Source organism: Maribellus sp. YY47 (assembly GCF_023111095.1).
Taxonomy (GTDB): Bacteria; Bacteroidota; Bacteroidia; order Bacteroidales; family Prolixibacteraceae; genus Draconibacterium.
In genome coordinates this window covers 57672-114405 of record NZ_JALGYW010000011.1, presented here as the reverse complement: position 1 = coordinate 114405, position 56734 = coordinate 57672, and the positions used below count along the sequence as shown (strand labels likewise).

The following is a 56734-nucleotide window of genomic DNA, read 5'->3' as shown; positions in this document are numbered from 1 at the left end:
TTTTTCAGCCTATTTTAAATATTTATCGAGGGCGGCATCAAGGGCCGGTCCCCGTAAATTTTTACCAATAATAACACCGTTTTCATCCAACAGGAAATTCGAAGGAATACTTCTGACCCCATAGATGGCTGCCAGTCTCGACTGCCATCCTCCCAAATCGCTGATGTGATAGGGCCAATCCAGCTTGTCTTGTTTGATGGCTCCTTTCCACTGGTCGGCAGTGCGGTCGAGCGAAACGTTAAATACCACAAAGCCTTTGCCTACTGTGAATTTCTCGTCTTTGTATTTGTTGTATGCTTTTACCACATTCGGATTTTCTCTGCGGCAGGGGCCACACCAACCTGCCCAAAAATCGAGTAGCACGACTTTTCCCTTTGTGTCCGATAATTTGATGGTTTTTCCATCGGGACTTTTACCCACCAGGTCGGGAGCTTTGTTGCCAATTCCGGTTCCCAGTTGCTGGGCATTTAGTCCTGCTGTTCCCAGAAAAAGGAGGAGGGTGATAATTGCTAGCTTCTTCATTTTTTGTTTTAAAATTTATTCGATTTCAAACTAAAAGATTCAGACTTAGTAACGGGAAAGTGTCCGTTTTGTTTTAAGACCTTCCCAGCCTCTTTATATCCGTGTTATTTTTGCTCCCAGTGCATTTAGGCGGCCATCAATGTTTTCGTAGCCACGGTCGATCTGCTCGATGTTGTCGATTGTGCTGGTTCCTTTGGCCGACATGGCCGCAATCAGCAACGCAATTCCGGCGCGGATGTCGGGCGATACCATTTTAGTGGCACGAAGGCTATGTTTGCGGTCGAGGCCGATTACGGTGGCACGGTGCGGATCACACAAAATGATCTGGGCTCCCATGTCAATAAGCTTGTCGACAAAGAACAGGCGGCTTTCAAACATCTTTTGATGAATGAGGACGCTGCCTTTTGCCTGGGTGGCTACTACCAGGAAAACACTCAGCAAGTCGGGAGTCAGTCCCGGCCAGGGGGCGTCGGCAATGGTCATGATCGAACCGTCGATGTAGGATTCGATTTCGTAATGCCCGGTATCTTTAATTAGCAGATCGTCGCCAGCCTGTGCAACATTTATTCCCAGTCGTCTGAACGATTCGGGAATAATTCCCAGGTGTTCGATCCCCACATTTTTTATTCTGATTTCAGAAGCGGTCATGGCAGCCAGACCGATAAAACTTCCCACTTCGATCATATCGGGAAGAATCCGGTGTTGACAGCCGTTCAATGAAGCCACGCCTTCGATGGTCAGCAGATTTGATCCGATGCCGTTGATTTTTGCACCCATCGACACCAGCATTTTGCACAATTGCTGCAGATAGGGTTCGCAGGCTGCGTTGTAAATAGTTGTGGTTCCTTCAGCCAGCACGGCGGCCATGGCAATGTTGGCTGTTCCGGTAACCGATGCCTCGTCGAGAAGCATGTAACTTCCTTTAAGTTTATCGGCCGAAACCAGGTACCATTGGTTGTCCTTGTCGAAGGTAAATTCAGCACCCAGTTTTTGAAGCCCGATAAAATGGGTATCCACCCTGCGGCGGCCAATTTTATCGCCACCGGGTTGCGGAATAAAGCCTTGTCCGAAGCGCGCCAGAAGCGGGCCGATGATCATGATTGATCCGCGCAATCCAATCGCTTGCCGGGTGTATTCCGGGCTTTTCAGAAAGTCGATATTTACCTTTGAGGCATTGAACCGGTACCGGCCTTTTTCGAGCCGTTCGGTAACAACACCCAGTCCTCCCAGGATTTCAATGAGTTTTAGTACATCCCGGATTTCGGGAATATTTTCGATGAACACATCCTGATCGGTTAACAAGGCAGCACAAATAACCTGCAGCGCTTCGTTTTTTGCGCCTTGCGGTTCAAGATCACCTTTTAAAGGGTAGCCACCTTCGATCTTAAAAGTTGACATATTATTTGGGATTTGAGAATGAAACGGCTATTTCTTCTTTTTATTCGAAACGGGCTTCTTCTTTTTCCCCACTAATGTTTTGGAGTCTGCCAGCTGCATTCCTTCTTTTATGACAAGTTTTCCATCTGACAATTCTTCGAGGTCGCCAAAAATCTTTTCGTCTTCCACGGCATCTTTGTTCCAGGCCAGGTAAGACTTTTTCATGTGGTTGGCAATCTGCGAAATCATGATCTCGCGTTCTTCTCCTTCGTATTTTTCAGCTTCTTTAATGATCAGTTCCAAGGTGCGACCATAGTGTTTGTATTTGATATAATGCTGGTTATACGGAACCTTGTTGGGTTTTTCAAGCAAGCTGTCAGGTGATGGCGGATCATAAGGGTAATCAATATCCAGTTTGAAATCGGCCATAATCGCCAGGTGATCCCACAGTTTATGGTTGAACTCCGGAACATCGCGCAGAAAAGGGTAAAGGTTGCCCATTACATCGATCACAGTTTGTGCCGATTTGTTCCTTTTATCGCGATCTTCAATGGTCATCAGGTAGTCGACCATGTTTTGTATATTCCTTCCGTATTCCGGAAGTGCTAATTTTTTTCGTTTCGAATTGTAATCCATCTAAAAATTCTTAAGTGATGTCAAATCTTCGTGTAAATGTAGGAATTGTTCCGAAGTGATGCTGCAAAACTAATGATTTCCTGTCAATTCGCGAATCTTTTTCCGCGAAAGCCTGTTTAGGTTTTAATCCGCAGTTTCGCAAATTTTAAAAGCAATTGCTTTTGTCCGGTTGTGCGGAAAAATACAGTTGCCTTGAGATCGGGTGCTACGCCTTCAATGTTCAGAACTTTCCCTTCACCAAAACGCTGGTGTTGTACGGTCATGCCGGGTTGAATTTTCGAGGGATCGTCTCCCTGGAATGTATCTGATCCGCCAGTCTCTTTGAGTGAAACGGATTTTTTATTCAAAATGTTTTGTGAGTCTCTGGTTTTAAATGAGGTCGCGGGTTGTCTCCTGGCAAATCGTTGTCCCGGGCTGCTGTACGATACGTTGCTTTGTTCTGCCGACGGACTTGCCAAAGTGCCTGTTGGCGTAAAACCATCGGTGTAGCGTTCGTCCAGTTCTTCGAGAAACCGGCTGGGCGTGCAAAAATCGAGATTGCCCCAGCGATAACGCTGGTTGGCATACGAAAGCCAGGCATTTTCCTCTGCACGGGTAAGCGCCACATAAAACAAGCGGCGTTCTTCTTCCAGCGATTCGAGCGTAGCCTTTTCGCCCTGTCGTTGAGAAGGAAAGAGGTTTTCTTCCATCCCCACAATAAAGACATTTTTGAACTCCAGACCTTTGGCCGAATGCACGGTCATTAAAGTTACCTTGTTTTTCTCTTCATCTTTTTCGTTGTCCTGATCGGTCAGCAAGGCCACATCTTCCAGGTAGTTACCCAGTTTGTCGGGGTCGCCCTGTTCTTTGGCAGTGATCGAAAATTCCTGGATGCCGTTTAGTAATTCCTGTATGTTTTCGTGCCGGCTAAGCCCTTCCGGCGATTTATCGTTGTATAATTCCTTCTGAATTCCCGTTTGCTCGGCGATGGTTTTGGCGGTTTCAAAGGCATCGTTTTCCTGTGCAAGTTTCTTGAACCGGTTAATCAGCGCCACAAAGTCCATCAGTTTAGACGCCGTGCCTTTGTTTACCTGCGAATAATTGATGCCCGGAAGAGCGGAAATAACTTTCCACATCGAAGTTTCGTTCGATACGGCGGCCATCTCCAGTTTGCCGATGGTGGTTTGCCCAATTCCGCGGGCCGGGTAATTGATGACTCTTTTCAGCGCTTCATTATCGTCAGGATTGATCGTCATCCTGAAATAGCTCAGCAGGTCTTTGATTTCTTTACGTTGATAGAAACTCAAACCGCCGTAGATTTTGTAGGGGATGTTTCTTTTTCGCAGCGCCTCTTCAATGATTCTCGATTGCATATTGGTACGGTACAGCACCGCAAAATCGGAGAACTTGTAATGTTCGCGCAACTGGAACTGTGCAATTTCCTGGGCTACCAGAAATCCTTCTTCGTTGTCGGTGAGGGCCGAGAGGACTTTAATGGGTCTTCCTTCAGCATTTTCAGAGAAAACGTTTTTTTGAATCTGTTTTTTGTTTTTCGAGATGACGCTGTTGGCCGCGTTCACAATCATTTGTGTGGAACGGTAGTTTTGCTCCAGTTTGAAAACCCGGTGATCGGGGTAATCGTTTTTGAAGTTGAGGATGTTTTCGATCCGCGCCCCTCGAAAGGAATAAATACTCTGTGCATCGTCGCCTACCACGCAAATGTTGTTGTGTTTGGCTGCCAGCTTTTTGATGATCAGGTATTGCGCATAATTGGTATCCTGGTACTCATCCACCAAAACATAGCCAAACCGCTCCTGGTATTTCTCCAGTACTTCGGGGTGGTCGCGAAACAAAAGATTGGTGATCAGCAGTAAATCGTCGAAATCCATGGAACCCGACAAACGGCATCTTTTTGTGTATTCCTTGTAAATCTCAGCTATGCCGGTCATGCGCATGTTTTTATCCACCGAACGTATTTCGGGAGAATTTGCGTAGGCCACCGGAGTGATGAGGTTGTTTTTGGCCATCGAAATCCGGCCGGCCACCACATTGGGCTTATACGTTTTGTCGTCGAGCTGAAAATCTTTGATGATGGTTTTGATCAGGTTTTTGCTGTCGGCACTGTCGTAAATGGTAAAATTCGAGGGGAAACCGATGGTTTCGTGCTCGGCCCTGAGGATCCGCGAAAAGATACTGTGGAAGGTTCCCATCCACAGGTAGCGGGCAGCGTTTTCACCTGCAACACGGCCAATCCTGTCTTTCATCTCGCGGGCCGCTTTGTTGGTGAACGTTAGCGCAAGTATGTTCGATGGCCGGGCGCCCTGGTTTAATAAATGGGCTATGCGGTAGGTTAAAACCCTGGTTTTTCCTGAGCCTGCACCGGCAATTATCAACGACGGACCTTCGGTGCGCACCACCGCTTCCCGCTGAATCTCATTTAATTCATTTAAATAATCAAGCACGTTTTATCCTTTCTTTTCAAAAGCACAAAAATATATCATGTATATCGATTGGCCTTATTTCGCAACGGGTTTTATCAACAAATTGTCAGAGGCACATGTTCATCCCTTTTCTTAATGCCTGTTTGCCCGGCATTAACTCCCGATTTTTTGCCGCTTGCACGCAATTAAATTAAATTTATACGTTAATATTGTATCTCAAAGAAGAAGTTTTTATGAAGAAAAGTCTTTATTTGGCAGGAATTCTGATTTTGTTTTCTCAACTCTTGAATGCGCAAATCACAGCTCCGCAATCCTCTGGAAGCGACGTAACTCAATACCCGGTTTTTTCGGAGAACGATGATGTTTTCATTTTTTGTACCACCGATTCGTTAGCCGAAGTGGGCGTGCTCACGGTTTCGACCGCCTTAGAGGGAACAAAAACTTTTCTTTGGGAAAAATATAACCCCGAAACAGCAGCTTTCGAATTTTTTATGCAGGAGAGTTCGGATGCCGTTTCGCATCAGATCACGAATCTGGCCGACGGGTGTTACCGTGCTTCGGTTACCTTGGGAAGCACAACAGATGTATACCGGGCCTGGGTGTTTAATAACTGGACTTATGCAGAATCATACGTTGCCAGCTCCGACTGCGAATCGTTTAGTTTGGCCGGAGAATTCAGAGCAGCTGCGCTTACGTATTACGATTTGAGCAACAATGCACCTGTAGAACTTTTCAAAGACGTGAAAGTTCAGTGGCTCGATGGTTCGGAGATTGTGAGTAACTTGCTGAACCCTCAAATGTTCGACCCGCCGGCAGAAAATACGGATTATACACTTAGGGTTTACGATAAATACGATTGCGATGGCCGTTCAACAGTTACTTATGAGTCGCTGGTTCCGAAAGCCAATTTTACCGCAAATCCAATGGAAGGTGAAACTCCACTGACGGTGACGTTTACCAATACTTCACAAAATGCAACTCCGGGCTATTACGAATGGTTTTTTTACCGCGATATGGATGAAATCACCGATGAATCGCAGGGCGCCAGTCAGCCGGTCGACAGTATTCTGATTATTGCCTACGACGATGCACCGGTTTATACTTATCAGAATTCGGGGCGGTACCTGGTGAAGCTGGTAGCCAAGAAAATATCAGAAAACATAAATTGTGTGGATACTTTTGCCCTCGGAAAACTGATCGTTGCAGATACTTCATCGATTGTTGTTCCCAATGTATTTACGCCAAATGGAGACGGCGTGAACGATGTTTTCAAGATCAAGTTTGAGTCGATGAAATCCATAGAGATCACCATTGTTAACCGTTGGGGAAAACGCGTTCACTACTGGAAAAGCGGAGATATTCAGGATCCGGAGAATGCACGGACCGAAGCAGTTTGGGACGGCAGCATTGGCGGGCGGAAAGCCAGCCCCGGAGTCTACTATTACGATGTGGTGGGCCGTGGCCGTGACGGACGAAAACAAACCAAACACGGTTTTATTCATCTTTTCAGGGGGAAAGACTAATTTCGTTCAGGCTTACTTTTGAGCGAATATAGTTTTGAGTGCAGCTCTTCTGAAATCAAAAATCTGACGTAGCTTTCTTTTTATGATCAGCCCGTTGGCGATGGATCCCAAAATGCCAAACGGCGGCTGATACGAGATAATATCGGTCATGTCAACGCCTCCTGGCGCAGCTGTCAGGAAATGTTCGTGGTGCCACATTTTGTAAGGCCCGATTCTTTGTTCATCCACAAAATAGTGCTTTTCTTTTACGTGTGTAATCTCGGTAACCCAGGTGGTAGGCAGGTTAAATAATGGCTTTACCATGTAGCTGATGATCCGTCCGGCATACATTTTTTCGACTGGCAATGAAGTTATCTTAAAACCCATGCTGCCCGGCGTAATTTTACTCAGGTTGGCCGGATTTGAAATGAATTCCCAAACCTGATCAAGATCGGCAGGAATAAATTGTTTGTGTCTGAATTGATAGAATCCCATTTGTTTATCTTTTGCTTTAAATATATAAACAAAAAGACTAGGGTTTGGTTGAAATGCTGCGACGTGATTCTCTCGGGTATTGATTATTCGATAATGGGCAGTACTTCGTCCTCATCCGGTGCCAAAACATTGAAATCGGGTCCAAATTGTGCCAGGAACTCCAGGCTTAAAGCCCTGTAAGTGTAACTAACCGGCAAAAGAATTACGGTTCCAATGTAAGGAATAGCGAGTAGGAACAAGGCGATACAACACGTGATCAAGGCCAGAAAGATTACCGCTATGCCAACCCCGAAACTCAGGATAAAGATGAACAGGCCGTACCCGATAAAGGCAAAAAAACGCTGCCCGAACAATGCCAGGAATTTGCCCCAGGCCTGGAGGACACCTATTCTGTTTTTGTACATTATGGGTACCACAAAATCTTTCAGAAACAAGGCGGTAAAACCTATAGTGAGCAGGTAGGCGATCAGCAGCAAGACCATTTGCCCCACAGCCATAAAAATGGCCGGATTTGTATAGTCGCCGTAGTACAACTCTTTTGCCGAGGTAAAGCAGTAGAAAAGGAAAAATCCAAATAAACCAACCGAGAGCCAGCCAAAGAAGAACTCGAACAAAAACAGTGAATTCCCTTCATTCCGGTATTCGTGCCACGGATAACTGACATCGGATTTGTTCTGCGCCACATTGTGCAGAAACATAAATTTTCCACGAGAGCTAACCCAAATAAATACACTGATTAAAACAATCAGAAGTAAAATTCCGACAAGAATGAGGTTGGCCCACAGCGGATGTGTCGAGATCCAGTCCCCCGCAGTCTGCGGAAAGTTAAAAAGCTCGTCCAGGTTGTTTGAGTCGTATTTATAGGAATGGTGACTGCCCGAACTTCCGCCTTCGCAGTCTGCAAGCCCGGCAAGCCATGCTGTAAATCCGATACGAAGCCATTTGTTCAGATCGAAAGGTTGAAACAAGGCTTTTTTCATGCGTTGGAAGCCCAGTGACAGGGGGCGGCTGTAGCTAATGTTCATTTCGGCAGGTGTTGATTGGCTGCAAATTACATTTTTTGAATCAGCTGATAAAGAACTTTTTACGAAATTTTCAAGAGAATTAGTTTGAAAATGGATTTTTTTGATCGCTTTATGCAAAAGAAGTAATTACCGGGTATTGTCGAATCATGCGCCTGTTTTCTTGCTTTTTGAACAACAAGCCTTATATTTATTCGTTGATAGAGTATTCAAATTAGCCGCATGAAAAGATTATTATTTGTTTGTATTTTACTGTTTTCCCTTAGTTTTAACACATTAGCCATAAAAGATGTCAATGCCTGGAAGCAGGAGAAAAGTTTGGAACAGCAGTTCCAGGTTTTTAAGGAGAATCTGAACTTCTGGAGTGGTAACTATTTTATGAGTCCTGCCCAGCTGGATCAGTTTTACGGAGCAATGACAGACACTATCGCGAAACTTCAGCAACAGGTAAGCAGTGGCCTGGCTAAAATCAATCAGCAAAAACAGGAGCTGGCTGCCAAACAGGCGACTGTGGACGAAACGCAGCTGAAACTCGATGAAAGTATCCGGAATCAGAATTCGATCAGTGTACTGGGAGCACGAATAAACAAAGCCGTTTATTCAACAACCATGTACCTGTTTATTGCCGGGGTACTGGTTTTGGCCGGTGTAATGTATATGATGTTTCAACGGAGCCATAAAGTTACGCGGCAAACCAAGAAAGAGTACGACGAGTTGAAAGCAGAATACGAAGAGCATAAAAAAGTATCACTCGACCGTTATACCAAAATCAACATGGAACTCCATAAGACCCGGCTCGAACTTCAGAAAAAATAGGTTTACCGGTGTAGCCGAATTTAATTCGGCTCTTTGTTATCAGAATGAAATGTGCCAAAATAGAAAACCCCGGTTCGTCAGTTGACGGACCGGGGTTTTTCGTTTGATATAGTAAAATGGATTAGAAAATGGTCTATTCTTCTTCCTGCTCTGCTTCGTAAGCTTTCAGCAGTTCTTCCTGTACATCGGCAGGAACTTTTTCATAACCGTCGAAAGTCATTCCAAATATGCCACGTCCACCGGTAATCGAACTCAATGAAGTGGTATACCGGTTCATTTCTTTTAACGGCACTTTAGCAGATATTTTTTCCATTCCGTGTTCAGAACCCATGCCCATAATCATGGCACGACGTCCCTGTAAGTCACTCATGGTATCACCCATTCTGTCGGAAGGTACCCAAACGTCGAGGTTGTAAATGGGCTCCAGAATTTTAGGGCCTGCATTTTTAAACGCCTGGCTAAAAGCATTACGTCCGGCCAGTTTAAACGAAATTTCGTTCGAGTCAACCGGGTGCATTTTTCCGTCGTACACGTAAACCCTGATATCGCGGGCGTACGAACCGGTTAGCGGTCCTTCTTCCATTTTTTCCATAATTCCTTTCAGGATAGCGGGCATAAAACGGGCATCGATCGATCCCCCGACAATACAGTTGCAATAAATTAGTTTTCCTCCCCACGACAACGGAAGTTCTTCTGTCGCACGAACCGAGAGTTTCATTTCTTTTTCGCCAAACTTGAACATTGATTTTGGATCGGTTCCCTCTTCGTAGGGCTCAATGATCATATGGACTTCCCCAAACTGACCGGCGCCGCCCGACTGTTTTTTGTGGCGATAATCAGCCTGTGCAGGTTTGGTGATGGTCTCACGATAAGGTATCCTCGGAGCAAGATAATTCACCTCGATTTTATGAATGTTGTCGAAATACCATTTCAGCACATTCATGTGATATTCTCCCTGTCCGTGTACCAGCAATTGTTTTAATTCTTTTGAATACTCAACAACGTAGGTCGGGTCTTCGTATTTAATTTTACTCAATACTTCTCCTACTTTCTCATCGTCCGAATCATTCTCGGCTTTTACTGCAACCGTATGACGTGATTTCGGGAACTCAATGGGTTCGAAGACAGTACCTGCTTCTTTCAACGAAAGCGTTTGGTTGTATTTTGTTTCTTTCAGTTTTACGGTACAGCCGATATCCCCGGCAACCAGTTCGTCCACTTTTTCGCGGTTTTTCCCCGCCGATACGAATACTTGTGCAAGACGTTCCTTGTTGCCCGATTTGGAATTAACCAGGTCCATTCCTTCTTTTACCGTTCCCGACATTACCTTGAAGTAGGTAATCTCACCAACGTGTGGTTCAACCGAAGTTTTGAATACAAACAGACTTGGTGCGTCTGCCGGATCCATTTTTACTTCTTTGCCTTTTATGATCTTGCGTAATTTCTTTTCGTAAGGGGTAGGAGCAATGTTGGTAATAAATTCCATTAAACGGGCTACACCGATCCCTTTTTTTGCAGTGGTACAGAATACCGGGAACAAACTTCTGTCTAACATTCCAAGCTTGATTCCTTTCCTCATTTCATCTTCGGATAATGAGCCTTTTTCGAAATAAAGTTCCATCAAAGCTTCTTCGTTTTCGGCTGCTTTTTCTACCAGCTCGTTGTGAAGTTCATCGGCACGGTCTTTTTCCGAAGCCGGAATATCAAGAATTTCAACTTTCCCGTCTTTTGAGTACGTGTACATTTTCATTTTAAGTACATCAATGATTGACGAAAAGTTAGGGCCGGCATCCACCGGATATTGTATAATGGTCGCTTTTCCTCCAAATGCATTTTTGCACTGTTCCAGTGCGCTATCGTAATTTGAATTCTCGTGATCGAGTTGATTGAAAACAAGGATCAACGGGGTGTGAGCGTTGTTGGCATGGCGAATTGCTGCTTCTGTGCCGGCTTCAACACCGCTGGTGGTGTTAATGGTTAACAGGCCAAGTGCGGTTACACTAAGCGCCGATACAACGCCTCCGCACAGTTCATCCATTCCGGGAGTATCAATAATATTGATCTTTTTCCCGTTGAATTCGGTGTACATTAAAGTAGAAAAAACAGAATTGCCATAATCCTGTTCTATCTGGTTGTAGTCTGAAACGGTATTTTTTGAGGTCACTTCGCCTCTGCGATTGATAACTCCACCCTCGAACAGCATCGCTTCTGCAAGGGTGGTTTTCCCACTGCCGGCATTACCAATTAGAGCAATGTTCCGGATTTCTTCCGTTTTATAAACTTTCATATTATTTAGTTTTATTGATTATAGATGCTTACTTGAATTTCTCAATTTCGAAGCAAGGACACCAAAAATAGCAATATTTTGCTAAGAATCAAGTGGTGTACAACAGCCCCGTAAAATATTGATATGCAGGAACTCAGAATCGTAAAATTAAGTAACAATCAGTGAGCAGGTTAGGCGGGTTTTGTTAATAAATGTTATAGTCTGTAATTGTTCTGGATAAGTGTTATATGCACTGGTTATCAGTGGATTGCCGGAAAGAGGTTTTGCAACATATTTTGGACGAAAAACAAGCCTGTTTTCATGCCTTTTCAGCCCAATTGAAAACAGGTAGAACTTAAGCCCAATGTTAACTAATTTAGATTGAATAAAAAAAAGACAATAAAAGTGTTTTTTGTCTGAAATATTCAATTACATTTGCGACGTGATAAAAATCATATTTTGTATGTGAAATAAATTTGAGCAATGAAAAAGTACTCTTCCTATACAATGAAAAAATCGATGACATGTATGATGTGTATGTGTTGTGATTTTGAATTGTTGCAGAAGGAGAAATGAAAATCTGAGAATTATAATTACCTAATAATGATGGCTCTTCTGCACTTGCGGGAGGGTCATCTTTTTTTGGTATAACAGGCAAACAAAAACCGGTTACAGGAGCAAAACAATGGGGAATACAGTTACAGGCAAATCAGGAGAGCGAAAACGACGAAGTATCGCCAAAACACTTTCATGGAGAACAGTCGGGACAATCGATACCATTATTATTTCGTGGATTGTTGTGGGAAATCTGAATTTCGCAGTAACCATTGGCGGGGTTGAGTTGTTTACCAAAATGGCACTTTACTTTTTGCACGAACGTGCCTGGAATAAATGCAACTACGGTAGAGAAAAAGAAACACCGATTGAATACGAGATTTAAACCATGAAGAAAAACTATTTACCCATATCGATCGATATCGCCAACGAGAAGATCCTTTTGATTGGCGGAGGTCAGGATGCTTTGAAGAAACTCCGGATACTTCAGCGTTTTGATGCAGAAGTGGAGGTACTTGCACCCGAAGTGTGTGACGAGATCAGGCAAAGTGGTGTTAAGTGTATCGAATCGGATTACGATAAAAAGTATCTGACTGATTATTTAATGGTGTATTCCTGTCTGGACGATGAGGTAGTTGATAAGCAAATTGTTAAAGATTGCAGGGAAGCCCGCGTTTTGGTGAACATCCACGATAAACCTGCGTTGTGTCAGTTTGTATCTCCAGCCATATACAAGCAGGGGAACATTACGGTAGCCGTTGGATCGAACGGCGAAAACGTATACGAATCGATTAGAATAAGAGATCTGATAAAAGATAAATTGCAATTTAATTTAGGATAGAAATGAGTTTAAAGTTGAATCCATTAAGTGACCAACAGTTAACAGCGTTGGATCAGCTGGTACAAGGATTAACAAAGGAACAAACCCTTTGGCTAAGCGGCTATTTCGAAGGCCGGCTGGCAGTTTTGGGAGGAAGCTCCGAGGTTCAGCAAATAGGTGCACCGGCAGCAGCGGTTGCTCCGGCGCCGCAAAACCGTATCAACCTGACAATTTTGTTTGGTACCGAAACCGGTCATTCGCAGGGTTTGGCTGAACGTTTGGGCGAAAAAGCAACCTTTAAAGGTATCAATGCACAGGTGTACAGCCTTTACGATTACAACTACAAAAAACTGAAAGAAGAGGAAAATGTAGCGATAATCGTGAGTACGCACGGCGAAGGCGATCCGCCGGATATGGCCGAAGACTTTCACAAGTATGTAACCGGCAACCGGGCTCCGCAGCTCGAAAGTACCAATTACTCGGTGCTGGCGCTGGGCGACAAAACCTACCGCAACTTTTGCAAAACCGGCGAGGATATCGACGATGCACTGAAGAACTGTGGCGGTTACCGGATCACATCGATGGTAAAATGCGACGTGGATTACGAACAGAGTGCCGAAATCTGGATGAACAATGTACTGCTTAACCTGGCTCCGGCCGAAGCGCCTGCAGCCTCGTCATCGGCAGCTCCCGCTGTGGCGTCGGCACCTGCAGCAACAAATGGTTCGCCGGTTGTGGGAGAAACCTTTTCAAAAAACAACCCGTTCATGGCCACTGTTCTGGATAAGGTAAAAATTACCGGACGCGATTCGGACAAGGAAGTATACCATGTGGAACTCTCGCTCGAAGGGTCGGGTTTGGAATACGAACCCGGAGATTCAGTCGGTATTTTTACACACAACCCGGATGACCTGGTAGAGGCAATTCTTGAAAAAACAGGTTTTGATCCGGAACAGCAAGTGGATTTTGGCGATGACAAGATTGCGCTAAAAGATGCCCTGAGTTATCATTTGGAGATCACAACGCTGACCTACGATTTGCTCGAAAAATATTACGAGAAAACCAAGAATGCTGATCTGCTGAAAATCCTTGAGGATGAAGAATTGATAAACGACTATCTGTACGGACACGATGTGCTGGATTTACTCGAAGATTTTCCGTTTCAATGGAATGCCAACAAACTCGTGAGCATTCTGCGCCCGGTTCCGCCGCGTTTGTATTCGATTTCGTCGAGTATGGAAAGTGTGGGGGAAGAAGTGCATGCCACGATTTCGGTGGTGCGTTACGAACGCAAAAGCCGTTTGCGCAAAGGCGCCTGCTCAACTTATCTGAGTGAGAGCATTGAGGTTGATGACCAGGTTCCGGTTTACATCGAAAAGAATCCGGCATTTAAACTGCCGCTGAACGGTTCAAAAATGATTATGGTGGGTGCCGGAACCGGTGTGGCTCCCTACCGGGCTTTTATGCAGCACCGCGAGAGTCAGGGAATAAAAGGAAACACCTGGTTGTTTTTTGGCGAACGTCGTTTTAGTTCCGATTTTCTGTACCAGACCGAGTGGCAGAAACTGCTGAAATCTGAACACCTCGAACGGATGGAAGTGGCTTTTTCACGCGATCAGGAAGAAAAGGTGTATGTACAGCACCGCCTGAAGGAAAATCAGAAAGAAGTATTTGAATGGCTCGAAAACGGCGCTTACCTCTACCTCTGCGGCGACATGAAACACATGGCAAAGGATGTGAACAAAGCCTTGCTGGAGATTATCCAGGAACAGGGAGGAGTCACCCAGGAACAGGCCGAAAAATATATTAAGAATCTGAAGCGCGAGAAGCGTTTCCAGACCGACGTTTATTAACGATACAACAACAAAAAACAGAAAATGTCAGAATCAATTGTAATTGTCGATTTAATAGGTAGTTATGATTGAGGGGAGAGCGTTCTTTTATATGTTTACTCACCCTGATTATGACTACGTCACAATCGTCCCTCTCTAAGAATAGAGAGGGAGAAGAGGGAGAGTTGGCAAACATGAAACAATGCATAAATTCTTAAATAAAGCAGATTAACTTTTGATAACTTCAACAACAACAACCCGATTTTAATAACCGAAAAATGAGTGATACAATTAACTGGAAAGAACTGTCGGAGGTAGAACGACTGAAATACGAGAGCAACTACCTGCGGGGTACTTTGGTCGAAAGCCTGGCCAACCCGATTACGGGAGCCATTTCCGACGGAGACACGCAGATCTCAAAATTTCACGGGATCTACCAGCAAACCGACCGTGATCTCGACAAAGAAAGAAAACACCAAAAGCTGGAGCCGCTGTATTCCTTTCTCATCCGTTTGCGGATGCCGGGAGGACGTTTTACCCCGGATCAGTGGCTGCGCATGGACGATCTTTCCGAAAAATATGCCAACGGCACTTTAAAGCTTACCACGCGGCAAACTTTTCAATTGCATGGTGTTTTGAAGAAGAACCTGAAAAGCACCATCAGCGAAATGAATCAGAGCCTGCTGGATACCATTGCAGCTTGTGGCGATGTCAACCGAAATGTGATGAGCCATGCCAATCCGGCAGAGTCGCCTTTTCATGCGGAAGTCATTGACCTGGCACGGAAAATCAGCGAGCACCTTTTGCCGCGGACGACCGCTTACCACGAAATCTGGCTCGACAAAAAGCTGGTGGCCGGGGGTCAGCAGGATAAAGAGCCGTTGTATGGAGATCGCTATCTGCCGCGTAAATTCAAAATCGGTGTGGTGATTCCGCCGCACAACGACAGCGACGTTTTTTCGCAGGACCTGGGTTTTATCGCCATTGTGGAGAAGAACGCGATCGTTGGTTACAACGTAGTGGTTGGTGGCGGTTTGGGTACCACTTTCGGAATGCCCGAGACTTACCCGCGCACCGGAACCGTAATTGGCTTTTGTTCGCCTGACCAGGTGTTGGATGTAGCCGAAAAAGTATTGCTGGTTCAGCGCGACAATGGCGACCGCAAAAACCGCAAACAGGCCCGTCTGAAATATACCTTCGACCGGATGGGAGAGGAGTTGTTCAAAGCTGAAGTGGAAAGTAGTTTGGGATATTCGCTGGAAGAAGCAAGGCCTTTCGAACTGACCCGTAACGGCGATGATTACGGCTGGAAAAAGGGAACCGACGACAAATGGCACTTGACTTATTTTGTGGAAGGCGGCCGGGTACACGACACCGGGAAATTTCAGCTAAAAACAGCACTGCGCGAAATTGCCAAAGCCATCGACGGCGATTTTATTCTTACCGGTAATCAAAACCTGATCGTTTCGGGCGTATCCGCACCTGTGAAGAAAAAGGTAGATGCCCTGCTTAAAAAGTATGGCGTTGCACCTACCGAACTTTCCGGATTACGGAAGAACTCCATCGCTTGTGTGGCTTTGCCCACCTGTCCGCTGGCCTTTGCCGAAGCCGAACGCTATTTGCCGACACTTGTATCAAAAATTGAAACCATCCTTAACGAATTCAAACTGGGAGAGGAAGAAATCGTTATCCGAATGACGGGCTGTCCCAACGGTTGCGGAAGGCCTTACCTGGCAGAAATCGGGCTGATCGGGAAATCGCCGGGTTACTACAACCTGTACCTGGGCGGCAGTTTTAACGGCGACCGTTTGAATGCCCTGTACAAGGAAACCATCAACGAAGAAGAGATTTTGAAAGAGCTAAGGAGCATTATCGAAGATTTTGCGGCGAATCGCACGGAGAAAGAACATTTCGGCGATTTTGTGATCCGCAAGGGATACGTTCAGGAAATCCGTCACGGAAAAGATTTCAGGCATTGATCCTGTCACGTGGGGGTAAAAGAGAATTACAGGATTAAACACTTTACAAGATGGCGGTAATTTGACATTAAACCCCCTAAATCCCCCGATGGGGGACGATTCCTCCCCTTTGGGGAGGTGAGGAGGGGTCATTGCCCGACAACGTGAAAATGAAAATTTATTTCAGTTTGGGACAACTTCATCTCTTACATTTTTTAGGACACTAACTACAAAGGTTATGAGCAGAACAATATCAATATTAGGCAGCGGCTGGCTGGGAACAGCATTGGGAAAATCGCTTTTGCGCAAAGGCTGGGACGTAAAAGGTTCCACCACATCGACACAAACCTACAACGATTTGGAGATGACCGGCATCAGTACCTTTTATGTAAAGGTGCAGCCGCAAGACATCCGGATCGATTACAACAGTTTCTTTAACACCGATGTTTTAATGGTCAGTTTTCCGCCCAGCCGTACTTCCTGCGTCGAAGAATCGTTTCCGCAGAAAATTGCACAGGTGGTGAAGAAGATCAAGGAGATCGGCATCAAAAAGGTGCTGTTTATTTCTTCTACGTCGGTGTATGAATCCCGAAACGGAGAAGTGAAGGAAGGAAACGAAGGAACGCCGGAAAAAGCCAGTGGCCGGGCTTTGCTTTCGGCCGAAAAGCTTTTTTTGCAGGAGGACGCTTTTCAAACCACGGTGCTGCGTTTTGGCGGTTTGATCGGTTACGACCGCAATCCGGCGCGTTTTGTTCAGCACCGTACCGAGGTGGCAGGCGCCGTGCCGGTGAACCTGATCCACCGCGACGATTGTGTCAACATCATCACCGAAATACTCGAAAAGGAGGTTTGGGGAGAAGTGTTTAACGCCGCTTCGCCCGAACATCCGACCAAAGCCGAATTTTACGCCAAGGCCGCCAAAATAAGCGAGTTGCCGGTTCCTGCGTTTACCGGTACTCAGGAACCCTTTAAAATCGTGAACAGCGATAAACTGCGGGAAAAACTCGGCTATCAATTTATTTACAACAGCCCGATGGACTATCTGCGTGAAGTGGAAGAATGGGCCTACCGAATCTGACGATACGGTAAAATTTGGAGGAAATCATGCAGAAAGGAAAGGTATATATTGTGGGGGCGGGTCCCGGGCCGGCCGACCTGCTGACCATTCGTGCGCATCGAGCGATTGGTGAGGCCGATGTGGTGTTGTACGATGCCCTGGTGTCGCGCGAAGTGCGGCAGCTTTTCCCCGAAAAAGCCGAACTGGTGTTTGTGGGGAAAAGGGCAGGGGATGGCCGCGATGTAACGGTGCGCCAGAATGCCATACACGCCAAAATGCTTCAGCACTCGCTGGAAGGAAGAACCGTGGTGCGCGTAAAATCGGGCGACCCGATGGTGTTTAGCCGCGGCGCCGAAGAAACTTCTTTTTTAAAGGAACATGAAATTCCGTATGAAGTGATTCCCGGAATCTCGGCTTTTAATGCGGCAGCTGCCGAGTTTGGCGTGGCGCTCACCGACCGCCGCGGCAGCAACTCGCTGCACCTGCTTTCGGGCACCGATGTGTCGGGGAAGCCGGTAAATGCACGGCACCTGGCCGATATCCTCGAAAAGCGCGGAACAGCGGTGCTCTACATGGGAACCAAAGTGCTGGACCAGATTGTGGAAGCTTTTGATCCCGGCGACCGCGCGCAGATTTCCGCCACCATCGTTTCCCGCACCGGTTTGCCCGATTCGGCGATCATGGAAGGAAAACTTACCGAAGTAGCGGAACAGCATTCGGTTGCTCCGCTAAAAACTCCCGCATTGATTTTTTTGAAGAAGTATTGATCGTTGTTACGCGCTTAGCGGTTTCGAACCGCTTAGCGCATCGTACAGGTCAACGCTGTATGCGTTGGATTTTCATAGTACCCAACGTGTCCCGATCGCCGTAACTGCTCTGCCCCTCGTTTGCAACGAGGGGTAAGTTACTCTGCATTGGTAATGCCATTTTAATCAGCATTTTTGCGATTTAATCTCCTCCCGGAGGTCTTCATCTTTGCCTTGACGCAAAGACGAAGCACGAGGAAGGCATTTCCGAGCTCAAGGCTGATTTTTATCTTCACATATCTTCTTCTCAACGGCTAAGTTCGGACGGGTGATCTCTTCGATTCCTCAGAGCTTCCCGCTCTCACTAACCCGGGGTTTCGATTCCGGGATCGATAAAAATAGGCCATCTCGTTCTGTGGCTGTGAGAGATCGCGTACATTGGCCTCGGGCGGTGAGCCGAAAAACAAGTGAAGACGGCGTTAAAAGAGTTCGGCTGTTTGACCCCGAGTACTCGGGGGAGTTCCGAACTCTTAGTCGTCAATACGTAAGTTTTTCGAGCGAAGCGGACGCAGCCTAGACTTTTGTGTTTACTATTTGTGTCATGACAAATAGTAAAATCCGGCGGATAGACCAAAGATTATAAAAGGGGAAGCGCATTGCCGCCCTTCGGTAATCAGGCTTTTACCCCAGGTAATTGCTTCGTTACCCTCGGGTAAAATAGAAATTACCTAAAGGATTGTTTCGCTACCCAAGGTAATCTCTATCATCCTCGAGGTAATTGTTCCGATTACCAAGGTAACCATAGATTTTACCTAAAGGATGGCTTTGTTACCCAAGGTAATCTCTATGATCCTCAAGGTAATGGTTCTGATTACCACGGTAAAAATCATTTTACCCACGGTAATAATTCTGTTTACCTGCCTGCAGAAGCTTTTTTCCTGTGCCCGAAACCCGCAACAGGCCTGCTGAAGGGCTCTTTTTTAGGGGATAAGCCATTTTTGATATGTTAAGCAGCTGTGTAAGCCATTTTTCTTGTTATCTTCGGAAAAACTAAAATTAAACCGCCCACCTATGAAACGGCTCCCTGCTCGTAAATCTCAAAAAGATGGAACACACCTCAAAATTGGCGTAAAAACTCAACCTGGTTATAAGGATATAGCTAGTTGAGATTCACATAAGTTGATCGGAAATTAAGTTGAAGCAATATGAAAATAAATGATGATGTATTATTAGGCGAGATTGAATCAGCAAGAAATAATCTCAAAACTGACAGACTTGATATGTCTTTTGGTGAAATAATAAGTATGTATGAAAGAGATGAGATTATCATAAATCCAGAATTTCAACGATTTTATAGATGGACAGATTATCAAAAATCAAGATTTTTGGAGTCTGTAATTTTAGGAATACCAGTTCCTCCAATTTTTGTTGCAGAGGATACCAACGGTCGATGGGAACTTGTTGATGGATTGCAAAGATTATCTTCGATACTTTCTTTTTTCGGTATTTTGAAGACTATACCCGAAAAAAACAATTGGCAACTTGAATCTGGTGATATTGTAAAAAGTTTAGAAGGTTTCTCTCAGGTAGACCTACCAATGAAGATTCAGCTGAATATAAAACGAGCAACCTGTAGAGTTGAGATAATAAAATGGGATAGTGTATATGATATGCGTTATGAACTTTTTAATCGACTAAATACTGGAGGTACACCGTTAACAGACCAAGAGATTAGAAACTGCATTTATAGAGGTGTATCTTCTAAATTCAATGATTTTCTTAAAAAGTTAGCGTCCAATAGTAAGTTTATAATGTTAGTTGATGCAACACAACAACAAGTGTCAGAATTATATTTAGAGGAACTTGTTTTACGATTCTTATCTATGACTCACAATGTTAAAAATATTAGTTTAAGTATGGGGCAGCATATGTCAGAGTTCATGAGAGATGCTGTAATGAATGAGAATTTTAATTATCAAAAGTACGAGTCTATTTTTAATCAAACAGTAAATATTCTACATCCATGTGGCAAGAAGATTTTCAGGAGTAGCAATAATGTATTTGCGACTGGTTTTTATGATACTATAATGATTGGAATCGCAGAAAATCTTCACATCTATAGTGGTGTTTCTCCGAAAATTATTCAAAATAAGGTAATAAATGAGGTGAAAAATGATATTGTGATTAGAAAAATTTCTCGTTCAGGAGGGAATAATTCGGTACAAAGAGTTCGTAACCGCATTAAGGAGGCGAATAGAATTTTTGGAAACAGATAGATATGGGAAATAACTTTCAACAAGAGATAATGGCCGATATTAATTGGCGATACTCTGAGCTTTCCATCTTAAGAACACTTCCTTTTAAATATGGCATTTCCGAAGAGCATCGAAAATTTCTGATAAGATATTCCGTTCCAATAATTTATTCTCTTTGGGAAGGTTTTATTAAAACATCTTTTGAATGTTACGTTCGAGTATTAAATCAAATGAACTTAAATATTTCGCAAATTAACTATAACTTATTAGCCCATGCCATTGATTCAGCTGACAAATTAACACTTCAAAACCAAAGAGTTCAGTTTAAAACCAAAGTCGAATTTGTTGATTCTTTAATGCAATTCATGCAAAGCAATGTTATAATCTCATCACAAATTCCAACTACATCAAATGTTAATTTTGAAGTACTAAATAAAATACTAGAAAGGTTTAATTTGACTCCAATACCAGTCAAAGACTTTAAGAATAATATTAATAAATTACTTCGGTTTAGAAATTCTGTCTCTCATGGAGACAACTCTATTCCTGTTACAAGTACTGATATTGAAAAATTTTGTACCCTCCTAAATGATTTGATGTATGAAGTTTATGATAGAATAGAAAAGGGATATAAAAACAAAACATATTTGAAGTAATATCGGATACTTACAATTGGTAATTCCACTGCCCCTCGTTTGCAACGAGGGGTAAGCTGTACCGCATTTACAATGCCATTTTATCTGCAGCATTTTTTATCACTGAACTTCTATTTTAAGAACTTAAGAGTGACTTACAAACTCAAAACTGCTTGTCCCTCGTTGCAAACAAGGGGAAGCTTACTCATCTTATGAAGGGATGTGGTTTATAGTTTTGTTTGGTGGAACATAATTACTCCATATCCTATTCTGGTATAGAATAATCTAAAATCATTAATTAGTAAACTTTTCAGGATAAAAATGTACTAGGAAAGTGATTAAGTAAAGATTTTTGAGATTTCCTTTACTAAGGATTTGAATCGTCCTAAAAAAGTTTACACGTTATACATAAATCGAGACCAGCGAAAAGGCAATCAGGAAAATGGAGAGCAGGTAGTAGATGAGCACTTTGCGGTAGCGGCCTTTGCTGTCGTGGGTTTTGAGCGAGGAGATGAGCCCGAGGTTGGCGATAAAAAGTGCAAAAAGCATCAGCACAATGTGCTCCACCGGCCACAGCCGTTTCGATACTTTTTCCATTCCTTCTTCAATACCCATGTAATTCAGCCCGGCGTCGGTGCCCAGGTTGGTAAACAGGATGATCCCAAAAATAAGTTGCAGGTAGAGGTTGATGATAAACGCGTACGACAGGAATTTGTCGAAGGTCGAAAATTCGCGTTTCTGCCGGATTCCGCTTACCGAGCGGTAGATCAGCAAAACGGCAAACATCAGGAAACACAGGCTCACCACGTAGTGAACGATTTTCACCGTGGGGATCATCAGGAGTGTGGAAAGCTGAAATGTTTCGTTTATCATTGTTATATCTCTAATCTAATTCTTACCGTCCCCAGTTGGCTTGTTTGATCCAGTCGACCACAAACTTTGCATTTTCAACCGGAATACCCGGGATAAAACCGTGGCCTACGTTAAAGATCCATTTGTCGTTGGCGGCTCCAAATTCTAGATAGGTTTCAAGTTTTTGCCCGATCGTCACCTGGTCGGCCAGCAAAATGCGCGGGTCGAGGTTTCCCTGGATGCCCAGTCCGGGGTGCAGCATAGTCCGGGCTTCATCAAGCGGAACCTGCCAGTCGATGCTGATAAAATCGGCATCTTTGGGGCCGAGGTATTTCAGGCCCACACCCAATCCTTTGGGTAAAAAGATAACGGGCGTACCGGTTTCCATCACCGCGGCCGAAATACGGCGTACGTGCGGCATGATGAGTTCCATATACAGATCGACCGGAATTAACCCGGCGTGTGTTTCAAATATCTGAAAAGCGGCTATCCCGTGTTTTACCTGGTTTAGCGCGTATTCAATCGACAGGTTGGTGATCACTTCGAGCAGCTCGTTGGCGAGGCTTTTGTTTTGGTAGAGCAAAGCCACTGCATCGGGGAAGGTATGGTTGGTACCCAGTCCCTGCACCATGTAACAGAGCGTGGTAAACGGAGCTCCGCAGAAACCGATCAATGGAACATCGACCGGCCTGCGTTCTCCAATCCTATCAATTACGTTATATATATACTCCAGTTTTTGAGCGTCGGCCTTTAAAAACGACAGCGGATCGGCGACATCTTTCAGCGCCTTTTCAAAACGCGGTCCCGAATCGGTAAAGGCGAGGTTCATTCCCAGCGCTTCCGGAATCACAAGGATGTCGGAAAACAAAATGGCGGCATCCACGCCCAGGTCATGAACCGGGAGCAAAGTAACTTCAGCTGCCAGCTCGGGCGAACGCATCAGTTCGTGAAAACTGTGTTCTTTCCGCATTTCGAGGTACGAGGGAAGCACTCTTCCCGCCTGCCGCATAAACCACACCGGTGGCCTTTCTGTTTTTTCTCCCCGTAACGTTTTTTCGAAAATATTGCTCATGTCTATTTCTTCAGGTTTTGCAACGCTTTTTTGTTGGCTTCAATAATACAATCAATGTCTTGGTCGGTGTGTGCGTACGAAACAAACAAACACTCGAACTGCGAAGGTGCCAGGTAGATCCCGCTTTCAAGCGAAAGACGGAAATATTCGGCATATTTTTCAGTATCACAGGTCATGGCTTCGTCAAAGGAAGTAACCTGCTTTTCTTGGGTGAAGAACAGGGTCATCATCGATCCCACGCGGTTCAGTACCGCTTTGGTACCTGTTTCTTCGAGGTTTTGACGGATGCCTTTTTCAAGCTTGGCAGCTTTGCGTTCCAGTTCGCTGTAAAAATCGGCCGTTTCGTTGATCATTGTCAGCATGGTGATCCCTGCCGCCATTGCCAGCGGGTTTCCGGATAAAGTTCCGGCCTGGTACACCGGGCCCACCGGTGCCAGCATGTCCATGATCTCTTTTTTACCGCCGTAAGCGCCCACCGGAAGTCCGCCACCGATGATTTTTCCGAGCGTGGTGAGGTCGGGCGAAATACCGTAATATTCCTGTGCACCGCCTTTTGCGAGTCGGAACCCGGTGATCACTTCGTCAAAGATCAGCAGCGCGCCGTTGGCAGTACAAATTTCGCGAAGGCCTTCAAGGAAACCCGGATTGGGAGGTACCATTCCCATGTTGCCCGAAACCGGTTCAACGATCACCGCAGCAATCTGTCCGTTTTCCTCGTCAAACAGCTTTTGTACTGAATCGAGGTTGTTGTATTCGGCCAGCAAGGTATCCTGCGCGTTTCCTTTGGTCACACCCGGACTGTCAGGAATACCCAGTGTGATGGCACCCGATCCTGCTTTGATCAGAAAGCTGTCGCCGTGGCCGTGGTAGTTACCGATAAATTTGACGATCTTCTCGCGTTTCGTGTAACCGCGTGCCAGGCGAATCGCGCTCATGGTGGCTTCTGTACCCGAGTTAACCATCCGCACTTTTTCCACTGTCGGGAACATTTCCACGATCAGTTCGGCCATTTGTGTTTCGTACTGCGTGGGAGCGCCGTAGCTGGTTCCCTTTTGTGCTGCTTCGTTAATGGCAGCCAGGATGCGGTCGTGCGCGTGGCCAAAAATCAGCGGTCCCCACGAGGCTACAAAATCGATGTAGCGGTTACCGTCGATGTCAAAAATTTCAGCGCCTTTGGCTTTTTCAATAAACACAGGATTCAGCTTCACACTTTTGAAAGCGCGAACCGGTGAGTTTACCCCGCCCGGGATTACCTGTTGTGCTTTTTCAAAGGCTTCTATACTTTTAGTAAAGGACATGTTCTGTTGTTTTGCTTTTGCAATGTTTACTTCATCGCGTTAATAATGTTGGCCGCATCCACCGCATGGTAGGTGATAATGATGTCGGCTCCGGCACGTTTGATCGAAGTCAGAACTTCCATCATAACACGGGCTTCATCGATCCAGTTGTTTGCTCCGGCGGCTTTTACCATCGAAAACTCTCCGCTCACATTGTAAGCTGCTACCGGCATGTTGAATTCGGTTTTCACGCGGTAGATAATGTCGAGGTATGAAAGGGCAGGCTTTACCATAACCAGGTCGGCACCCTCTTCGATATCGGCTGCCACTTCGCGCATGGCTTCGTTCGAGTTGGCCGGGTTCATCTGGTAGGTGGCACGGTTTCCGAATTTCGGAGCGCTTTCAGCGGCTTCACGGAACGGACCGTAAAAACCTGAAGCGTATTTTGCTGCATACGACATGATCGGAATTTTTTCAAAATGCGCTTCATCCAGTGCTTTGCGGATACTTCCCACGCGGCCGTCCATCATATCGCTCGGTGCGATCATATCGGCTCCGGCTTCGGCCAGCGAAACCGATTGTTTGGCCAGTGTTGCCAGTGTGCTGTCGTTATCCACGTCGCCGTCGATAATCGTTCCACAATGACCATGTGTGGTATATTCGCAGTTGCAGACATCGGCAACGATATACAGATTGGGCAATTCCTTTTTGATGGCTCGGATGGCAGTTTGTACGATGCTGTTGTGTTGGCAGGCTACCAGTCCGTGTTCATCTTTTTCTGCCGGAATTCCAAAAAGCAACACCGCACGAACACCGGCGGCCACTACTTTTTTACACTCTTCCACCAGGAGTTCTACCGATAACTGGTAGTTTCCCGGCATCGACGAAATTGGGTTCTTAATATTGGTACCGGCGCATACAAAAAGCGGCATGATTAAGTCGTCCACCGAAAGTTTGGTTTCGGTAACCATGTCTCTCAATACTGAATTGTATCTAAGTCTTCTTAATCTTGTTTGCGGAAATGCCATAACTTATCTGTTTTGATGTTTGATTACTTGCTAAAATACTGAATAATGGACGAAACAAGGCCTTCCGAATTGTAAGGCGCTGCTTCGAATGCGGTTTCCCAGCCCAGTTCCTGCACTGCTTTGGTGGTCACCGGCCCGATGCTCCCGATAGTGGGGGGCGTGGACAGTTCTTTTCCCATCAAAGCATAAAAATTCTGGACCGTTGACGGACTGGTGAAAAGAATGCAGTTGTATTGATTGTTCTGAATGAGACGCTGCACATTTTCACCCGGTGTAACAGGCGGCAAAGTGTTGTACACATTCAGCCGTGTAATGTCATTTTTTTCTGAAAGCTGCTCTTCGAGCTTTGTTCCGGCGATGTTTCCCAACGCCAGCAATAGTTGCTGACCTTCGGGTGTGTATTCTTTTTTGAAAGCGGCTACAAATTCTTCAGCCGTGGCTTCGGGAGAAATAAATTGCGGACCGTAACCGTAATAGTCGAGTTCGTCCGCCGTTTTTTCTCCGATCACCGCAATCTTCAGTGTTTCGGGCAAAGTGGTGTTTCCGTTGATTTCAATCAGCTGTTTGAAAAAGTGGATAACGCCGTTTTTGCTGGTGAAAAATGCCCAGTTAAATTTTTGCAGGTCTTTTAAAACCGCTTTTTCTGAATCGGGAAGTACGGTTGTCTCAATCCGGATCATCGGAGCTTCGATCACATTGGCGCCTTTGGCTTTAAGCAATTGCGAAAGATCGTCGCCCACTTCAACGGGTCGGGTTGAAATAATCGTTTTTCCTTTTAGCGGAAGTTCGCCGGTTTGTGGTGCTATGTTCGCTTTTATGGTGTCGAGTACTGTTTTGCCCCCATCGTTCAGCAGTTTTTCCGCCAGACCGTTGGCAATTGTGTTGGCCTCTTTAACAGAGCCAGAAGCCGAATCCTTGATAAACACACTTCCGTCGAGGTTGGAAATAAAGCCGGTGATGGTAAAAGTGTCGCCTTTAATTTCAGAATGGCTTCCCACGGGAATCTGGCAACCGCCTTCGAGCGTGCGTAAAAAAGTACGTTCGGCACCCGAAGTGATCATCGTTTCGAGGTGATTGATACCATTCAGTAAATTCTCAATTGCGTGGTCTTTTTCCAATATTTCGATCGCAATGGCTCCCTGTGCACAGGCCGGGATCATTTTATCGGGCGAAAGCACTTCCGAAATGTGCTCGTCCATGCCAAGGCGTTGCAAACCGGCAGCCGCCATAATCATGGCACTGCAATAACCTTCTTCCATTTTCCGGATGCGCGTGTTTACGTTTCCGCGAATTTCAACAATGGTGAGGTTCGGATTGAGTTTGAGCAACTGCGCCTTTCTTCTCAGGCTCGATGTTGCAATAATATCTTCTGATGTAAGTTCTTCGAATGTTCGCTGGTCTTTGGTAACCAGTGCATCGAATGCGCTGGCCCGTTCGAGCACTGCGCCCAGTTTGGTACCTTTCGGGAAAACGGTGGGCAGGTCTTTTAAACTGTGAACAGCCATGTCGATTTCGTCGTCGAACATCGCAATTTCCAGTTCCTTGGTAAAAAGTCCCTTGTCGCCGATTTTGGAAAGCGGCACGTCCAGTATTTTATCGCCTTTGGTTTTAATTACCACAATCTCAAAAGTGAGCTCCGGGTATTTTGCCTCCAAAGTATCTTTTACACGGTAAGCCTGGTACAAGGCCAACTGACTTCCGCGGGTTCCGATTCGAATGTGTTTTCTCATTGAGCGATTTTGAACAGGTCGTTAACCAAATCAATGTACTCTTTTTTGCGGCCATTGTCGGTTACCGACTTAACGTTGCGGATCATCAGGCGGATGAATTTGTTGGTGATGTGCTCGGCATACATTTCTGCATCCTCGCCGTTGTTTCTCACCTGCTTTTTCATAAAGCCTTCCAATTCCTGCTGGTTGATTTTCTGGAAATTTTCGCTGATGCTCTGGAAAGTAGCCGTCAGTTCGCGGGTGTGTTGCCAGTCCGAAAATTCAGCCACAAAACTTTCGATAATCTCTTCGGCTTTTTCAATTTCGCCTTTGCGCTTTTCGAAGGTTTCGTCTACCACAGCGGTTAAATCATCCACGTTGTAAACAAAGGTGTTGTCAATTTCGCCTACAGCCACTTCCACATTTGCCGGAACAGAAAGATCGATAAAGAACATCGGCTTGTAATGGCGGAGCGGCATGATCTGCATCATTTTTTCTTTGGTGATAAGTGCCTTTTTTGAGGCCGTGCTGGCGATCACAATATCGTGGTTGAGTAATAAATCATCAAGTTCTTCCAGGGTGCGGGCTTCACCGTTGTAACGTGCAGCCAGTTCCGCTGCTTTTTCAAAGGTGCGGTTAATCACCGTGAATTTGGTGCAGCCTTTTTTTACCATGTTCTGCATGGTAAGTTCGCCTGTTTGTCCGGCGCCGATCAAAAGAGCCGGGTGCGAAGTAAGGTTGCGTAATTTTTGTGATGCCAGTTCCACAGCGGCATAACTTATCGAAACGGCTCCTTTGCTCAATTCTGTGTTGGTGCGAACCGATTTTCCGGCTTCAAACGCTTTGTTGAAAAGACGGATCAGTACCGAGCTATTGATGTTTTGACGTTCGCTGATGGCAAACGCTTCTTTCAGCTGACCAACAATCTGGTATTCTCCCAAAGCCATTGAATCGAGCCCGGAAGCTACTTTGAACAGGTGACGTGAAACGTTTTCACCAAAATAAGTGTAAAAATGTTGTTTTACCTCAGTGTCGGCTTTACGCCAGTCGATCAGTGTTGAGAGCATATAATCGCCAAACGATTCGATATCTGAACCGGAATAATCGAAGTAAATCTCCGTTCGGTTACAGGTGGATAAAACAATGGCACCGGTCAATCCCATTTCATTCAGGCCCGGAATAAAACGCCTGACATCCTCTTCGCAAAAAACAAATCTACCCCGGATTTCGATGGGTGCTGTCTTGTGATTTAATCCTAATAATCCGATCATTCGTTGTGAATCTTTCTGATTTGCAGTTCAAGTATATTAAAACAATCTGTAGAAAATCTGTGCAAAAAATCCGGATTTGACAGAATGCTGTTTTGCTTTTACTGTGTTGTGATAAAAAGTTGTTTTGATGTTGATATATGTCATATCGAAATGGGAGTATTGTTATGCTCTAATGTGCACAAAATTAATGTGTTGGTAATTTATGGGGTGTGTTTGTTTAGGTGGATTTTTCCGTTTCTGAAACGTGTTGTTTAATCTAAATTTAAATTGTGGAATCGGGTTATTTTTAAGTTGTCTGGGAGAAAATATTGGGTTTGGGAAGAAATAGCCGTTGTCGGGTTAAAAATAATTGTAGAAAGACAGATTGCTTCACTGCGTTCGCAATGATAGAGAAGTAGTGTTATTAATTTGCTAGGAGGGTTTGGTTTTCGGCTTTGCCGAAAACCAAACCCTCCCGAACGTAAAAAACCCCTTTGGGCGTCATTGCGAGCAGCGCGAAGCAATCTTAAACGTCACCCCGGAAGCTACTTGAAAAAAATACTGAATTGATGCAGGTTTTCGCGGTAAGCATATTGGGCCTGAAAACCGGATACTTCGCAAATTTTTTGGACGATGGCCAGTCCTAGTCCTGTTGATTTGTCGGAGGAAGAGGCTTTGTAAAAGCGGTTGAAGAGTTGGCCTTCGTCGCCCTGAATTTTTTCGCCGCTGTTCGAAACAATCAGTCTTTCTTCGTTGATATCAAACTCCAGGTTTCCGCCTTTTACGTTGTGGCGCAACCCGTTTTTGATGAGGTTGGCTATCAGGATATCCGCCAGGAAGGGATTCATTTTTACTGAGAAGGAAGATTCCGGCATTTTCACCTTAATCTGCTTGGTTTCGATCAGTTCTTCAAAATTTTCGAGCTGGTATTCAATTAATTCACTTAAATCCACTTCTTTGGTTTCGGGGAACTGGCGATTTTCGATTTTGGCCAGTAATAACAGCGTTTTGTTGAGTCGCGACAGTTTGGAACTGGCTTCCAGCGCGTCGGTGATGGTTTTTAGTTCCTTTTCGGGAAGCTTGTCGGACTGCAGCAATAACTCCAGTTTTGATGTAATTACGGCCAGTGGTGTTTGTATTTCGTGGGAGGCGTTCTCGGTGTATTCCTTCAGGTTGTAGTAGTCGTTTTTTATCCTTTCGGTCATTGCCTTCAAAACGCCATTCAGGTCGTTGAACTCCTTGATGTCAGAAGCTTGTGGCGAAAATTCCTGCTGCGAATTCAAGTCGTAGTGACTGACTTTCTCCAATGTATCGTAGAATACATGCCACGCTTTCTGCGACGTGTGCAGGTTGAGTATCAGCAGTGCAGCAATTAACATCACTACAACTACAGTTAACAACAACAGAATCCGAACGATGAGCGAATCGGTTTCGGCCAGCGACTTATAGATTTTTACCAGGAACGTCTGCCCGTTGATTTCGGTGGTGAATTCAAGCTGGCGGTGCGGAACATAATGCTGTTCCCGTTCATCAAAAAGAATGGTATCGGAGAAAGCGCGGGAGGCGTCGTTGGCCGGCGCAGGAATGATGACGATTTTGTCGGCCGGGCTTTGAGGAGCTTTTCCCGTGCCGTGCGCCATGTTTAGCTCCGAGCGGATGTTGCTTTCTTTTTTGGACAGTTCGGCATTTATGTTGGCGTCGACCTGTTTACGAAGCAAAAAATAAAAGACAATGAGCCCCACCAGGAAAATAAAGAGAGAAATGGAAAGGAAATTAAGACTTGTTCTGGTAAGAAGCTTCATGGTAAATCAGTTCTGTCGTTTGAATTGTGCAGCTTTTAATTCCCGATACTGGTGTCGAATTTATAACCAACACCGTAGATGGTTTGTATGTAGTCCCGGCATCCGTTGGCAAGTAGTTTTTTACGTAGATTTTTGATGTGGCCGTAAATAAAGTCGTAGGAATCAGCCACCTCCATATAGTCTCCCCAAAGGTGTTCGGCCAGTCCGGTTTTGGTGATGACCTTGTTTTTGTTGGCGGCAAAAAACTGCATCAGCTCGTATTCTTTCTTGGTCAGTTTCAGCAGGTTGTCGTGCACAAAAACCTGGTGCGCATCGGGCATGATTTTGATTTCGTTGATGATGATCTGGTTGTTTCCGTCGAAATTGATCCGTCGGTGAATCGATTTCAGTTGCGCATTCAGTTCAGCGAGATGAAAGGGCTTGGTCAGGTAATGGTCGGCGCCAATATCCAGTCCTTCAATTTTATCATCGAGCGAGTTGCGGGCCGAGATAATGATGATGCCCATGCTTTTCTTGCGCTTTTTTACCAGACGGATAATATCAAGGCCACTTCCTCCGGGTAAATTAATGTCGACTAAAACGCAGTCGTAATCGTAAAGCTCGGTTTTTTCCACGGCTGTTTCGTAGTCGTAAGCTGCTTCACACAGATAATCTTCAGCTGTCAGGTAGTTTACCACAGCGTCCGAAAGCGCTTTTTCGTCTTCAATAATCAGGATCTTCATTTTGCTGGTACTTGCACGATTCTTACCGAATCATTTTTCAATTGCAAGATAACAACTTTTGAGTTTGGAACGTGCAGGTGTGGAGGAGAGCTGATTTTTTAAGCAGTGAAAGTTATTCGGAATAATGGGGGAGGAAGGAAGTTGTTTGCTATGTAGTTAGGTGATGTTTTGAGGGATTGAAGGAGGGGCGAGGCGGTAAAAAGAATCGACCCGAAACGGAGAGACGGTAACGTTATGAATTTACTTACCATGAGTAGCAAAAATTACCTGATTAGCAGAACAATCGACTTTATATGTTCATTCAGCGTTTTGCGTCTCTTATCCGTTCCGGGCGATTCGATAAATAATTGATTAACCAGTAGAGAAAAAAGTTTATTTATATGCTATTAATTGTCTTCGTCGTATTCTGCAGTTGGGTCAAAACTCCAGATGTCATCGAAATAGTAGCTCGAACTTCTTCCGGTAGCCACGTAGCCTTTCAAACCGATGGCAAAACCAACTGCTTCGGTACGTGATACTCCCTCAAATGAAGTACGTTCCACCCAAAGGTCTGTTGATGGGGTATATTCCCAGGTTGTGCCTAGAATGCTTCCGGCGCTTCCTCCAACGAGGTATCCTTTGCCACCAATCGTAATTCCGGTTGCGCTGATACGTGCAATGCCGGTGTAATCGTCGTCGTAGTCCTCGTCGTCGTTGGCATCCGTAATGTCGCGCATTTCGGTCCATAATCCTGTCGACGGATCATACTTCCAAAGGTCGGTTAGGTAAGAGCCATTATCGAGGCCCGAAACAACATACGCAACATCGTTGATGACAAAAGAAGTGGCATCGCGGCGCTTGGACCCACCAATACTGTACACTTGTTCCCAGCTGTCGGTTTCAGGCGTGTAGGCATAGAAATCTTTCAGATAGTTACCGTCGTAACCGGTTCCTACATAAGCTTTTCCACCTACCGAAAATGCAACAGCTCCGTAACGGGCAGTTCCCGGGAAATCGGCGATTTTTGTCCAGGTATCTGTCTCCGGAGTATATTGATAGAAATCGCTTAGTTCATCGTCGCCGTCGTAACCGGTACCAAGGTATCCTTTGCCATTTACACTAAATGCAACAGCGCCGTTACGGGCGGTTCCCGGGAAGTTTGCCATTTTCAGCCAATTGTTGGTTGATGGGTCGTATTGCCAAAAGTCGTTGAGTCTGTCTTCACCGTCGTATCCGGTGCCGACATATGCATAGTTTCCGATAACAAAAGAAGCCGCGTCACTCCTTGGTACTCCGTCAAAATCCGATTCTTCCGACCAGTTTCCTTCCAGTTCTTCATCCTCGCTGTTGCTGCACGAAACGATCGAAAGCGACATTATGAAAAGTAGTAGCACAAAATTTAATTGATTTACTTTCATGACCAATTTTTTTATTTTTTATATGATTTTCTGCACACAAACCTATGTTTCGAAATCATCCCAAAAAAGGAAAATATACAAAGCCCCAAAAAGTATCGATGAACAGGAAAAAAGTCTCTTTTAAATCCGAAAAGCACGGATAAAAGCCGTTTTAGAAGGTTAAAAAGCGTTAATAGTAGGAGATTTACTGGGATCATCTATCGACCAATCGGGTTGGTATATAATTTTTCGATCCTTCATCAATCTTTTCTTCATTTGAGCTGAAAACAAATTCATATGCTTAGAAAACTTATTCTAATTTTAATAGTTGTCGGTTTGTTGGGTTGCTCGGATGATGAAGATCTAAATTCAACCGTTGACAAATACATTAAATCGCAAACCCGTTTTGTACTGCTGGATACTTTTTCGGTCAGGCTTGAAACGGTATTGATTGATTCCATTGCAACATCGAGCCCCGGAGATTTATTGGTGGGGCGCTATGTCGATCCTGAACTGGGGCCGGTAACTTCAACCGCCTATTTCGAACTCGGATTGCCGGAAACAATTTCGTTTGGCGATGAAGAGGTGTTTGATTCTTTGGTGTTTAAACTTCCGTATTCGGATAAGGTTTATGGCGACACGCTTCAGCTGCAGACCATTTCTGTAAAAAGACTACTCGAGGAATTGGACGACGATGATATGGGATTGTACAATACCTCGTCGTTTTACTACAGCGACGATCCGCTGGGGCAGATCAGTTTGTATCCCCGCCCCAATAAAAACGATGAGATCGAAATTCGTCTTTCGGATGATTTTGGGCTGGATCTATTCAACAGCTTACAGAACAAAGATTTGAAACTAACAGACCTGAGTAAGTTCAGGGAATATCTGTATGGGATTGTTTTGGAAGGAAGTTCGCAAAACACAGCGGTTCTTTCTTTTTCGGCCGATACTTCAACTTGTATGATTATGTATACCCATCAATCGGGGCTGGAAAGAACAGAGAACGAACGTCGGTTTACGCTCAATACCAGTTACAACTATTTTAATCAGATCGAAGCCGATCGCACCGGTACTCCACTTGAGAGCATCAGAACGCAACGGGAGGAGCTGGCATCGTCGCTCACCGGAAATAAAGCATTTATACAGGCCGGAAACGGACTGGTAACCCGTATTAATTTCCCGTCGATCAACCGGCTCCTCGAATTCGACACTGATAATATATTGTATAAAGCAGAGCTGGTATTGCGTCCGTATCCGGGGAGCGAAAAAGCGGTGGATCTGCCCGAAAGTCTGATGATGTATTACACCGATAAATACAATAACCTGATTTCTGAATATATGAATACCTCTTCGGAAGTGATTTATTCTGAAATGAGTTTTGATGAGTTCTACAACGAATACAATTATTATACAATCGATCTTACCCAGTTTCTGTATACCGAGTTAAGCAAAGGATTTATTGACGAACAGGTGGGGTTGATACTTACGATTCCGGAATCGGAGTTTAAGGGAAGTCTTAGCCGCCTGGTTATCGATGCCCGCGATGGAGTAAACTATCGTTCGGTTTTGAATCTGTATTATGTTTTTTACGAATAATTATTTGATAACAATGCACAACCTAAGATTTACAATATTTGCCGGAAGATTTTTCGCCGGCCTTTTCATTCTGTTGCTTTTACTGACCGGCGTGGAAAGTAAGGCTCAAAATACGGTTTCGCCCTATTCTGTATTTGGTCCCGGAGAAATTCAAAACCGTGGTTTTAGTTCTAGCCAGGGAATGGCCGGAGCCGGTATCGCTTTAAAATCCGGAAATTATCTCAACAATCTGAACCCGGCTTCTTATACCGGCATCGACAGTTTACGCATTATTTCTGAATTTGGCGTAGCGGCTAAAACCTACACGCTGAGTTCTCAAAAAGAATTGAAAAATGGCTTTACCGGAAACCTGAGTCATATCGGGCTGGGCTTCAGGTATACCAGCTGGCTGGCCGGTTCGTTTGGCGTAGTACCGTTTTCAACGATTAATTATTCGATTGTGAAAACAAATTATATGGAAGGCGTTGATCAGCAGTACACATCGGATTATGTGGGGAGTGGTGGTATTTCGCAGTTTTATTTTGGAAATGCGCTGCGGATTGGAAAGCATCTCTCGTTTGGGGTGAATTTTTCCTATATGTTTGGATCGCTGATACAGGAAGAAAATATTTATGCCTCGGGTTATGTGCCCAACATGCAGGTGAAACGATATGATTATATGCGGAGTCTGTATTTTGATTACGGTTTGCAATACTCGTTCAAAAAAAATAAAAAGGAATATTCGTTAGGAGTGACTTTCGCACCGGAGCAGGATTTGCGCTCGAAACACGTCGTTGTTGTCTACGATAACTCGTTCGAACAAGTGGGCGGCGACGAATACAACACCGATTATTTAACCGTTCCCAATATTCTGGGGGTAGGACTTGGCGTGGTGAATCCGGGCAAATACAAATTCGCTTTGGATTACAGCTTTCAGGAATGGTCGAAAGTTAGCTATCCGACACAGGGCAGCGATTTCGTCGATCTTCACCGTGTTGTAGCCGGACTTGAACTTCGGCCCTGGCCCTACAGTGCAGTAAATGCTGCCTATAAAAACTGGATCTATCGCTTTGGTGTGAATTATCAGCGGTCGTATCTTAATCTTGGTGGCTCAACCATTAACGATAAAAGCTTTACTGTAGGATTGGGAATTCCGCTACCCGGAAAGATTTCTGAAGTAAATATTTCGGTTACCGGAGGAATAAACGGCACCACCTCGAGAAACCTGGTTCAGGAAAAATACCTGCTTTTCAATCTTGGATTTAACCTCAACGAAATTGCATTTATGCGCAGGGTGATCGATTAACGACGAAAGAGAACAGTATAGAGTCGCAGTTCTCGGTCAGATCGCCTTCGCAGAAGGGTTAGTGTTTATTTCAAATTACTATTGTTAATGCATTTTGCACAATGTGGGCAACTGATTACAGATTGAATGGGTGAAGTCAAACTCCTTCAATCTGTAATTGGTCGTTCATCCATCTATTTCTACCTTCTTTCAATCTACATCAATCTTTTTTACAGTGATAGTTATAGTCACGGCGATCCACAAAAAAAGGAACAACCCCATTGAGTCATTCCTTTAGTAAACGAGGTACTTCATACCAGGTTTAAACACGCATTTCTTCCATTTTTTCCATGAAAAAGCTTTTAAAGCTTTCTCCGATCGGTATGTATTTATCACGGATCATTACCTGGGTTTTATTGATGGCGGTGATATGGTTCAAGCCAACAATGTACGATTTGTGCACTCTGGAGAATCGCTCGGACGGCAAATTCTGTTGCAGCTTCTTAAGCGAATTGAGTGTGATTATCGGGCGGTTGTTTTGCAAGGTGTGGATTTTAATGTAATCCTTCAACCCTTCGATGTATAAAATCTGGTCGAGTTTTACCATTATCGTTTGATAATCGGTTTTCACCAGGATCGAATCGCTCAGTTGCAGAGGGTTGTCCAGTGCATTTGAAATAGGAACCTGTCGCTTGATTTTATTGGAATAATTCTCAAACACCTTATTGGCCGTCCTGAAAAAGCGTTCAAAGCAAACTGGTTTTAACAAAAAGTCCTGGGCATTGATGTTGAACGCTTCCACCGCAATTTCCGGTTTCGATGAAAATAATACGATCATCGGTTTATTTTCGATGCTGTTTATGAAATCGATCCCCGAAACTTTGGGAAGTTCGTTGTCGATAAAAAGCACATCAATTTTTCGTGTCTGAAGGATCTCGTAGGCATCAAACACCGAAGTGCAATACGATACCAACGTAAAGTAGGGGATCATCTGAATAAACTCCTGCAGTTGATTCCCATTATGTGGCTTTTCGAGTAATAAGCAATTCATGTCAAAAGTCGTTTTCTGCTAAATGGAACCATCTTGGGGCACGAAGCCGATAAGCGGTTTAGAAATTACTACAGCCGAAAAAGCTTTTAACCTACCCGAAAATCAAAAAAATAAATGATTTTAGGCAAAATTTCCCTGATTTGTACTACGTTTATTTTCTGAAAAACATGATTTGCAGGGATTTGTAGTATTCTTCTGGAAAATCAAAAAAAAATCAAAATGTTATAGCATGGGACAAACAAAATGGTGTTGCCGGATTTTCCCGGTTGTGGTGATTCTTCTCTCTGGGGCTATCGCAGCTGGTATTTGGTATTTCGAAGAAAGGAAATATAGTTTTGCTTTTCTGTCCGACAAAAATGAAATCTTTAACTACCTCGGAACTGTGCTGTTCATCGCTATCCTTCCCATTGGCATTTTTTACTGGCTGAACGACAAGGAAAAGTATCGGTTGCGCGCCCGGCCGCTGGCAATGCTGGGCTTCATCCCCGCTTTGGCTTTTATGATTTTTCGGTTGTTAGCTTAGGATATTTGCTGTCCATCTCGCATGAGATTCAGATTAGCAATCAACCTTGGTTAAGTATCTCTTTTGAGTTTACTTTTTACATTTTGATTTCTTACAATTCTTCGAAATTCGACAATATCGAGATCAGTAGAATTTTTGGGGATTACGTTTGCCACCAGTTTATTCTGATATATTAAAAACCAGTCTTTTAGTTCTTGCACTTTATACGTTTTTTCCCAAGTCATTTGACTTTTAAAGGATTCTCCTGAAATGTTTATCTCTTTGTCAGTTATTTCATAAACGATTTGTTCTTGAAGTCTCCCATGAGTATAAAAATTCTTTTTTGCTGAGAAATAAACGGATATTGGTATAAAAATCAGTATTAAGGCTGAAAACACCATTGGGAAAACAGGCAGTTCATCCGAAATTATAATTCCAAGGAGATAAAGCAGAGAAAAGACAAGAAATATGAATCCTAATACAGTACTAAAAATGAATGCACGTCTTCTGTATGTAAGTATATACATCAGTTTTAAATATTGTCGGAATTCAATTTTTGTTTCGAATCTCATCTTGATTATATAATGTTCAGAAGAATTGGATCAAATCTATTCAAATTCCAAATATAGTTTACCGTTCATTCTGAATTTTTTATGTCTTTAACAACATATGCAATAAGTCAACTTTTAGCTCTTTCAGATTAACCATTTCGTAGACTGAGTTCGCCTTGTTTTCTTGTTTTCCTCATTGCATAGTTAATAAGTCGGACGTGGAAATTGATTTCCGGACAAAAAAAATTCTATCTTTCCCCAACAAAACTTAGCTATGTCAAAGTTCCCGTTTTATCAACAGTTTGATGCCATGGATTGCGGGCCAACCTGTTTACGCATGGTGGCCAAATATTACGGGAAACATTTTTCTACCGAATCACTTCGCGAAAAATCGTACATCTCCCGGGAAGGGGTTTCACTTTTGGGAATCAGCGATGCCGCTGAAGCTATTGGCATGCGCTCGATGGGCGTTAAAATCACTTTCGAGCAGTTGAAAAAAGAAGCCCCGCTACCATGCATTGTTCATTGGGGACAAGGGCATTTTGTGGTAGTGTATAAAATGGCGAAAGGAAAAGTGTACGTGGCGAACCCCGCGTTTGGGCGGTTGGAATATTCCGAAAAGGAGTTCTGCGAAAAATGGATTTCGACGATTGCCGGTGGCGAGGAGAAAGGTGTTTGTTTGCTGTTGCAACCAACGCCTGAGTTTTACCAGGAACCTGAAGAAAAAGTCAGCCGAACAGGTTTTCGCTTTGTACTGAATTACCTGAAACCTTACCGCAAACTGGTGATTCAACTCATTCTGGGATTTTTCCTGGGAAGTTTGATACAATTGGTGCTGCCGTTTCTTACGCAAAGTGTGGTCGATATTGGTATCAATAACCAGGATATTGGTTTTATCTACCTTGTTTTGCTGGCACAACTGGTGCTGTTTATCAGCCGGATGTCGGTAGAGTTTATTCGTTCGTGGATTTTGCTGCATATCAGTACCCGAATCAACATTTCCATTATATCCGATTTTTTGATAAAGCTGATGAAGTTGCCGCTTGGTTTTTTCGATTCGAAAATGATCGGCGATTTATTGCAGCGCATCGAAGACCACGACCGCATTGAGCGCTTTTTAACCGCGCAGTCGATTGGCGTGTTGTTCTCGGTTTTTAGCCTCGTGGTTTTTGCCATTGTACTGGCCATTTACAGCTGGAAAATCTTTTTCATTTTTCTGATCGGTTCCGTTCTCTATTTTGTCTGGATCTACATTTTTATGAAACGCCGGCGCGAGTTGGATTACAAACGTTTCAATAAACTTTCGGAAAACCAGAGCAAGCTGATCCAGATCATCAACGGGATGCAGGAGATCAAACTGAATAACTACGAAAAAGAAAAACGCTGGGAGTGGGAGCGGGTACAGGCCGGTCTGTTTAAAGTGAACGTAAAAAGTCTGGCGCTTCAGCAATACCAGGACGCGGGTTCTGTATTTATCAACGAAACAAAAAATATACTGATTATTATTATTTCTGCAACTGCAGTGGTGAATGGCCAGTTAACCCTCGGTATGATGCTGGCTATACAATATATAATAGGACAACTAAACACTCCGTTGCGTCAGTTGATTCAATTTATGCACAATGCACAGGATGCAAAGATCAGTTTGGAGCGTTTGGCCGAAATCCACGATAAAAAGGATGAAAGCGAAGCGGGAGCCAGTTATGTTAAAATGTTGCCTGAAAATAAGGGCATCAATATTTCTGATCTTGTGTTCCAGTACGAAGGACCGCGTTCACCGAAAGTGTTGAACAATATTAATCTGGATATTCCCGAGAAAAAGACAACAGCGATTGTAGGTACCAGTGGCAGTGGAAAAACTACGCTGATTAAATTATTGTTGGGCTTTTACCCGCCGGTGGAAGGCGATATTAAAATCGGCGGAACCCGGTTGGCGAATTTCTCTCCCAAGATGTGGCGTGACAGTTGTGGCGTGGTAATGCAGGACGGTTTTATTTTTTCTGACAGCATCGCTAAAAATATCGTGGTAAACGACGAAACGGTGGATCACGAACGATTGTTGGATGCCGTGAAAATGGCCAATATTCAGGATTATATCGAATCGCTGCCATTGAGCTACAATACCAAAATCGGACAGGAAGGAGTGGGGCTGAGCCAGGGACAAAAGCAACGGATACTGATTGCCCGCGCTATTTACAAATCGCCGGAATACCTGTTTTTTGATGAGGCCACCAATGCGTTGGATGCCAACAACGAAAAACTGATCATGGAAAACATGGAAAAAGTTTCGGCAGGAAAAACGGTTGTTGTGGTGGCGCATCGTTTAAGTACGGTAAAAAATGCGGATCAGATTATCGTTCTCGAAAAAGGCGAAATCGTGGAACGCGGAACGCACGAGGAATTGATTCGGAAAAAAGGAAAATATTTTGAGTTGGTAAGAAATCAATTGGAATTAGGGAATTGATAAATTGAAAGAACTGCAAAACTGTTCTATTGATAAACTGATAAATTGTTAAATTGAAAATCATGGCAAAAGAATTCTTGACTTTGGACAAAATTAGCGCTTATCGGTTGGCATTTGATTTTTCTAATGAAGTTTGGAAAGAAGTATTGAAGTGGGATTATTTTGCGAAAGAGACCGTAGGGAAACAGTTTGTTAAAGCGGCAGATTCCATTTCTGCAAATATTGCAGAAGGTTTTGGTCGTTATTCAAAAAAGGATAAAGTAAGATTTTACAGAATAAGTATGGGCTCCCTTGAAGAAACAGAAGACTGGATCAGAAAATCTTCGGTTCGCGAATTGATCACGAACGAAGTAAGTTTAATTTATGCAAATACTCTTCAGCAGTTGCGAAAAGAGCTTTATAATTTGATAAATTTCACCAACGAAAAATTGAAATATTAATATAGAGAAACAGTTCTCAATTTAACAATAGAGCAATTTGACAATTTTACCATTTGACAATTTAACGTGACTGATGACAAGCAAAATATAGAAATCCGTTCCGGCGAAGTGCAGGAAATACTCGGAGGAGTTCCATCGCGTTTGGTGAGGTATGGGATTCTTGTGTTTATTGCGATTTTTTCGCTGATCATCATTTTCAGTTTCGTATTTCATTATCCTGATATATTGCGGTCGAAAATTGTGGTTACCACCGAAAATCCACCGGCAACTTTGGTGGCCCGGGCAACCGGAAAAATCGACCAGCTATTTGTGAGCGATAAGGAAAAGGTGGAAGCCGGGGATATTATTGCGTTAATTGAAAATCCTGCCAATTATATCGATGTTCTTCAGTTGCAGCAATTGATCAACGCTCTTCAGCCAGCATTTGATACTTTAAATTTAACGCCGGCCATTCATTTAAGTAAAACGCTTCAGTTGGGCCCGATTCAGGAAATTTATTCTCAATTCCTCACGCGGTTTCAGGAGTTAAAAGAGTTCACCGAGCGCAATTATTATATTCTTAAGGAAGAGTCGTATCGCGAGCAGGCCAAAAATGCGCGTATTTTGTACGATCGGATGTGGGAAAGGAAACTGGCCGTAGATAAAGAATATCAACTTAAATTACGCAACTACGAGCGGCAAAAGAAATTAATTGCCGGAGAGGTAATCGCCACAACCGATTTTGAAAAAGCCGAGTCGGAGATGTTGTCGAAAAAATCGGAATTGGATCAGATTCGGTCGGATCTTGCCCAGCAGCAGATCGATATTGGCGAACTTGACCAAAAGATTATCGAAAACGAAAAGCAATTCAGAGATTATAAAATTCAGTACGAGTCTGCGTTATTAGAGGCCTTCAATAATATGAAGAGTGAGGTTAGCAATTGGTTTCTGACCTACCTAATTCGCACGCCCATTGGAGGTACGGTTTCGTTTAATAAGTTTTATGCCGAAAATCAGAACATCAGCGAAGGCGATCGGGCGTTTACTATTGTACCTGACGATCTTGGCAAAGTGATTGGCAAACTGGAGTTGCCGGTGCGTGGCTCGGGTAAAGTAAAAGACGGACTGGATGTAAACGTCAAATTCGACAATTATCCTTACATGGAATTTGGCTTGGTACGCGGAAAAGTAAAAAGCGTTTCGCTGGTACCTGAAGATAATTTTTATATGGTTGAGGTTGAGTTTCCAAAAGGCTTGGTTACCAATTATAATCGCGATCTGCAAATGCAAAATCAGTTGATCGGCGAAGCTGAAGTCATTACCGAAGACCTGCGTTTAATTCAGCGATTCTTTAATCCGTTGAAAGCACTTTGGAACGAGAGGGTGAAGTAGTTTAGAGTTCAAAGTTCAGAGTGCAAAGGAGTTTTGTTGTTTCTTTATTTGAATAAGTGCATCTTCATTCAACAATTAATCATTTATCTGATTGGCAAACCATCCGAACGTATCCTGAAAACGATTGAGGAGCTTTCATATAATAATGTACTTCAGGCGGTTTCGGTAATTAATATTTTTACTGTAAAAAGTCATAGGTATAAACTGTTGATTATCTATATTTTTAGCCCTCTTAAATTAGTCTTGAATATTTATCCTGATTTGTATGAAATCGATATTAATTGTTTTCGTGACCCTGATCGTTTTGTCAGGCTGTAGTGTAAATAAAAAAGAACAAATGGCTGATCCGAAAATCGCTGTTGCCGAAAGTGCCATCGCCGGTGCTCTGGAGAAAATTGCTGGAAAGTTTCCGGAAGCCGACCGGAAGAACATGGAGAAAGGCATTCGTCATGCGGCTTCGCTGTGGCGTGCCAGCGACGGCACTGCCGATGAGTTTGTTTCTTTCTGTACCGACAACTATGTTGGAGACGCCAACGAGAAGCAGGCCGTTTTCATCAAAATGTCCGGTTATTTCGAATCGCTTTACGGGCATTTCAATAAAATCACCTTAGACCTTCGCGAGAATGTTGATTTACAGACCGGCGAATTGTTTCCGGTCGATCATATGTTTGCTGCATACAGCCCGAGTGCTCATTTGAATAACGATTTTTACGCGAATAAAATAGCCTTCCTTGTTGCGCTGAACTTCCCGTTTTATTCTACCGAAGAAAAAAATGAATTGGGCAAACAATGGTCTGATCTGGAGTGGGGCTACGCGCGAATGGGCGATATTTTCAGTTCGAGGGCTCCCTCCGAACTCGTGCAAAACAGCTCGAAGGTTTCCGCCGAATCGGAAGCTTATATTGCCGGGTATAACATTTACATGGGGCACTTGCTGGGGAAAAACGGAGAAACGCTTTTCCCGGAAGAAATGGTTCTGTTGAGCCACTGGAACCTGCGCGACGAAATAAAAGCCAACTATGCCAATACGATAAACGGATTGGAAAAGCAGGCGTTGATTTACCAGGTTATGCAACGTATCGTCGATCAGTCGATACCGGAACAAGTGATCAACTCAGGCGAATTCAACTGGGATCCGTCAGAAAATAAAATTTACAAAAACGGTGAAGCAACAGAAGCAACACCCGAGCAAGACGAACGTTACCAGCAAATCATTAACAATTTCAGGGCCGTGAAAGCCTTCGATCCCTATAATCCGATGTTGAGTACGGCCATTAAGCGCTCTTTTTCGGGAGGGATGCAAGTTCCGCAGGAAGAAGTGGAGACACTTTTCCGCGAATTTCTGGGTGCTCCGCAATTGAAAGCGGTTGGCGAAATTATTAAAAAACGGCTTGGACGCGACCTGCAGCCCTGGGACATCTGGTACGACGGTTTTAAATCGCGCAGTTCGATACCCGAAGAAAAACTGAACGCTATTACACGGTCAAAATATCCCAACGCACAGGCATTGGAAAACGATTTTGGGAACATGCTGCAAAAGTTGGGTTTCGAAAAAGACAAAGCCGAATTTATCGCTACAAAAATTACAGCCGATCCGGCCCGTGGTTCAGGCCATGCATGGGGAGCTTCCATGAAGGCCGAAAAAGCCCATCTGCGTACGCGCATTCCCGAAAGTGGAATGGATTACAAAGGGTACAATATTGCCGTTCACGAATTCGGACACAATGTAGAACAAACGATTTCGATGCACGAAGTTCCCTTTTACATGATGAATGGCGTACCCAACACTGCATTTACTGAAGCATTGGCTTTTGTTTTTCAGCAAAGAGATTTACAGTTGCTGAATATCGAAGATAAGAATCCAGACCAAGAGTACCTGAAAACGCTTGACATTTTCTGGTCGGTATACGAAATTATGGGGGTTTCGCTGGTTGATATGCAAATGTGGAAATGGATGTACGAGCACCCGAAATGTACCGCAGCAGAGCTGAAAAATGCTACACTCGAAATCAGTAAAACAGTATGGAACGAATATTTTGCCCCGGTGTTTGGTATGAAGGACCAGACGATTCTGGCTATTTACTCACACATGATCAATTCGCCGATGTACCTGCCGAACTATGCATTTGGCCATTTGATTCACTTCCAGCTGGAGGAACATTTTAAGTCGCACCCGTTTGCAGCCGAAGTGGAACGGATTTTTGCACTGGGGCAGCTGACCCCGGCAGAATGGATGAGAAAGGCGGTCGGTACGCCTCTTTCCAACGAGCCTATTCTTACTGCGGCCACCGAAGCAATTGAGCACATGCAGTAAGTAATTTCTGTCTTAAATAAATTCAACGCCCTCCAGGAATAACAAAAGTCTTATCTGGAGGGCGTTGTAGTATGACGAGCAATGTAAAATTTGTTGATGATAAAATAGCCGGGTAAAATCTTAGACCGATTTCTTTCAAAATGATGCCCGTATTTGTCGCTGTTTTTTTTCAAATAATAGCTTCAGGCCTGGTGTTAACTGTATTAAGCCCTTCTAATTTATATTGCCGGACGGAGAGCAAACTTTCAGTGATGTTTATTTATGCCCTTGTATCCCTTGAAATCGGGCATCGGCGCTGGTTGATCAAAAAACATCATTCAGCGCAGCTGGGGAATGGCAGGACTTCCCGCTTCAAACTACTCTTTCTCAATCGCTTTCAATCTTAAATATTTCAAAAAAAAGCCTAAAAATTATTGTGGATAAATTAAAATGCGTACTTTTGCGAGCCGTTTTTGGGGAAAACTATGCATTTCCCCCTAGAAGCAATTGATAATAAAGGATTTTTGCATACTTTTGCAGTCCGTTTTGCGATTTGATTATTAACTATATAAAAAACAGGTATTTATGCCAACTATTCAACAGTTAGTTAGAAAAGGAAGACAAAGCAAGGTTGATAAGAGCAAGTCTCCGGCCTTGGATTCATGCCCACAACGTCGTGGCGTATGTGTTCGTGTTTATACCACTACTCCGAAAAAACCTAACTCGGCAATGCGTAAAGTAGCCAGGGTAAGGTTGACTAACGGTAAAGAGGTGAATGCTTATATTCCTGGAGAAGGACACAACCTTCAGGAGCACTCAATTGTGCTTGTACGTGGAGGTAGGGTAAAAGACCTTCCGGGGGTACGTTACCACTTGATTCGTGGTGCACTCGATACCGCAGGTGTTGAAGGACGTTTGCAACGTCGTTCAAAATATGGTGCAAAAAGACCGAAAGATAAAAAGTAGAAAAAGTAATTAACACTGTTATTTATTAGTGGTTTGGTTGAGTAAGGGAATCTCTCTAATGTCTTCCGGAGACGAACTGAAGACCGCCTACGGGCAACCAATTTAGATAACACTAAAAGAAGTTTTAAAATGAGAAAGTCAAAACCAAAGAAGAGACATTTATTGCCGGATCCGAAGTTTAACGATGTTTTGGTAACCCGGTTTGTCAACGACCTAATGGTGGATGGTAAGAAATCGACTGCTTATGCTATTTTCTATGATACCATGGATATGGTAGAAAAACGCATGAAAGATTCTGAAGTTGCACCACTTGATGTATGGAAAAAAGCATTGGAGAATATTACTCCGGCTGTTGAAGTAAAAAGCCGCCGTGTTGGTGGTGCTACTTTCCAGGTTCCGATGGAAATTCGTCCTGAAAGAAAAACTTCAATCAGTATCAAGAATATGATATTATTTGCCCGGAAACGTTCAGGCAAATCAATGGCCGATAAATTGTCGGCAGAAATTGTTGCTGCATTTAACGAAGAGGGTGGAGCTTACAAGAAGAAAGAAGATACCCACAGAATGGCCGACGCAAACCGTGCATTCGCGCATTTCAGATTCTAGTTTAGAGGTATAGTAATATAGTTTTGGAAAATTTGATTAGAAAATTGGTTTAAAATGGCTAAACAAGATCTGAAATATACAAGGAATATTGGTATCATGGCGCATATCGACGCCGGTAAAACAACCGTTTCGGAACGAATACTCTTCTTTACAGGGTTGACTCACCGTCTTGGTGAAGTACACGATGGCGCTGCAACCATGGACTGGATGGAACAGGAACAGGAGAGAGGTATTACGATCACCTCGGCTGCTACAACTACGTTCTGGAATCATAAAGACAATCAATATAAAATTAACATTATTGATACTCCCGGGCACGTTGACTTCACAGTTGAAGTTGAACGTTCGCTGAGGATTCTTGATGGTGCTGTGGCTCTTTTCTGTGCCGTTGGTGGTGTAGAGGCACAGTCGGAAACGGTATGGCGTCAGGCTGAAAAATATGGTGTTCCAAGAATTGCATTCGTAAACAAAATGGACCGTCAGGGAGCTGATTTCTTCAATGTTTACAATGAAATTAAAGAAAAACTGGGTGCAAATCCGGTTCCGGTACAGATTCCAATTGGCGCTGAAGAGAAATTTGAAGGCGTTATTGACCTGGTTGAAATGAAAGCCGTTCGTTGGTATGATGACGCAGAAATGGGAACAAAATACGTTTTGGATGACATTCCTGCAGATTTGGTTGAATTAGCCGAAGAATGGAAAGAAAAACTGGTGGAATCAGTAGCTGAAGTTGACGACCATATTATGGAGCGTTATTTCGAAGATCCGGATTCTATCACAAAAGAAGAAATGTTGGCAGTAATTCGTCGTGCAACTCTTGAGGGTGTAATCATCCCGATGTTGTGCGGTTCTGCTTTCAAAAATAAAGGTGTTCAGCGTTTGTTGGATGCTGTTTGTGAGTTTTTACCAAGCCCGCTTGATAAAGGCGAAATTAAAGGGATTAACCCTGATACAGATAAAGAAGCGGTTCGTTCTGCTGATGCAGATCAACCACTTGCTGCACTGGCATTCAAAATTGCTACCGACCCGTTTGTAGGTCGTTTGGCATACATTCGCGTTTACTCGGGTACTTTGCACGCTGGCGACAGTGTGTACAATTCACGTACCGGTAAAAAAGAGCGTATCTCTCGTTTGTACCAGATGCACTCTAACAAGCAGAATCCGAAAGACGAGATCGAAGCAGGTGATATTTGCGCTGCAGTAGGTTTTAAAGATATTCGTACAGGTGATACATTGGGCGATATTAAAAACCCGATTGTACTTGAAAGTATGGATTTCCCGGAACCGGTAATTGGTATCGCAGTAGAACCTAAATCTCAGAAAGATATCGACAAACTGTCAAACGGTTTGGCTAAACTGGCTGAAGAAGACCCAACTTTCGTAGTAAATACTGACCCTGATTCAGGACAAACAGTAATCCGCGGTATGGGTGAACTTCACCTGGAAATTTTGGTTGACCGTTTGAGACGTGAATTCAAAGTAGAATGTAACCAGGGAGCACCGCAGGTTGCTTACAAAGAAGCGATCACCAATTCTGTTGAGTTGCGTGAGGTATTCAAAAAGCAAACTGGTGGTCGTGGTAAATTTGCCGATATCATTGTTCGTGTTGAGCCTGCTGCTGAAGGACATATTGGTCTTCAGTTTGTTGACGAAGTAAAAGGAGGTCGTATCCCACGCGAATTTATTCCTTCGGTTGAAAAAGGATTTAAAGACGCTCTTTCAAATGGTCCGTTGGCCGGTTTCCCGGTTGACAGCCTGAAAGTGACACTTCTTGATGGTTCGTTCCACGCGGTTGACTCGGATCAGTTGTCGTTCGAAATTTGTGCCCGTCAGGCATTCAAGAGCGCAACTTCGAAAGCTAAACCGGTACTGTTGGAACCAATCATGAAACTGGAGATTGTTACTCCTGAAGAATACATGGGTGACATTATCGGCGACCTGAACCGTCGTCGTGGAGAAGTGGCTGGTATGGAAACAAAAGGTAACGCCAAAGTTATCAATGCAAAAGTACCGCTCTCAGAACAGTTTGGTTATGTAACCGTATTACGTACCCTTTCTTCAGGACGTGCTACTTCTTCAATGGAATTCAGCCATTACCAGGAAGTTCCTCGTAACCTTGCAGAAAAGGTATTGGCAGAATGTAACGGAAAAGTTGATTTATTGTAATAATTATAACAATTTTCTCTTATGAGTCAGAAGATCAGGATTAAGCTGAAATCGTACGATCACAACTTGGTAGACAAGTCGGCTGAGAAAATCGTAAAAACTGTAAAAACAACCGGAGCTGTTGTAAGTGGTCCTATTCCGCTTCCTACTCACCGCAGAGTTTTCACGGTTTTACGTTCAACCTTCGTAAATAAAAAATCGAGGGAACAATTCCAGTTGTCTTCATACAAACGTTTGATCGACATCTACAGCTCAACCGCAAAAACAATTGACGCATTGATGAAGCTGGAGCTTCCTAGTGGCGTCGAAGTAGAAATTAAAGTTTGATAATCTAAAGTAGTCGAAAAATGGCTGGTATTATTGGAAAAAAAATCGGAATGACATCCGTATTCAGTGTTGAGGGGAAAAATATCCCATGCACTGTGATTGAGGCCGGACCTTGTGTTGTTACACAAGTAAAGACCCAAGAGACCGACGGCTATGAAGCGCTTCAGTTGGCGTATGGCGATAAAAAAGAAAAGCACGCCACCAAAGCGGAGTTTGGGCACTTTAAAAAAGCCGGAACTTCACCTAAGCGCAAAGTAGTAGAGTTTCATAACACCTATCAGGAAGAATTCGAACTCGGACAGGAAATCGACGTTACTATCTTTCACGAGAAAGATTACGTTGATATCGTCGGAGTATCAAAAGGAAAAGGATTCCAGGGCGTAGTTAAAAGACACAATTTCCGTGGGGTAAACGATGCCACACACGGTCAGCACAACAGGCTGAGAGCACCCGGTTCTATCGGAGCTTCTTCATGGCCTTCACGTGTTTTTAAAGGAATGCGCATGGCTGGTAGAGACGGTGGTAAAACCGTAACTATCGAGAACCTGGAAGTGGTAAAAATTATTCCTGAGAAGAATTTGTTAGTGGTAAAAGGTTCAGTACCTGGAGCCAAAGGTTCATACATAATTATTAGAAAGCAATGGAACTAAGTGTACTGAATAAAGAAGGAAAAGAGACCGGAAGAAAAGTCACTTTGAATGACCAGATTTTCGGTATTGAACCCAGCGACCACGCCATTTATTTGGATGTAAAACAATACATGGCTAATCAGCGCCAGGGAACAAGCAAGAGCAAGGAACGTGGTGAAGTTGCAGGAAGTACCCGTAAAATCAAACGTCAGAAAGGAACCGGTACAGCACGTGCAGGTAGCATTAAGTCGCCTGTATTCCGTGGTGGTGGTACAGTTTTTGGCCCGCGTCCGCGTAATTACGGCTTCAAGCTGAATAAAAAAGTGAAGCAATTAGCTCGTAAATCGGCTTTAACTTATAAAGCAAGCGAAAAAAGTATTTTGGTTTTGGAAGACTTCAATTTCGAAGCTCCGAGAACAAAAGAAATGGTAGCCTTGAAAAACAATCTGCAAATCGCTGAAAAAAAGGCACTTTTCGTTTTACCAGCTGAAAATAATAACATATATTTGTCCTCCAGAAATTTACAGGACGTATCTGTTGTAACGGCTTCTGAATTAAACACTTATCAGATTCTTAACGCAAAAACAATTATTCTTTGCGAGGGATCTGTTGCGAAAATTGAAGAAGCATTTAAACTTTAACGGAAAAAAAAGATGGATATTTTAGTAAAACCATTAGTTACAGAAAAAATGACCGACCAGTCGGAGCGTTTTAACCGTTACGGTTTTGTGGTAGATCGCAAAGCAAGTAAACCGCAGATTAAAAAGGCTGTTGAAAGCCTTTATAATGTGACAGTTGAAAACGTGAATACCATGGTTTACGGCGGAAAAGTAAAATCGAGATATACCAAAGGCGGTATCATCACCGGAAAGACAACTGCTTTCAAGAAAGCAATTGTTACTTTGGTAGAAGGAGATAGTATTGACTTTTATAGTAATATCTAATATAAAATGGCAGTAAGAAAATTAAAACCAGTAACTCCGGGTCAAAGGCACAAAATTATTGGTGCTTTTGATACCATTACTGCATCTACGCCTGAGAAATCATTGTTGGAGCCCATTAAAAAGTCCGGTGGTCGTAACAACCAGGGACGAATGACAATGAGATATATAGGCGGGGGACATAAACGCAAATACCGTATTATCGACTTTAAACGCGATAAAGACGGTGTTGCAGCTGTTGTTGATTCCATTCAGTACGATCCAAACCGTACTGCACGCATCGCTCTTCTTCAGTACGAAGACGGAGAGAAGCGTTACATCGTTGCGCCTAACGGGTTGCAAGTTGGCCAAACGGTGAAAAGTGGAACAGGTGTAGAACCAGAAATTGGCAATACACTTCCCCTGGCTGAAATACCTCTGGGTACTTTGGTACACAACATTGAGCTTTACCCTGGCCAGGGTGGCATCATGGCGCGTAGTGCAGGCACTTACGCACAATTGACCTCACGTGACGGTAAATACGCAATTTTGAAATTGCCGTCAGGCGAAACTCGTATGGTACTTACAACCTGCAGGGCTACAGTAGGTACAGTTGGAAATACTGAACACAACATTGAGAAATCGGGTAAAGCCGGTCGCTCACGTTGGTTGGGAAGAAGACCACGCGTTCGTGGTGTTGTGATGAACCCTGTTGATCACCCAATGGGTGGTGGTGAAGGCCGCGCTTCAGGAGGACATCCAAGATCGCGTACTGGTATGCTTGCTAAAGGGTACAAAACCCGTTATAAGAAGAAAGCTTCCAACAAGTATATTGTAGAACGTAGGAAAAAATAGTAAAGAGGAATAATTATGAGTCGTTCATTAAAAAAAGGTCCTTTTATCGATTTCAAGCTTGAAAGAAAAGTGTTGGCTATGAATGATACCAACAAAAAATCGGTAGTGAAAACATGGGCCAGGGCATCAGTAATTTCTCCTGACTTTGTAGGACATACTATTGCAGTACATAACGGAAACAAGTTCATCCCGGTTTACGTCACCGAAAACATGGTGGGACACCGTTTGGGCGAATTTGCTCCTACCCGCACTTTCAGGGGGCATGCTGGTAACAAGAAAAGATAAGGCATTTAAAATTTAAAAAGTAAGTACAATGGGTGCCAGAAAAAGACTAGCAGCTGAAAAAAGAAAAGAAGAAAAAAAGCAACAATATTTTGCTGTTTTGAAAAACTGCCCTACATCTCCTAGGAAAATGAGGCTTGTCGCTGATATGATCCGTGGTATGGAGGTGAACAAAGCGTTAGATGTTTTGAAATTCTCTTCAAAAGAAGCTTCAGGCAGGGTAGAGAAACTTCTTCTTTCAGCCATCGCCAATTGGCAGGCTAAAAACGAAGGAGTTCGTTTAGAGGAAAGTGAACTTTACGTATCTCGAATCATGGTTGATTCAGGTCGTATTCTGAAAAGACTACGTCCGGCTCCCCAGGGCCGTGCTCACCGCATCAGAAAACGCTCTAACCACGTAACGATTTACGTAGATAGTAAAGAAAGTGTTGTTGAAGAAAATCTTAATTAATACTCATGGGACAAAAAGTAAATCCGATAGCAAATCGTTTGGGCTTCATTAAAGGATGGGACTCAAATTGGTTCGGTGGTGACAATTATGGCGACAAGCTGGTTGAAGACCAGAAGATCAGGAAATACCTGAACGCTCGTTTAGCCAAAGCCAGCATCTCAAGGATCGTTATCGAACGTACCTTGAAGCTGATTACCATCACCGTTCATACTTCACGCCCAGGTATTATTATTGGTAAAGGCGGTCAGGAAGTTGATAAACTGAAAGAAGAGCTGAAAAAAATTACCAGTAAAGAAGTACAGATCAACATTTTCGAGATCAAACGCCCGGAACTCGATGCAAAAATCGTAGCAAGTAACATTGCTCGTCAAATCGAAGGTAAAATTGCTTACCGCAGGGCAGTAAAAATGGCCATCGCATCCACCATGAGAATGGGAGCCGAAGGAATCAAAGTTTTGGTTTCAGGTAGGTTGAACGGAGCTGAGATGGCTCGCTCAGAGATGTATAAAGACGGCCGTACACCGCTTCATACATTGCGTGCCGATATCGACTACGCATTGGTTGAAGCCCTGACTAAAACCGGTTTAATCGGTGTAAAAGTCTGGATTTGTAAAGGCATGGTTTATGGGAATCGCGACCTTTCTCCAAATGTGGGACAGAAATCTGGACGTCCTAACACTGCTGGAAATAAAGGCGGCGGCGGTAACCGTAGAGGTAGAAGAAAATAGAGGTATAGCACTCACAATCTGAAAAAGAATGTTACAGCCGAAAAAAGTAAAATTTAGAAGAGTACAGAAGGGCCGAATGAAAGGTAACGCACAACGCGGTACTGAGTTAGCATTTGGTTCATTTGGAATAAAGTCGTTGGAAGAGACTTGGATTACCGGTCGCCAAATTGAAGCGGCGAGGGTTGCGGTTACTCGTCATATGCAACGTCGTGGTCAAATATGGATCAGAATTTTCCCCGATAAACCTATTACCAAAAAACCAGCGGAAGTACGTATGGGTAAAGGTAAAGGTGCTCCTGAGGCATTTGTTGCTCCGGTTTCTCCGGGTCGCATAATCATTGAAGCAGAAGGCGTGCCATTCGAAATGGCAAAAGAAGCTTTAAGATTGGCAGCTCAGAAACTTCCGGTAAAGACAAAGTTTGTGGTTAGACGTGATTATGTTGAAGAATAAAATTTGGTGAATCATGAAAATTACTGAAATCAAAGAATTGACGACCAAAGAGATCGTCGAAAGGTTACAGACCGAAAAGGAAACCTTGGTTCGCCTGAGACTTACCCACGCAGTTTCTCCGCTTGAAAACACTACTAAAATTAGAGAAAACAAGCAGACAATTGCCCGGTTAAAAACTGTTCTTCGCGAAAGAGAGTTAAACGAAAATCAGAATTAATCAACGATGGAAGAAAATAAATCAAGAAATCTCAGGAAAGAGAGAATCGGGATCGTTGTCAGTGATAAGATGGACAAATCGATTGTGGTTGCTGAAAAACGTAAAGTGAAGCACCCGATCTATGGTAAGTTCGTTAATAAAACGACCAAATTCCATGTCCATGATGAGAAAAATGATTGCCATGTAGGTGATGTGGTAAGGATTATGGAAACACGTCCTTTAAGCAAAACCAAATGCTGGCGAGTAGTTGAAGTAATTGAAAGAGCGAAGTAATCATGATACAACAAGAATCAAGATGTTCGGTAGCCGATAACAGTGGCGCAAAAGAAGTTCTTTGTATCCGTGTATTAGGCGGTACAAGGAAACGCTATGCTTCTGTAGGCGACACGGTAGTGGTTACTGTGAAAAGTGCATTGCCAAACGGCGGTATCAAAAAAGGTACTGTGTCGAAAGCAATTGTTGTACGTACTAAAAAGGAAATTCGTCGCCAGGATGGATCTTACATCCGTTTCGACGATAACGCAGTAGTACTGTTAAACAACGCCGGCGAGATGCGTGGAACACGTATTTTCGGGCCAATTGCACGTGAATTGCGCGAGAAGAATATGAAAATTGTTTCACTCGCACCTGAAGTACTGTAATTAGAAAAAAGCTCAAAATGCAGAAAAAGTTACACATAAAAAAAGGTGACACTGTGGTGGTGAACACCGGCAACGATAAAGGCCGTAAAGGTCGCGTGCTGGAAGTAAACCGTAAAACCGACAGAGCAATTGTAGAAGGTGTAAATATGATCAAGAAACATACCAAACCGAACGCGAAAGCGCCGCAGGGTGGTATTATTGAGCAGGAAGCACCAGTGCATATTTCCAACCTTATGTTGGTCGATCCTAAATCGGGACAACCAACGCGTGTGGGAAGGAAATTGAATGACGATGGTAAATTAGTTCGTATTTCGAAAAAATCAGGAGAGGAGATTAAGTAATGGCTTACGTACCAACTCTTAAAAAGAAATATCAGGAAGAAGTTGTACCTGCTTTAAAGAAAGAGTTCGATTACTCTTCTGTAATGCAGGTTCCGAAATTGGAAAAAATAGTTCTTAACCAGGGTGTTGGAGCAGCAATCGCCGATAAAAAGCTGATTGATGTAGCTCAAACCGAAATGACAAAAATTGCCGGTCAGAAAGCCGTACTAACCTTGTCAAAAAAGGACATCTCCAATTTCAAATTGAGAAAGAAAATGCCTATTGGTGTTCGCGTAACCTTGCGTCGTAACCAAATGTATGAATTCCTTGATCGTTTGATCGCTGTGGCCCTGCCACGTATCCGCGACTTCAAAGGAATTGAAAGCAAAATGGACGGTCAGGGTAACTACACTTTAGGTGTTCCGGAACAGATTATTTTCCCTGAGATCGTGCTTGACAAAGTAAGCAAGATCAACGGAATGAATATTACCTTTGTCACTTCTGCAAATACCGACGAAGAAGGTTTTGCTTTGTTGAAAGAATTAGGTTTACCATTTAAAAACGTAAAAAAGAACTAAGCAATGGCTAAGGAATCAATGAAAGCACGCGAAGTGAAACGTGCAAAATTAGTTGAGAAATATGCCGAAAAACGTGCCAGGCTGAAAGAGGAAGGCGACTATGTTGGTTTGCAGAAACTGCCTAAAAATTCGTCAAAAATTCGTTTGCACAACCGTTGCAAACTTACAGGACGTCCAAAAGGATACATGCGCCAATTCGGTATCAGCAGGATTGATTTTAGGGAAATGGCCTCTAACGGCTTAATCCCCGGAGTTAAAAAGGCAAGTTGGTAATCGTTAAAAAACTTAAGAAATGAGTAAAGTAACAGATCCAATAGCAGATTATCTGACAAGGGTAAGAAATGCAATCATGGCTAAACACCGTGTGGTAGATATTCCAGCTTCAAACATCAAAAAGGAAATGACAAAATTGTTGAAAGACAAAGGTTATATCCTGAACTACAAATTTGAAGACGAAGTAGGTTACCAGGGAAACATTAAGATTGCATTAAAATACAATCCTGAAACAAAAGTATCTGCAATTAAAGCGTTAGAACGCGTTAGTAAACCAGGTTTGCGTCAATATTGTGACAGCACAAATATTCCACGCGTACTAAATGGTTTAGGCATAGCAATTATCTCTACTTCAAAAGGTGTTATCACCGATAAAGAAGCCCGTGAGCTGAATGTAGGTGGAGAAGTTTTATGTTACGTATATTAATAAGGAGGAACGGTCATGTCAAGAATAGGTAAATTACCCATTACAATTCCTTCCGGAGTAGAAGTTAAAGTTAGCAGCGATAACGTTGTAAGCGTTAAAGGACCTCTGGGAGAATTGGTACAAAATGTTGACCCAGCGATTGAAGTTGCCGTCGAAGACGGACACGTCAATGTGAAAAGAGTCAGCGATGCAAAACGTGAAAAGTCGATGCATGGACTATACCGCGCCCTGGTGAATAATATGGTGGAAGGTGTTTCAAAAGGATACGAATTAAAACTCGAACTAGTTGGGGTTGGATATCGTGCCGAAATGATGTCTGATAACGTACTCGACCTCGTGTTGGGATACGCTCACCATACTTACATCCAGATTCCTTCTGAAGTGAAAGTCGAAGCTGTATCGGATAAACGTAGTAACCCAATCGTGATTCTGAAAAGTCACGACAAACAATTGATTGGACAGGTTGCTGCAAAAATCAGATCCTTCCGTAAGCCTGAACCATACAAAGGAAAAGGTATTAAGTTTGTAGGCGAAGTATTAAGGCGTAAAGCTGGTAAAGCAGCCGGGAAAAAATAATATCTAAAAAGATTAATTATTATGGCATTAACAAAAGTTCAAAGGCGAGCAAGAATAAAAAGCCGCGTACGTACAGTTGTTTCCGGCACAGCAGAACGTCCTAGATTGAGTGTTTTCAGAAGCAACAAGCAGATTTACGCTCAACTGATCGACGATGTACAAGGAACAACTTTATGTGCTGCATCTTCATCTGACAAAGCAATTATTGCTGCAGCAGGAACGAAGACTGAAAAAGCTGCATTGGTTGGTAAAGCAGTAGCTGAAAAAGCATTGGCAGCTGGTATCACAGAAGTTGTGTTCGATAGAAATGGTTATTTATACCACGGAAGAGTTAAACAATTAGCTGACGCTGCCCGCGAAGGCGGCCTTAAATTCTAAGATATCATGGCGAAAGTAGTAAACAAAGTAAAAACAAGCGACCTGGAATTAAAAGACAGGTTAGTAGCCATTAATCGTGTAACCAAAGTAACAAAAGGTGGACGTACATTCAGTTTCTCTGCCATTGTTGTAGTGGGCGACGAAAAAGGTATCGTAGGATGGGGCCTTGGTAAAGCAAGCGAAGTAACAACTGCTATTGCTAAAGGTGTAGATGCAGCTAAAAAGAACCTCGTGAAAATTCCGGTAATCAACGGAACAATTCCTCACGAACAAACAGCCAAGTTTGGTGGCGCTAACGTATTACTGAAACCTGCTTCATCGGGTACCGGAGTAAAAGCCGGTGGTGCGATGCGCGCAGTACTTGAAAGCGTTGGTATCCACGATATCCTGGCTAAGTCAAAAGGCTCTTCTAACCCTCACAACCTGGTAAAAGCAACTATGGCTGCTTTGGAGGAAATGAGGGATGCATATACAGTAGCCCAACACAGAGGTGTTTCATTAGAAAAAGTTTTTAAAGGATAACACGTTATGGCTAAGGTAAAAATTACACAAGTAAAAAGCAGTATCGGTTCAACAAAACGCCAAAAGGCGACACTCGCTGCATTGGGATTGAAAAAACTCAACGTACCGGTTGAACACGAAGCTACACCTCAAATTGTTGGCATGGTTAACAAATTGAGACATTTAATAAGTGTTGAAGAAGTTAAGTAATATTTCAAACGTTGGAACAGGCCGTTAGGCCTTGTTCCAATTGTTGAAAGAAACAATTTAATCATAATACATTATGAATTTAAATAACTTACAGCCTGCTGAAGGTGCGACTAAACAGTCGAAACGCATTGGTAGAGGACAAGGATCAGGACGTGGCGGAACATCCACACGTGGTCATAAAGGTGCCAAATCGCGTTCAGGTTATTCAAGGAAGATCGGTTTCGAAGGTGGACAAATGCCTTTGCAGCGCGTTGTTCCTAAATCGGGTTTTAAAAACATCAACCGTGTTGAATACAAAGCAATCAACCTTGATGTTGTAGAAAACCTGTCAGTAAAAAATAACCTAACTGTTATCGACAAACAAGCCTTAATTGAAGCAGGTATCGCGTCGAAAAACGACAAGATCAAAATTCTTGGCGGCGGAACTTTAACTAAAAAACTAACCGTTAAAGCCGAAGCATTTTCAAAAAGCGCGAAAGAGGCAATAGAAAAACTAGAAGGAACCATTGAAATACTTTAAACCGTAATGAAACGATTCATCGAGACCCTAAAGAATATTTATAAGATTGAAGACTTAAGGTTCAGAATTGGAACAACGCTGTTCTTCCTGTTAATTTACAGGCTAGGCTCCTTTGTTTCGTTGCCCGGAATTGATCCGGCTCAGTTAGAAAATCTGCAGCATCAAACTTCAGATG

Annotated in this window: 60 protein-coding genes (1 of these 60 running past the window's edge); 42 read left to right on the top strand and 18 right to left on the bottom strand. The window is 43.6% G+C overall.

What is annotated here, in order from left to right; genetic code table 11:
- Window positions 1–9 precede the first annotated feature (9 nt).
- The 4 genes from MR764_RS10990 to MR764_RS20380 form a co-directional block, all read right to left on the bottom strand.
- On the bottom strand, window positions 10–522 hold the full coding sequence (locus MR764_RS10990) for a TlpA disulfide reductase family protein (protein ID WP_247979461.1): 513 nt from the start codon (window positions 520–522) through the stop codon (window positions 10–12).
- Window positions 523–615: 93 nt separating this feature from the next.
- Complete coding sequence (gene murA / locus MR764_RS10985; protein ID WP_247979460.1) at window positions 616–1920, bottom strand: UDP-N-acetylglucosamine 1-carboxyvinyltransferase; 1305 nt, start codon at window positions 1918–1920, stop codon at window positions 616–618.
- A gap of 27 nt (window positions 1921–1947) precedes the next feature.
- A complete protein-coding gene (locus MR764_RS10980) occupies window positions 1948–2535 on the bottom strand; it encodes a DUF4290 domain-containing protein (RefSeq protein ID WP_247979459.1) in 588 nt (195 codons plus the stop codon).
- 116 nt (window positions 2536–2651) lie between these two features.
- Window positions 2652–4976, bottom strand: coding sequence for a UvrD-helicase domain-containing protein (locus MR764_RS20380; protein ID WP_247979458.1), 2325 nt, complete (start codon window positions 4974–4976; stop codon window positions 2652–2654).
- A 212-nt stretch (window positions 4977–5188) separates the two neighbouring features.
- On the opposite strand from MR764_RS20380, the gene MR764_RS10970 reads away from it, so the two are divergent.
- Window positions 5189–6478: a gliding motility-associated C-terminal domain-containing protein gene (locus MR764_RS10970; RefSeq protein ID WP_247979457.1), complete on the top strand. Its 1290-nt coding sequence runs from the start codon at window positions 5189–5191 to the stop codon at window positions 6476–6478.
- Between the two features lie 12 nt (window positions 6479–6490).
- On the opposite strand, the gene MR764_RS10965 is transcribed toward MR764_RS10970, so the two are convergent.
- Together MR764_RS10965 and MR764_RS10960 are read right to left on the bottom strand one after the other, a co-directional pair.
- Window positions 6491–6952, bottom strand: a complete 462-nt coding sequence (locus MR764_RS10965) for an SRPBCC family protein (protein WP_247979456.1) — start codon at window positions 6950–6952, stop codon at window positions 6491–6493.
- A gap of 83 nt (window positions 6953–7035) precedes the next feature.
- Window positions 7036–7977 (bottom strand): hypothetical protein, encoded by a 942-nt coding sequence (locus MR764_RS10960; RefSeq protein WP_247979455.1) that lies wholly within the window; start codon window positions 7975–7977, stop codon window positions 7036–7038.
- Between the two features lie 219 nt (window positions 7978–8196).
- On the opposite strand from MR764_RS10960, the gene MR764_RS10955 reads away from it, so the two are divergent.
- Window positions 8197–8790 (top strand): hypothetical protein, encoded by a 594-nt coding sequence (locus tag MR764_RS10955; protein WP_247979454.1) that lies wholly within the window; start codon window positions 8197–8199, stop codon window positions 8788–8790.
- Window positions 8791–8923: 133 nt separating this feature from the next.
- Here the strand turns inward: MR764_RS10955 and MR764_RS10950 are convergent, their stop codons facing one another.
- A complete protein-coding gene (locus tag MR764_RS10950; protein ID WP_247979453.1) occupies window positions 8924–11077 on the bottom strand; it encodes an elongation factor G in 2154 nt (717 codons plus the stop codon).
- A 664-nt stretch (window positions 11078–11741) separates the two neighbouring features.
- Between MR764_RS10950 and MR764_RS10945 the strand changes: the two genes are divergently transcribed.
- The 8 genes from MR764_RS10945 (at window position 11742) to MR764_RS10910 (ending at window position 20935) form a co-directional block, all read left to right on the top strand.
- Window positions 11742–11996, top strand: coding sequence for a DUF2061 domain-containing protein (locus MR764_RS10945; RefSeq protein ID WP_247979452.1), 255 nt, complete (start codon window positions 11742–11744; stop codon window positions 11994–11996).
- 3 nt (window positions 11997–11999) lie between these two features.
- The gene (locus tag MR764_RS10940; protein ID WP_247979451.1) at window positions 12000–12452 is read left to right on the top strand and encodes a bifunctional precorrin-2 dehydrogenase/sirohydrochlorin ferrochelatase; all 453 of its coding nucleotides are present in this window, start codon (window positions 12000–12002) and stop codon (window positions 12450–12452) included.
- Between the two features lie 2 nt (window positions 12453–12454).
- Window positions 12455–14284, top strand: a complete 1830-nt coding sequence (locus MR764_RS10935; protein WP_247979450.1) for an assimilatory sulfite reductase (NADPH) flavoprotein subunit — start codon at window positions 12455–12457, stop codon at window positions 14282–14284.
- A 257-nt stretch (window positions 14285–14541) separates the two neighbouring features.
- On the top strand, window positions 14542–16242 hold the full coding sequence (gene cysI / locus MR764_RS10930) for an assimilatory sulfite reductase (NADPH) hemoprotein subunit (RefSeq protein WP_247979449.1): 1701 nt from the start codon (window positions 14542–14544) through the stop codon (window positions 16240–16242).
- Between the two features lie 217 nt (window positions 16243–16459).
- Window positions 16460–17299 carry an NAD(P)H-binding protein gene (locus tag MR764_RS10925; RefSeq protein ID WP_247979448.1) on the top strand — a complete coding sequence of 280 codons (840 nt, stop codon included), beginning with the start codon at window positions 16460–16462 and terminating at the stop codon, window positions 17297–17299.
- Window positions 17300–17325: 26 nt separating this feature from the next.
- Complete coding sequence (gene cobA / locus MR764_RS10920) at window positions 17326–18045, top strand: uroporphyrinogen-III C-methyltransferase (RefSeq protein ID WP_247979447.1); 720 nt, start codon at window positions 17326–17328, stop codon at window positions 18043–18045.
- A 1184-nt stretch (window positions 18046–19229) separates the two neighbouring features.
- Window positions 19230–20300, top strand: coding sequence for a DUF262 domain-containing protein (locus MR764_RS10915; RefSeq protein WP_247979446.1), 1071 nt, complete (start codon window positions 19230–19232; stop codon window positions 20298–20300).
- Between the two features lie 2 nt (window positions 20301–20302).
- Entirely contained in the window at window positions 20303–20935 is a 633-nt protein-coding gene (locus MR764_RS10910; protein ID WP_247979445.1) for an MAE_28990/MAE_18760 family HEPN-like nuclease, read from the top strand.
- A 381-nt stretch (window positions 20936–21316) separates the two neighbouring features.
- Here MR764_RS10910 and MR764_RS10905 read toward each other — a convergent pair whose 3' ends face one another.
- The 9 genes from MR764_RS10905 to MR764_RS10865 all read right to left on the bottom strand — a co-directional run bounded on the left by MR764_RS10905 (window position 21317) and on the right by MR764_RS10865 (window position 32023).
- On the bottom strand, window positions 21317–21787 hold the full coding sequence (locus MR764_RS10905; RefSeq protein ID WP_247979444.1) for a hypothetical protein: 471 nt from the start codon (window positions 21785–21787) through the stop codon (window positions 21317–21319).
- Between the two features lie 22 nt (window positions 21788–21809).
- Entirely contained in the window at window positions 21810–22838 is a 1029-nt protein-coding gene (gene hemE, locus MR764_RS10900; protein ID WP_247979443.1) for a uroporphyrinogen decarboxylase, read from the bottom strand.
- 2 nt (window positions 22839–22840) lie between these two features.
- Window positions 22841–24136: a glutamate-1-semialdehyde 2,1-aminomutase gene (gene hemL, locus MR764_RS10895; RefSeq protein WP_247979442.1), complete on the bottom strand. Its 1296-nt coding sequence runs from the start codon at window positions 24134–24136 to the stop codon at window positions 22841–22843.
- A gap of 26 nt (window positions 24137–24162) precedes the next feature.
- Window positions 24163–25143 carry a porphobilinogen synthase gene (hemB, locus tag MR764_RS10890; RefSeq protein ID WP_247979441.1) on the bottom strand — a complete coding sequence of 327 codons (981 nt, stop codon included), beginning with the start codon at window positions 25141–25143 and terminating at the stop codon, window positions 24163–24165.
- A gap of 23 nt (window positions 25144–25166) precedes the next feature.
- Window positions 25167–26873, bottom strand: a complete 1707-nt coding sequence (gene hemC, locus MR764_RS10885; RefSeq protein WP_247979440.1) for a hydroxymethylbilane synthase — start codon at window positions 26871–26873, stop codon at window positions 25167–25169.
- Window positions 26870–28123 (bottom strand): glutamyl-tRNA reductase, encoded by a 1254-nt coding sequence (gene hemA, locus MR764_RS10880; protein ID WP_247979439.1) that lies wholly within the window; start codon window positions 28121–28123, stop codon window positions 26870–26872. Before hemA ends, hemC begins: the two co-directional genes overlap by 4 nt.
- Before the next feature lie 524 nt (window positions 28124–28647).
- Window positions 28648–29904, bottom strand: a complete 1257-nt coding sequence (locus tag MR764_RS10875; protein WP_247979438.1) for a HAMP domain-containing sensor histidine kinase — start codon at window positions 29902–29904, stop codon at window positions 28648–28650.
- A gap of 35 nt (window positions 29905–29939) precedes the next feature.
- Window positions 29940–30626: a response regulator transcription factor gene (locus MR764_RS10870; protein WP_247979437.1), complete on the bottom strand. Its 687-nt coding sequence runs from the start codon at window positions 30624–30626 to the stop codon at window positions 29940–29942.
- Between the two features lie 386 nt (window positions 30627–31012).
- Window positions 31013–32023: a kelch repeat-containing protein gene (locus tag MR764_RS10865; RefSeq protein WP_247979436.1), complete on the bottom strand. Its 1011-nt coding sequence runs from the start codon at window positions 32021–32023 to the stop codon at window positions 31013–31015.
- Between the two features lie 276 nt (window positions 32024–32299).
- On the opposite strand from MR764_RS10865, the gene MR764_RS10860 reads away from it, so the two are divergent.
- Window positions 32300–33601: a DUF4270 family protein gene (locus MR764_RS10860; protein WP_247979435.1), complete on the top strand. Its 1302-nt coding sequence runs from the start codon at window positions 32300–32302 to the stop codon at window positions 33599–33601.
- 13 nt (window positions 33602–33614) lie between these two features.
- The gene (locus MR764_RS10855) at window positions 33615–34886 is read left to right on the top strand and encodes a hypothetical protein (protein WP_247979434.1); all 1272 of its coding nucleotides are present in this window, start codon (window positions 33615–33617) and stop codon (window positions 34884–34886) included.
- A gap of 301 nt (window positions 34887–35187) precedes the next feature.
- Here MR764_RS10855 and MR764_RS10850 read toward each other — a convergent pair whose 3' ends face one another.
- A complete protein-coding gene (locus MR764_RS10850; protein WP_247979433.1) occupies window positions 35188–35916 on the bottom strand; it encodes a LytTR family DNA-binding domain-containing protein in 729 nt (242 codons plus the stop codon).
- 229 nt (window positions 35917–36145) lie between these two features.
- Here MR764_RS10850 and MR764_RS10845 point away from each other — a divergent pair, with 229 nt between their 5' ends.
- Window positions 36146–36439 (top strand): hypothetical protein, encoded by a 294-nt coding sequence (locus tag MR764_RS10845; RefSeq protein WP_247979432.1) that lies wholly within the window; start codon window positions 36146–36148, stop codon window positions 36437–36439.
- Between the two features lie 50 nt (window positions 36440–36489).
- On the opposite strand, the gene MR764_RS10840 is transcribed toward MR764_RS10845, so the two are convergent.
- On the bottom strand, window positions 36490–36945 hold the full coding sequence (locus MR764_RS10840) for a YcxB family protein (protein ID WP_247979431.1): 456 nt from the start codon (window positions 36943–36945) through the stop codon (window positions 36490–36492).
- Between the two features lie 298 nt (window positions 36946–37243).
- Between MR764_RS10840 and MR764_RS10835 the strand changes: the two genes are divergently transcribed.
- From MR764_RS10835 to secY, 29 genes are all read left to right on the top strand, one after another.
- Entirely contained in the window at window positions 37244–39433 is a 2190-nt protein-coding gene (locus tag MR764_RS10835) for a peptidase domain-containing ABC transporter (protein WP_247979430.1), read from the top strand.
- 62 nt (window positions 39434–39495) lie between these two features.
- Window positions 39496–39873, top strand: a complete 378-nt coding sequence (locus MR764_RS10830) for a four helix bundle protein (protein WP_247979429.1) — start codon at window positions 39496–39498, stop codon at window positions 39871–39873.
- A 66-nt stretch (window positions 39874–39939) separates the two neighbouring features.
- Entirely contained in the window at window positions 39940–41244 is a 1305-nt protein-coding gene (locus tag MR764_RS20375) for an HlyD family efflux transporter periplasmic adaptor subunit (RefSeq protein ID WP_247979428.1), read from the top strand.
- A gap of 265 nt (window positions 41245–41509) precedes the next feature.
- Window positions 41510–43558: a hypothetical protein gene (locus MR764_RS10820; protein WP_247979427.1), complete on the top strand. Its 2049-nt coding sequence runs from the start codon at window positions 41510–41512 to the stop codon at window positions 43556–43558.
- A 564-nt stretch (window positions 43559–44122) separates the two neighbouring features.
- On the top strand, window positions 44123–44503 hold the full coding sequence (gene rpsL / locus MR764_RS10815; protein ID WP_247979426.1) for a 30S ribosomal protein S12: 381 nt from the start codon (window positions 44123–44125) through the stop codon (window positions 44501–44503).
- A gap of 129 nt (window positions 44504–44632) precedes the next feature.
- Complete coding sequence (gene rpsG, locus MR764_RS10810) at window positions 44633–45109, top strand: 30S ribosomal protein S7 (protein WP_247979425.1); 477 nt, start codon at window positions 44633–44635, stop codon at window positions 45107–45109.
- Between the two features lie 54 nt (window positions 45110–45163).
- Entirely contained in the window at window positions 45164–47275 is a 2112-nt protein-coding gene (fusA, locus tag MR764_RS10805; protein ID WP_247979424.1) for an elongation factor G, read from the top strand.
- Between the two features lie 21 nt (window positions 47276–47296).
- A complete protein-coding gene (gene rpsJ / locus MR764_RS10800) occupies window positions 47297–47602 on the top strand; it encodes a 30S ribosomal protein S10 (RefSeq protein WP_038558987.1) in 306 nt (101 codons plus the stop codon).
- 20 nt (window positions 47603–47622) lie between these two features.
- The gene (gene rplC / locus MR764_RS10795) at window positions 47623–48252 is read left to right on the top strand and encodes a 50S ribosomal protein L3 (RefSeq protein ID WP_247979423.1); all 630 of its coding nucleotides are present in this window, start codon (window positions 47623–47625) and stop codon (window positions 48250–48252) included.
- The gene (rplD, locus tag MR764_RS10790) at window positions 48243–48872 is read left to right on the top strand and encodes a 50S ribosomal protein L4 (protein ID WP_247979422.1); all 630 of its coding nucleotides are present in this window, start codon (window positions 48243–48245) and stop codon (window positions 48870–48872) included. Before rplC ends, rplD begins: the two co-directional genes overlap by 10 nt.
- A 12-nt stretch (window positions 48873–48884) precedes the next feature.
- Window positions 48885–49175 carry a 50S ribosomal protein L23 gene (gene rplW / locus MR764_RS10785; protein ID WP_247979421.1) on the top strand — a complete coding sequence of 97 codons (291 nt, stop codon included), beginning with the start codon at window positions 48885–48887 and terminating at the stop codon, window positions 49173–49175.
- A gap of 6 nt (window positions 49176–49181) precedes the next feature.
- The gene (rplB, locus tag MR764_RS10780) at window positions 49182–50006 is read left to right on the top strand and encodes a 50S ribosomal protein L2 (RefSeq protein WP_247979420.1); all 825 of its coding nucleotides are present in this window, start codon (window positions 49182–49184) and stop codon (window positions 50004–50006) included.
- Between the two features lie 15 nt (window positions 50007–50021).
- Window positions 50022–50291: a 30S ribosomal protein S19 gene (rpsS, locus tag MR764_RS10775; RefSeq protein WP_167613200.1), complete on the top strand. Its 270-nt coding sequence runs from the start codon at window positions 50022–50024 to the stop codon at window positions 50289–50291.
- Between the two features lie 28 nt (window positions 50292–50319).
- Complete coding sequence (gene rplV / locus MR764_RS10770) at window positions 50320–50739, top strand: 50S ribosomal protein L22 (protein ID WP_119439695.1); 420 nt, start codon at window positions 50320–50322, stop codon at window positions 50737–50739.
- Window positions 50740–50744: 5 nt separating this feature from the next.
- Window positions 50745–51467: a 30S ribosomal protein S3 gene (gene rpsC / locus MR764_RS10765; protein ID WP_247979419.1), complete on the top strand. Its 723-nt coding sequence runs from the start codon at window positions 50745–50747 to the stop codon at window positions 51465–51467.
- A 28-nt stretch (window positions 51468–51495) separates the two neighbouring features.
- Window positions 51496–51918 (top strand): 50S ribosomal protein L16, encoded by a 423-nt coding sequence (rplP, locus tag MR764_RS10760; protein WP_247979418.1) that lies wholly within the window; start codon window positions 51496–51498, stop codon window positions 51916–51918.
- A gap of 13 nt (window positions 51919–51931) precedes the next feature.
- Entirely contained in the window at window positions 51932–52135 is a 204-nt protein-coding gene (gene rpmC, locus MR764_RS10755; RefSeq protein WP_247979417.1) for a 50S ribosomal protein L29, read from the top strand.
- Between the two features lie 6 nt (window positions 52136–52141).
- On the top strand, window positions 52142–52408 hold the full coding sequence (gene rpsQ / locus MR764_RS10750; RefSeq protein WP_119439699.1) for a 30S ribosomal protein S17: 267 nt from the start codon (window positions 52142–52144) through the stop codon (window positions 52406–52408).
- A 2-nt stretch (window positions 52409–52410) separates the two neighbouring features.
- Window positions 52411–52776, top strand: coding sequence for a 50S ribosomal protein L14 (gene rplN, locus MR764_RS10745; protein ID WP_119439700.1), 366 nt, complete (start codon window positions 52411–52413; stop codon window positions 52774–52776).
- 17 nt (window positions 52777–52793) lie between these two features.
- Window positions 52794–53117, top strand: a complete 324-nt coding sequence (gene rplX, locus MR764_RS10740) for a 50S ribosomal protein L24 (protein WP_247979416.1) — start codon at window positions 52794–52796, stop codon at window positions 53115–53117.
- A complete protein-coding gene (gene rplE / locus MR764_RS10735) occupies window positions 53117–53674 on the top strand; it encodes a 50S ribosomal protein L5 (protein WP_247979415.1) in 558 nt (185 codons plus the stop codon). Before rplX ends, rplE begins: the two co-directional genes overlap by 1 nt.
- Window positions 53675–53677: 3 nt before the next feature.
- Window positions 53678–53947 carry a 30S ribosomal protein S14 gene (rpsN, locus tag MR764_RS10730; RefSeq protein ID WP_119439703.1) on the top strand — a complete coding sequence of 90 codons (270 nt, stop codon included), beginning with the start codon at window positions 53678–53680 and terminating at the stop codon, window positions 53945–53947.
- Window positions 53948–53966: 19 nt separating this feature from the next.
- A complete protein-coding gene (gene rpsH / locus MR764_RS10725; RefSeq protein WP_247979414.1) occupies window positions 53967–54374 on the top strand; it encodes a 30S ribosomal protein S8 in 408 nt (135 codons plus the stop codon).
- A 15-nt stretch (window positions 54375–54389) separates the two neighbouring features.
- The gene (gene rplF / locus MR764_RS10720) at window positions 54390–54950 is read left to right on the top strand and encodes a 50S ribosomal protein L6 (protein ID WP_247979413.1); all 561 of its coding nucleotides are present in this window, start codon (window positions 54390–54392) and stop codon (window positions 54948–54950) included.
- 21 nt (window positions 54951–54971) lie between these two features.
- A complete protein-coding gene (rplR, locus tag MR764_RS10715; RefSeq protein WP_247979412.1) occupies window positions 54972–55328 on the top strand; it encodes a 50S ribosomal protein L18 in 357 nt (118 codons plus the stop codon).
- A 6-nt stretch (window positions 55329–55334) separates the two neighbouring features.
- The gene (rpsE, locus tag MR764_RS10710) at window positions 55335–55850 is read left to right on the top strand and encodes a 30S ribosomal protein S5 (protein ID WP_247979411.1); all 516 of its coding nucleotides are present in this window, start codon (window positions 55335–55337) and stop codon (window positions 55848–55850) included.
- A 6-nt stretch (window positions 55851–55856) separates the two neighbouring features.
- Window positions 55857–56039, top strand: a complete 183-nt coding sequence (rpmD, locus tag MR764_RS10705) for a 50S ribosomal protein L30 (RefSeq protein ID WP_247979410.1) — start codon at window positions 55857–55859, stop codon at window positions 56037–56039.
- A 73-nt stretch (window positions 56040–56112) separates the two neighbouring features.
- The gene (gene rplO, locus MR764_RS10700; RefSeq protein ID WP_247979409.1) at window positions 56113–56559 is read left to right on the top strand and encodes a 50S ribosomal protein L15; all 447 of its coding nucleotides are present in this window, start codon (window positions 56113–56115) and stop codon (window positions 56557–56559) included.
- A 6-nt stretch (window positions 56560–56565) separates the two neighbouring features.
- A protein-coding gene (gene secY / locus MR764_RS10695; RefSeq protein ID WP_247979408.1) for a preprotein translocase subunit SecY crosses the window boundary here: on the top strand, window positions 56566–56734 show its 5' end (the start). The gene runs 1160 nt beyond the window's last position; the window shows 169 of its 1329 coding nt (coding positions 1–169); it begins with the start codon at window positions 56566–56568; the stop codon falls past the right edge of the window.

Bases quoted from the DNA above. Each gene is read 5' to 3' on its own strand.
- MR764_RS10990 (WP_247979461.1), bottom strand. From the start codon at position 522: ATGAAGAAGCTAGCAATTATCACCCTCCTCCTTTTTCTGGGAACAGCA.
- murA (WP_247979460.1), bottom strand. From the start codon at position 1,920: ATGTCAACTTTTAAGATCGAAGGTGGCTACCCTTTAAAAGGTGATCTT.
- MR764_RS10980 (WP_247979459.1), bottom strand. From the start codon at position 2,535: ATGGATTACAATTCGAAACGAAAAAAATTAGCACTTCCGGAATACGGA.
- MR764_RS10970 (WP_247979457.1), top strand. From the start codon at position 5,189: ATGAAGAAAAGTCTTTATTTGGCAGGAATTCTGATTTTGTTTTCTCAA.
- MR764_RS10965 (WP_247979456.1), bottom strand. From the start codon at position 6,952: ATGGGATTCTATCAATTCAGACACAAACAATTTATTCCTGCCGATCTT.
- MR764_RS10960 (WP_247979455.1), bottom strand. From the start codon at position 7,977: ATGAACATTAGCTACAGCCGCCCCCTGTCACTGGGCTTCCAACGCATG.
- MR764_RS10955 (WP_247979454.1), top strand. From the start codon at position 8,197: ATGAAAAGATTATTATTTGTTTGTATTTTACTGTTTTCCCTTAGTTTT.
- MR764_RS10950 (WP_247979453.1), bottom strand. From the start codon at position 11,077: ATGAAAGTTTATAAAACGGAAGAAATCCGGAACATTGCTCTAATTGGT.
- MR764_RS10945 (WP_247979452.1), top strand. From the start codon at position 11,742: ATGGGGAATACAGTTACAGGCAAATCAGGAGAGCGAAAACGACGAAGT.
- MR764_RS10940 (WP_247979451.1), top strand. From the start codon at position 12,000: ATGAAGAAAAACTATTTACCCATATCGATCGATATCGCCAACGAGAAG.
- MR764_RS10935 (WP_247979450.1), top strand. From the start codon at position 12,455: ATGAGTTTAAAGTTGAATCCATTAAGTGACCAACAGTTAACAGCGTTG.
- cysI (WP_247979449.1), top strand. From the start codon at position 14,542: ATGAGTGATACAATTAACTGGAAAGAACTGTCGGAGGTAGAACGACTG.
- MR764_RS10925 (WP_247979448.1), top strand. From the start codon at position 16,460: ATGAGCAGAACAATATCAATATTAGGCAGCGGCTGGCTGGGAACAGCA.
- cobA (WP_247979447.1), top strand. From the start codon at position 17,326: ATGCAGAAAGGAAAGGTATATATTGTGGGGGCGGGTCCCGGGCCGGCC.
- MR764_RS10915 (WP_247979446.1), top strand. From the start codon at position 19,230: ATGAAAATAAATGATGATGTATTATTAGGCGAGATTGAATCAGCAAGA.
- MR764_RS10910 (WP_247979445.1), top strand. From the start codon at position 20,303: ATGGGAAATAACTTTCAACAAGAGATAATGGCCGATATTAATTGGCGA.
- MR764_RS10905 (WP_247979444.1), bottom strand. From the start codon at position 21,787: ATGATAAACGAAACATTTCAGCTTTCCACACTCCTGATGATCCCCACG.
- hemE (WP_247979443.1), bottom strand. From the start codon at position 22,838: ATGAGCAATATTTTCGAAAAAACGTTACGGGGAGAAAAAACAGAAAGG.
- hemL (WP_247979442.1), bottom strand. From the start codon at position 24,136: ATGTCCTTTACTAAAAGTATAGAAGCCTTTGAAAAAGCACAACAGGTA.
- hemB (WP_247979441.1), bottom strand. From the start codon at position 25,143: ATGGCATTTCCGCAAACAAGATTAAGAAGACTTAGATACAATTCAGTA.
- hemC (WP_247979440.1), bottom strand. From the start codon at position 26,873: ATGAGAAAACACATTCGAATCGGAACCCGCGGAAGTCAGTTGGCCTTG.
- hemA (WP_247979439.1), bottom strand. From the start codon at position 28,123: ATGATCGGATTATTAGGATTAAATCACAAGACAGCACCCATCGAAATC.
- MR764_RS10875 (WP_247979438.1), bottom strand. From the start codon at position 29,904: ATGAAGCTTCTTACCAGAACAAGTCTTAATTTCCTTTCCATTTCTCTC.
- MR764_RS10870 (WP_247979437.1), bottom strand. From the start codon at position 30,626: ATGAAGATCCTGATTATTGAAGACGAAAAAGCGCTTTCGGACGCTGTG.
- MR764_RS10865 (WP_247979436.1), bottom strand. From the start codon at position 32,023: ATGAAAGTAAATCAATTAAATTTTGTGCTACTACTTTTCATAATGTCG.
- MR764_RS10860 (WP_247979435.1), top strand. From the start codon at position 32,300: ATGCTTAGAAAACTTATTCTAATTTTAATAGTTGTCGGTTTGTTGGGT.
- MR764_RS10855 (WP_247979434.1), top strand. From the start codon at position 33,615: ATGCACAACCTAAGATTTACAATATTTGCCGGAAGATTTTTCGCCGGC.
- MR764_RS10850 (WP_247979433.1), bottom strand. From the start codon at position 35,916: ATGAATTGCTTATTACTCGAAAAGCCACATAATGGGAATCAACTGCAG.
- MR764_RS10845 (WP_247979432.1), top strand. From the start codon at position 36,146: ATGGGACAAACAAAATGGTGTTGCCGGATTTTCCCGGTTGTGGTGATT.
- MR764_RS10840 (WP_247979431.1), bottom strand. From the start codon at position 36,945: ATGTATATACTTACATACAGAAGACGTGCATTCATTTTTAGTACTGTA.
- MR764_RS10835 (WP_247979430.1), top strand. From the start codon at position 37,244: ATGTCAAAGTTCCCGTTTTATCAACAGTTTGATGCCATGGATTGCGGG.
- MR764_RS10830 (WP_247979429.1), top strand. From the start codon at position 39,496: ATGGCAAAAGAATTCTTGACTTTGGACAAAATTAGCGCTTATCGGTTG.
- MR764_RS10820 (WP_247979427.1), top strand. From the start codon at position 41,510: ATGAAATCGATATTAATTGTTTTCGTGACCCTGATCGTTTTGTCAGGC.
- rpsL (WP_247979426.1), top strand. From the start codon at position 44,123: ATGCCAACTATTCAACAGTTAGTTAGAAAAGGAAGACAAAGCAAGGTT.
- rpsG (WP_247979425.1), top strand. From the start codon at position 44,633: ATGAGAAAGTCAAAACCAAAGAAGAGACATTTATTGCCGGATCCGAAG.
- fusA (WP_247979424.1), top strand. From the start codon at position 45,164: ATGGCTAAACAAGATCTGAAATATACAAGGAATATTGGTATCATGGCG.
- rpsJ (WP_038558987.1), top strand. From the start codon at position 47,297: ATGAGTCAGAAGATCAGGATTAAGCTGAAATCGTACGATCACAACTTG.
- rplC (WP_247979423.1), top strand. From the start codon at position 47,623: ATGGCTGGTATTATTGGAAAAAAAATCGGAATGACATCCGTATTCAGT.
- rplD (WP_247979422.1), top strand. From the start codon at position 48,243: ATGGAACTAAGTGTACTGAATAAAGAAGGAAAAGAGACCGGAAGAAAA.
- rplW (WP_247979421.1), top strand. From the start codon at position 48,885: ATGGATATTTTAGTAAAACCATTAGTTACAGAAAAAATGACCGACCAG.
- rplB (WP_247979420.1), top strand. From the start codon at position 49,182: ATGGCAGTAAGAAAATTAAAACCAGTAACTCCGGGTCAAAGGCACAAA.
- rpsS (WP_167613200.1), top strand. From the start codon at position 50,022: ATGAGTCGTTCATTAAAAAAAGGTCCTTTTATCGATTTCAAGCTTGAA.
- rplV (WP_119439695.1), top strand. From the start codon at position 50,320: ATGGGTGCCAGAAAAAGACTAGCAGCTGAAAAAAGAAAAGAAGAAAAA.
- rpsC (WP_247979419.1), top strand. From the start codon at position 50,745: ATGGGACAAAAAGTAAATCCGATAGCAAATCGTTTGGGCTTCATTAAA.
- rplP (WP_247979418.1), top strand. From the start codon at position 51,496: ATGTTACAGCCGAAAAAAGTAAAATTTAGAAGAGTACAGAAGGGCCGA.
- rpmC (WP_247979417.1), top strand. From the start codon at position 51,932: ATGAAAATTACTGAAATCAAAGAATTGACGACCAAAGAGATCGTCGAA.
- rpsQ (WP_119439699.1), top strand. From the start codon at position 52,142: ATGGAAGAAAATAAATCAAGAAATCTCAGGAAAGAGAGAATCGGGATC.
- rplN (WP_119439700.1), top strand. From the start codon at position 52,411: ATGATACAACAAGAATCAAGATGTTCGGTAGCCGATAACAGTGGCGCA.
- rplX (WP_247979416.1), top strand. From the start codon at position 52,794: ATGCAGAAAAAGTTACACATAAAAAAAGGTGACACTGTGGTGGTGAAC.
- rplE (WP_247979415.1), top strand. From the start codon at position 53,117: ATGGCTTACGTACCAACTCTTAAAAAGAAATATCAGGAAGAAGTTGTA.
- rpsN (WP_119439703.1), top strand. From the start codon at position 53,678: ATGGCTAAGGAATCAATGAAAGCACGCGAAGTGAAACGTGCAAAATTA.
- rpsH (WP_247979414.1), top strand. From the start codon at position 53,967: ATGAGTAAAGTAACAGATCCAATAGCAGATTATCTGACAAGGGTAAGA.
- rplF (WP_247979413.1), top strand. From the start codon at position 54,390: ATGTCAAGAATAGGTAAATTACCCATTACAATTCCTTCCGGAGTAGAA.
- rplR (WP_247979412.1), top strand. From the start codon at position 54,972: ATGGCATTAACAAAAGTTCAAAGGCGAGCAAGAATAAAAAGCCGCGTA.
- rpsE (WP_247979411.1), top strand. From the start codon at position 55,335: ATGGCGAAAGTAGTAAACAAAGTAAAAACAAGCGACCTGGAATTAAAA.
- rpmD (WP_247979410.1), top strand. From the start codon at position 55,857: ATGGCTAAGGTAAAAATTACACAAGTAAAAAGCAGTATCGGTTCAACA.
- rplO (WP_247979409.1), top strand. From the start codon at position 56,113: ATGAATTTAAATAACTTACAGCCTGCTGAAGGTGCGACTAAACAGTCG.